Origin of the sequence: Paenibacillus dakarensis, assembly GCF_001373415.1 — a bacterium.
GTDB lineage: Bacteria > Bacillota > Bacilli > Paenibacillales > Paenibacillaceae > Paenibacillus_AQ > Paenibacillus_AQ dakarensis.
Map to the genome: position 1 here is coordinate 1 of NZ_CDSE01000012.1, position 54,376 is coordinate 54,376.

General features: G+C 42.4%; 51 protein-coding genes, 8 tRNA genes, 1 rRNA gene and 4 pseudogenes. 45 read left to right on the forward strand and 19 right to left on the reverse strand.

What is annotated here, in order from left to right; translation table 11 throughout:
* Nucleotides 1-241 precede the first annotated feature (241 nt).
* Nucleotides 242-358, forward strand: a 5S ribosomal RNA gene (gene rrf / locus BN1234_RS03415).
* Nucleotides 359-445: 87 nt separating this feature from the next.
* Here the strand turns inward: rrf and BN1234_RS03420 are convergent.
* The 4 genes from BN1234_RS03420 to BN1234_RS03435 all read right to left on the reverse strand — a co-directional run bounded on the left by BN1234_RS03420 (nt 446) and on the right by BN1234_RS03435 (nt 6,362).
* Complete coding sequence (locus tag BN1234_RS03420) at nt 446-2,758, reverse strand: helix-turn-helix domain-containing protein (RefSeq protein WP_054955272.1); 2,313 nt, start codon at nt 2,756-2,758, stop codon at nt 446-448.
* An 89-nt stretch (nt 2,759-2,847) separates the two neighbouring features.
* Nucleotides 2,848-4,485 (reverse strand): extracellular solute-binding protein, encoded by a 1,638-nt coding sequence (locus tag BN1234_RS03425; RefSeq protein ID WP_245640081.1) that lies wholly within the window; start codon nt 4,483-4,485, stop codon nt 2,848-2,850.
* A gap of 30 nt (nt 4,486-4,515) precedes the next feature.
* A complete protein-coding gene (locus BN1234_RS03430; RefSeq protein WP_054955273.1) occupies nt 4,516-5,400 on the reverse strand; it encodes a carbohydrate ABC transporter permease in 885 nt (294 codons plus the stop codon).
* The gene (locus tag BN1234_RS03435; RefSeq protein WP_054955274.1) at nt 5,394-6,362 is read right to left on the reverse strand and encodes an ABC transporter permease; all 969 of its coding nucleotides are present in this window, start codon (nt 6,360-6,362) and stop codon (nt 5,394-5,396) included. Before BN1234_RS03435 ends, BN1234_RS03430 begins: the two co-directional genes overlap by 7 nt.
* 303 nt (nt 6,363-6,665) lie before the next feature.
* Between BN1234_RS03435 and BN1234_RS03440 the strand changes: the two genes are divergently transcribed.
* From BN1234_RS03440 to BN1234_RS03475, 8 genes are all read left to right on the forward strand, one after another.
* Nucleotides 6,666-6,740, forward strand: a tRNA-Glu gene (locus BN1234_RS03440).
* Between the two features lie 56 nt (nt 6,741-6,796).
* Nucleotides 6,797-6,872, forward strand: a tRNA-Val gene (locus BN1234_RS03445).
* Nucleotides 6,873-6,897: 25 nt separating this feature from the next.
* A tRNA-Thr gene (locus BN1234_RS03450) sits at nt 6,898-6,973 on the forward strand.
* Nucleotides 6,974-6,986: 13 nt separating this feature from the next.
* A tRNA-Asp gene (locus tag BN1234_RS03455) sits at nt 6,987-7,063 on the forward strand.
* Nucleotides 7,064-7,198: 135 nt separating this feature from the next.
* Nucleotides 7,199-7,274 (forward strand) — tRNA-Lys (locus BN1234_RS03460).
* A 15-nt stretch (nt 7,275-7,289) separates the two neighbouring features.
* Nucleotides 7,290-7,373 (forward strand) — tRNA-Leu (locus BN1234_RS03465).
* 7 nt (nt 7,374-7,380) lie between these two features.
* Nucleotides 7,381-7,452: transfer RNA gene (locus BN1234_RS03470), tRNA-Gly, on the forward strand.
* Between the two features lie 17 nt (nt 7,453-7,469).
* Nucleotides 7,470-7,543: transfer RNA gene (locus tag BN1234_RS03475), tRNA-Pro, on the forward strand.
* A 122-nt stretch (nt 7,544-7,665) separates the two neighbouring features.
* Here the strand turns inward: BN1234_RS03475 and BN1234_RS03480 are convergent.
* Complete coding sequence (locus BN1234_RS03480; RefSeq protein ID WP_054955275.1) at nt 7,666-8,895, reverse strand: aminopeptidase; 1,230 nt, start codon at nt 8,893-8,895, stop codon at nt 7,666-7,668.
* 296 nt (nt 8,896-9,191) lie between these two features.
* Between BN1234_RS03480 and BN1234_RS03485 the strand changes: the two genes are divergently transcribed.
* Complete coding sequence (locus tag BN1234_RS03485) at nt 9,192-9,542, forward strand: nuclear transport factor 2 family protein (RefSeq protein WP_054955276.1); 351 nt, start codon at nt 9,192-9,194, stop codon at nt 9,540-9,542.
* 218 nt (nt 9,543-9,760) lie between these two features.
* Nucleotides 9,761-10,222 carry a DinB family protein gene (locus BN1234_RS03490; protein WP_054955277.1) on the forward strand — a complete coding sequence of 154 codons (462 nt, stop codon included), beginning with the start codon at nt 9,761-9,763 and terminating at the stop codon, nt 10,220-10,222.
* A gap of 155 nt (nt 10,223-10,377) precedes the next feature.
* On the opposite strand, the gene BN1234_RS22435 is transcribed toward BN1234_RS03490, so the two are convergent.
* Together BN1234_RS22435 and BN1234_RS03495 are read right to left on the reverse strand one after the other, a co-directional pair.
* Nucleotides 10,378-10,554: a hypothetical protein gene (locus BN1234_RS22435; protein ID WP_170307980.1), complete on the reverse strand. Its 177-nt coding sequence runs from the start codon at nt 10,552-10,554 to the stop codon at nt 10,378-10,380.
* 85 nt (nt 10,555-10,639) lie between these two features.
* Entirely contained in the window at nt 10,640-11,569 is a 930-nt protein-coding gene (locus tag BN1234_RS03495; RefSeq protein WP_054955278.1) for a DNA-3-methyladenine glycosylase 2, read from the reverse strand.
* 147 nt (nt 11,570-11,716) lie between these two features.
* On the opposite strand from BN1234_RS03495, the pseudogene BN1234_RS03500 reads away from it, so the two are divergent.
* Both BN1234_RS03500 and BN1234_RS03505 read left to right on the forward strand, forming a co-directional pair.
* Nucleotides 11,717-12,223 (forward strand): annotated as a pseudogene (locus tag BN1234_RS03500) (bifunctional transcriptional activator/DNA repair enzyme AdaA); the annotation flags it as partial.
* A pseudogene (locus BN1234_RS03505) lies at nt 12,223-12,471 on the forward strand (DNA/RNA non-specific endonuclease); the annotation flags it as partial. The pseudogenes BN1234_RS03500 and BN1234_RS03505, both read left to right, overlap by 1 nt.
* 800 nt (nt 12,472-13,271) lie before the next feature.
* Here BN1234_RS03505 and BN1234_RS03510 read toward each other — a convergent pair.
* The 4 genes from BN1234_RS03510 to BN1234_RS22445 form a co-directional block, all read right to left on the reverse strand.
* A complete protein-coding gene (locus tag BN1234_RS03510) occupies nt 13,272-13,988 on the reverse strand; it encodes a stalk domain-containing protein (RefSeq protein WP_054955281.1) in 717 nt (238 codons plus the stop codon).
* 161 nt (nt 13,989-14,149) lie between these two features.
* Nucleotides 14,150-14,497 (reverse strand): response regulator, encoded by a 348-nt coding sequence (locus tag BN1234_RS03515; protein WP_054955282.1) that lies wholly within the window; start codon nt 14,495-14,497, stop codon nt 14,150-14,152.
* Complete coding sequence (locus BN1234_RS22440) at nt 14,494-14,841, reverse strand: ATP-binding protein (RefSeq protein ID WP_054955283.1); 348 nt, start codon at nt 14,839-14,841, stop codon at nt 14,494-14,496. The genes BN1234_RS03515 and BN1234_RS22440 overlap by 4 nt, the downstream gene beginning before the upstream one ends.
* Nucleotides 14,832-15,071 carry an ATP-binding protein gene (locus BN1234_RS22445; RefSeq protein WP_054955284.1) on the reverse strand — a complete coding sequence of 80 codons (240 nt, stop codon included), beginning with the start codon at nt 15,069-15,071 and terminating at the stop codon, nt 14,832-14,834. The genes BN1234_RS22440 and BN1234_RS22445 overlap by 10 nt, the downstream gene beginning before the upstream one ends.
* A gap of 200 nt (nt 15,072-15,271) precedes the next feature.
* Between BN1234_RS22445 and BN1234_RS03530 the strand changes: the two genes are divergently transcribed.
* Nucleotides 15,272-15,859 (forward strand): DUF3238 domain-containing protein, encoded by a 588-nt coding sequence (locus BN1234_RS03530; RefSeq protein WP_054955285.1) that lies wholly within the window; start codon nt 15,272-15,274, stop codon nt 15,857-15,859.
* A gap of 162 nt (nt 15,860-16,021) precedes the next feature.
* Complete coding sequence (locus BN1234_RS03535; protein ID WP_054955286.1) at nt 16,022-17,473, forward strand: IS1182 family transposase; 1,452 nt, start codon at nt 16,022-16,024, stop codon at nt 17,471-17,473.
* 174 nt (nt 17,474-17,647) lie between these two features.
* Here BN1234_RS03535 and BN1234_RS03540 read toward each other — a convergent pair whose 3' ends face one another.
* The gene (locus BN1234_RS03540; RefSeq protein ID WP_054955287.1) at nt 17,648-18,115 is read right to left on the reverse strand and encodes a hypothetical protein; all 468 of its coding nucleotides are present in this window, start codon (nt 18,113-18,115) and stop codon (nt 17,648-17,650) included.
* A gap of 629 nt (nt 18,116-18,744) precedes the next feature.
* On the opposite strand from BN1234_RS03540, the pseudogene BN1234_RS21710 reads away from it, so the two are divergent.
* The 8 genes and pseudogenes from BN1234_RS21710 to BN1234_RS03570 form a co-directional block, all read left to right on the forward strand.
* Nucleotides 18,745-18,945, forward strand: a pseudogene (locus BN1234_RS21710) (DNA/RNA non-specific endonuclease); the annotation flags it as partial.
* 23 nt (nt 18,946-18,968) lie between these two features.
* Nucleotides 18,969-19,082 (forward strand): hypothetical protein, encoded by a 114-nt coding sequence (locus tag BN1234_RS21715; RefSeq protein WP_245640082.1) that lies wholly within the window; start codon nt 18,969-18,971, stop codon nt 19,080-19,082.
* A complete protein-coding gene (locus BN1234_RS03545) occupies nt 19,063-19,629 on the forward strand; it encodes a methylated-DNA--[protein]-cysteine S-methyltransferase (RefSeq protein WP_054955288.1) in 567 nt (188 codons plus the stop codon). The genes BN1234_RS21715 and BN1234_RS03545 overlap by 20 nt, the downstream gene beginning before the upstream one ends.
* Nucleotides 19,630-19,756: 127 nt before the next feature.
* Complete coding sequence (locus BN1234_RS03550; RefSeq protein WP_054955289.1) at nt 19,757-21,283, forward strand: prenyltransferase; 1,527 nt, start codon at nt 19,757-19,759, stop codon at nt 21,281-21,283.
* A gap of 59 nt (nt 21,284-21,342) precedes the next feature.
* On the forward strand, nt 21,343-22,038 hold the full coding sequence (locus BN1234_RS03555; RefSeq protein WP_054955290.1) for a response regulator transcription factor: 696 nt from the start codon (nt 21,343-21,345) through the stop codon (nt 22,036-22,038).
* A gap of 3 nt (nt 22,039-22,041) precedes the next feature.
* The gene (locus tag BN1234_RS03560) at nt 22,042-22,977 is read left to right on the forward strand and encodes a sensor histidine kinase (RefSeq protein ID WP_054955291.1); all 936 of its coding nucleotides are present in this window, start codon (nt 22,042-22,044) and stop codon (nt 22,975-22,977) included.
* A gap of 146 nt (nt 22,978-23,123) precedes the next feature.
* Nucleotides 23,124-24,044 (forward strand): ABC transporter ATP-binding protein, encoded by a 921-nt coding sequence (locus tag BN1234_RS03565; protein ID WP_054955292.1) that lies wholly within the window; start codon nt 23,124-23,126, stop codon nt 24,042-24,044.
* Entirely contained in the window at nt 24,041-24,739 is a 699-nt protein-coding gene (locus tag BN1234_RS03570) for an ABC transporter permease (protein ID WP_054955293.1), read from the forward strand. The genes BN1234_RS03565 and BN1234_RS03570 overlap by 4 nt, the downstream gene beginning before the upstream one ends.
* A 123-nt stretch (nt 24,740-24,862) precedes the next feature.
* Here BN1234_RS03570 and BN1234_RS03575 read toward each other — a convergent pair whose 3' ends face one another.
* Complete coding sequence (locus tag BN1234_RS03575) at nt 24,863-26,002, reverse strand: phosphodiester glycosidase family protein (RefSeq protein WP_054955294.1); 1,140 nt, start codon at nt 26,000-26,002, stop codon at nt 24,863-24,865.
* Nucleotides 26,003-26,185: 183 nt separating this feature from the next.
* Between BN1234_RS03575 and BN1234_RS03580 the strand changes: the two genes are divergently transcribed.
* The 8 genes from BN1234_RS03580 (at nt 26,186) to BN1234_RS03615 (ending at nt 35,608) form a co-directional block, all read left to right on the forward strand.
* The gene (locus BN1234_RS03580) at nt 26,186-28,321 is read left to right on the forward strand and encodes an Ig-like domain-containing protein (protein ID WP_054955295.1); all 2,136 of its coding nucleotides are present in this window, start codon (nt 26,186-26,188) and stop codon (nt 28,319-28,321) included.
* A 122-nt stretch (nt 28,322-28,443) separates the two neighbouring features.
* The gene (locus BN1234_RS03585) at nt 28,444-29,208 is read left to right on the forward strand and encodes an SDR family NAD(P)-dependent oxidoreductase (RefSeq protein ID WP_054955296.1); all 765 of its coding nucleotides are present in this window, start codon (nt 28,444-28,446) and stop codon (nt 29,206-29,208) included.
* Nucleotides 29,209-29,373: 165 nt separating this feature from the next.
* Nucleotides 29,374-30,447, forward strand: coding sequence for an AI-2E family transporter (locus BN1234_RS03590; RefSeq protein WP_245640083.1), 1,074 nt, complete (start codon nt 29,374-29,376; stop codon nt 30,445-30,447).
* 384 nt (nt 30,448-30,831) lie between these two features.
* Nucleotides 30,832-32,892 (forward strand): catalase, encoded by a 2,061-nt coding sequence (locus BN1234_RS03595; RefSeq protein WP_054955298.1) that lies wholly within the window; start codon nt 30,832-30,834, stop codon nt 32,890-32,892.
* Nucleotides 32,893-33,091: 199 nt separating this feature from the next.
* The gene (locus BN1234_RS03600; RefSeq protein ID WP_054955299.1) at nt 33,092-33,436 is read left to right on the forward strand and encodes a YojF family protein; all 345 of its coding nucleotides are present in this window, start codon (nt 33,092-33,094) and stop codon (nt 33,434-33,436) included.
* Between the two features lie 21 nt (nt 33,437-33,457).
* Entirely contained in the window at nt 33,458-34,117 is a 660-nt protein-coding gene (bshB2, locus tag BN1234_RS03605) for a bacillithiol biosynthesis deacetylase BshB2 (protein WP_054955300.1), read from the forward strand.
* 176 nt (nt 34,118-34,293) lie between these two features.
* A complete protein-coding gene (locus BN1234_RS03610; protein ID WP_370733783.1) occupies nt 34,294-35,088 on the forward strand; it encodes a helix-turn-helix transcriptional regulator in 795 nt (264 codons plus the stop codon).
* 103 nt (nt 35,089-35,191) lie between these two features.
* Nucleotides 35,192-35,608 carry a VOC family protein gene (locus BN1234_RS03615; protein ID WP_054955301.1) on the forward strand — a complete coding sequence of 139 codons (417 nt, stop codon included), beginning with the start codon at nt 35,192-35,194 and terminating at the stop codon, nt 35,606-35,608.
* A gap of 73 nt (nt 35,609-35,681) precedes the next feature.
* Here the strand turns inward: BN1234_RS03615 and BN1234_RS03620 are convergent, their stop codons facing one another.
* Nucleotides 35,682-36,431, reverse strand: coding sequence for a spermidine synthase (locus tag BN1234_RS03620; protein WP_306455046.1), 750 nt, complete (start codon nt 36,429-36,431; stop codon nt 35,682-35,684).
* A 36-nt stretch (nt 36,432-36,467) separates the two neighbouring features.
* On the reverse strand, nt 36,468-36,941 hold the full coding sequence (gene infC, locus BN1234_RS03625; protein WP_054955320.1) for a translation initiation factor IF-3: 474 nt from the start codon (nt 36,939-36,941) through the stop codon (nt 36,468-36,470).
* A 239-nt stretch (nt 36,942-37,180) separates the two neighbouring features.
* On the opposite strand from infC, the gene BN1234_RS03630 reads away from it, so the two are divergent.
* Nucleotides 37,181-37,900 carry a YebC/PmpR family DNA-binding transcriptional regulator gene (locus BN1234_RS03630; protein WP_054955302.1) on the forward strand — a complete coding sequence of 240 codons (720 nt, stop codon included), beginning with the start codon at nt 37,181-37,183 and terminating at the stop codon, nt 37,898-37,900.
* 105 nt (nt 37,901-38,005) lie between these two features.
* Here BN1234_RS03630 and BN1234_RS03635 read toward each other — a convergent pair whose 3' ends face one another.
* The gene (locus BN1234_RS03635) at nt 38,006-39,211 is read right to left on the reverse strand and encodes a cytochrome P450 family protein (protein ID WP_054955303.1); all 1,206 of its coding nucleotides are present in this window, start codon (nt 39,209-39,211) and stop codon (nt 38,006-38,008) included.
* A 246-nt stretch (nt 39,212-39,457) separates the two neighbouring features.
* Between BN1234_RS03635 and BN1234_RS03640 the strand changes: the two genes are divergently transcribed.
* From BN1234_RS03640 to BN1234_RS03675, 8 genes are all read left to right on the forward strand, one after another.
* Nucleotides 39,458-41,629, forward strand: a complete 2,172-nt coding sequence (locus BN1234_RS03640; RefSeq protein ID WP_054955304.1) for a stalk domain-containing protein — start codon at nt 39,458-39,460, stop codon at nt 41,627-41,629.
* A gap of 309 nt (nt 41,630-41,938) precedes the next feature.
* Entirely contained in the window at nt 41,939-42,364 is a 426-nt protein-coding gene (locus BN1234_RS03645) for a DMT family transporter (RefSeq protein WP_054955305.1), read from the forward strand.
* Nucleotides 42,365-42,393: 29 nt separating this feature from the next.
* The gene (locus BN1234_RS03650; RefSeq protein WP_054955321.1) at nt 42,394-43,101 is read left to right on the forward strand and encodes a Crp/Fnr family transcriptional regulator; all 708 of its coding nucleotides are present in this window, start codon (nt 42,394-42,396) and stop codon (nt 43,099-43,101) included.
* A gap of 32 nt (nt 43,102-43,133) precedes the next feature.
* Nucleotides 43,134-43,577 (forward strand): DMT family transporter, encoded by a 444-nt coding sequence (locus tag BN1234_RS03655; RefSeq protein ID WP_054955306.1) that lies wholly within the window; start codon nt 43,134-43,136, stop codon nt 43,575-43,577.
* A 122-nt stretch (nt 43,578-43,699) separates the two neighbouring features.
* Complete coding sequence (locus BN1234_RS03660) at nt 43,700-44,149, forward strand: RrF2 family transcriptional regulator (RefSeq protein WP_245640084.1); 450 nt, start codon at nt 43,700-43,702, stop codon at nt 44,147-44,149.
* 110 nt (nt 44,150-44,259) lie between these two features.
* Complete coding sequence (locus BN1234_RS03665; RefSeq protein ID WP_054955307.1) at nt 44,260-44,895, forward strand: nitroreductase family protein; 636 nt, start codon at nt 44,260-44,262, stop codon at nt 44,893-44,895.
* A gap of 103 nt (nt 44,896-44,998) precedes the next feature.
* Nucleotides 44,999-45,631 (forward strand): FMN-dependent NADH-azoreductase, encoded by a 633-nt coding sequence (locus BN1234_RS03670; protein WP_054955308.1) that lies wholly within the window; start codon nt 44,999-45,001, stop codon nt 45,629-45,631.
* Between the two features lie 284 nt (nt 45,632-45,915).
* On the forward strand, nt 45,916-46,335 hold the full coding sequence (locus BN1234_RS03675) for an LSm family protein (protein WP_170307982.1): 420 nt from the start codon (nt 45,916-45,918) through the stop codon (nt 46,333-46,335).
* A 69-nt stretch (nt 46,336-46,404) separates the two neighbouring features.
* On the opposite strand, the gene BN1234_RS03680 is transcribed toward BN1234_RS03675, so the two are convergent.
* Nucleotides 46,405-47,274 carry a pentapeptide repeat-containing protein gene (locus BN1234_RS03680; RefSeq protein WP_054955310.1) on the reverse strand — a complete coding sequence of 290 codons (870 nt, stop codon included), beginning with the start codon at nt 47,272-47,274 and terminating at the stop codon, nt 46,405-46,407.
* Between the two features lie 152 nt (nt 47,275-47,426).
* On the opposite strand from BN1234_RS03680, the gene BN1234_RS03685 reads away from it, so the two are divergent.
* From BN1234_RS03685 to BN1234_RS03695, 3 genes are read left to right on the forward strand one after another with little or no spacing between them, the layout of a single operon-like run.
* Nucleotides 47,427-48,887, forward strand: coding sequence for a spore germination protein (locus BN1234_RS03685; RefSeq protein WP_054955311.1), 1,461 nt, complete (start codon nt 47,427-47,429; stop codon nt 48,885-48,887).
* A 15-nt stretch (nt 48,888-48,902) separates the two neighbouring features.
* Nucleotides 48,903-50,030 (forward strand): GerAB/ArcD/ProY family transporter, encoded by a 1,128-nt coding sequence (locus BN1234_RS03690; protein WP_054955312.1) that lies wholly within the window; start codon nt 48,903-48,905, stop codon nt 50,028-50,030.
* Nucleotides 50,027-51,160 (forward strand): Ger(x)C family spore germination protein, encoded by a 1,134-nt coding sequence (locus BN1234_RS03695; RefSeq protein ID WP_054955313.1) that lies wholly within the window; start codon nt 50,027-50,029, stop codon nt 51,158-51,160. The genes BN1234_RS03690 and BN1234_RS03695 overlap by 4 nt, the downstream gene beginning before the upstream one ends.
* A 70-nt stretch (nt 51,161-51,230) precedes the next feature.
* Here BN1234_RS03695 and BN1234_RS03700 read toward each other — a convergent pair whose 3' ends face one another.
* Nucleotides 51,231-52,148, reverse strand: a complete 918-nt coding sequence (locus BN1234_RS03700; protein ID WP_054955314.1) for an aldo/keto reductase — start codon at nt 52,146-52,148, stop codon at nt 51,231-51,233.
* Nucleotides 52,149-52,257: 109 nt separating this feature from the next.
* Nucleotides 52,258-53,517: a CYP152 family fatty-acid peroxygenase CypC gene (gene cypC / locus BN1234_RS03705; RefSeq protein ID WP_054955315.1), complete on the reverse strand. Its 1,260-nt coding sequence runs from the start codon at nt 53,515-53,517 to the stop codon at nt 52,258-52,260.
* A 252-nt stretch (nt 53,518-53,769) separates the two neighbouring features.
* Here cypC and BN1234_RS23030 point away from each other — a divergent pair, with 252 nt between their 5' ends.
* Together BN1234_RS23030 and BN1234_RS23035 are read left to right on the forward strand one after the other, a co-directional pair.
* Nucleotides 53,770-54,273 (forward strand): D-alanyl-D-alanine carboxypeptidase family protein, encoded by a 504-nt coding sequence (locus BN1234_RS23030; protein WP_054955316.1) that lies wholly within the window; start codon nt 53,770-53,772, stop codon nt 54,271-54,273.
* Nucleotides 54,270-54,376 (forward strand): annotated as a pseudogene (locus tag BN1234_RS23035) (D-Ala-D-Ala carboxypeptidase VanY); the annotation flags it as partial. The gene BN1234_RS23030 and the pseudogene BN1234_RS23035, both read left to right, overlap by 4 nt.

Sequence of the window (54,376 nt, forward strand, 5' to 3'; positions counted from 1 at the left end):
CTACTTCGTAAGCATATGCTTATACCCCAAAAAGTGACGTGAAGCTTTTTAGCAACACCGATTACTTTCCGGGGACCCCGATAAAACATTGGGGACTAATCGCAAATGATGTTTCGTATCTAGTTTTCAGGGAGTCAAGATGATCTTTCTAAAGTACAAGTGACTTTTGAACAGCACATATGACTTTCAGTATTTGGCGATGCTGAAACCTGATTTATAGCATTTGTTTTACAAATGCATGTTTGGTGGCGATAGCGGAAGGGTTCCACGCGTACCCATCCCGAACACGACCGTTAAGCCTTCCAGCGCCGATGGTACTTGGACCGAAGGGTCCCGGGAGAGTAGGACGTCGCCAAGCGAACAACCTGAAAACACTACCGATTTTATCGGTAGTGTTTTTTGTTGCAGAGAACTTAAGAACAACATGAATCTCCGATTAGAATCCTTAATTCATAAGATTACGGTACTGAATCGGAGTCAGACCTTCATTTCGCTTAAATTTACGGATAAAGTTAGTGGAGTCGATATAACCAACCTCGAACAAAATATCTTTCAGCGTAAGCTCGGTTGTTTTCAGCAGCTGCTTAGCCTCCTGCATCCGTAAACCATCTATATAACGCATAAGGGACTCACCTGTCTGATTCTTAAAGAAACGAGTAGCATAAGAAGCTGAAATGCCGAACTGGTCAGCAATGCTTTTTAAAGAGAGCGACTGGTTTTTATAGTTTTCATCAATAAAAGCTTTGATCTGTTCAAGCAGTTCCGTGTTTCCGCTTTCTTTTTTGCTGCTGGTGGTAATGCAGACCTGAAGGCAGATGTCCGTGATTAACCGTTCCAGCTCCTCTATCGTTTCCAGATGTGGAACGAATAATTTACCCAAGGACTCATTGGCTGCTTCGTCAAGCTCGATCTCCAACTCAATGAGCGTCTTAGCCACATTGTTGACGATATCAAAACAGATAAACAAAGCAATCTCCACACTCATGTTCTGATCCTTGATGTATGTCATGGCTTTTTGTACTGCTTCTGCCACCGTGGATTGATCGCCTTGTCGAATGGATTTAACCAATTGATCTAAAATTTCTACAGGATATGACCGCTTTGATACATCATTGCGTTCGATGTCAGGGTAATATATGATCCGGCTGCCGCCATGCATCAGCCGATAGCGTGCAGCGTGGCTCGCTTCGATAAAGGATTGCGAAATCCGATTAACCTCAGGATAAGTGCATCCGACGCCTATCGTGACGGTAAATCGGAAATAATGCCGGATGAGAGACATCACTTGTTCAGCATATTGGCGAAGGATAGCCTCTTTATTTTGAACGTCTTTCAGATTTAGTATAAATACCATGCTGCGTCCGTCTAAAAGCTCAGCTCCACAGCTTTGCCCGATTCCGTCAGCTGCTTCCTCAAGAACCTTCATGAGACTGCTTTTAAGATGACTCTGCATGGCATCTGAATATTCTGCCCGGAATGCTTCATAATCATCGATATATAACAAAAATACAGCAAAGAAGGGATCGAACAGCGGCAGATTAGCGGAATAAAGATAACTGTTAATATCTTCTCTGGTTTTATATTTTCCACGGATCAGAGAGAGTACAAATTGCTCCCTTAACTCAATTGCTTGGTGATGAAGCTGGTGGATAAGCCCCTCGTTTTCACGGATCATATTGGCTACAGCTGATGAAATGACTTCCAGTTCGTCTTTTTTGCCTGGAGGTGGAGATAGAGGTACAGCCGGATATTGCTCAGCAATTACTCGCATAAGCTTTTGAAGCGGCTTATAATTTTGAACCGACAGGGCGGTCGCAAAGGCTACACCAAAAAGAAAGATAGCAAATACGGTAATGTTATAGATGTCTTTTACTTGATCCACTTTGTACATAATTTGATCTGAAGGAAGAGCTGCAAGATAGCGATAACTCTTTGTCGAGGAATTCTTTTTGGCAACTGTGTATTCCTTGTTCTGATAAAGGAACTGATTAATACTCCATGGTTTGAGGTCTCCTGGCATTTTGCTGGTTAGAGCGTTCATGAGACCCTTATTCGTGGTACCTCGGTTAAAAGTATAAATATTCTGGCTCTGTTCACCAAAAATATACACGGAACCGTTATAATCACCGAGTACATTGGCGGCTAGCTGGTTGAAGGATTCTTCAGGAATAAGAAACATTACTGTGCCGTAAGGGGTATCAGCGCTGCCTACCAATGGGACAGAATAGACGACATAATTTTGTTCTGCAACCTGATTGACCAGCACTGAATCCATAGGACGCATGACAGGCGACGAGATGGAAGCGCTATCAAAAATAAATTGATCTTGATCCCAATGCTTGAAACGAAAGATATCGTTAAAAAAATGGTTAATCTCATAGGTTCCGCTAGCGGCATAGAGAGTGTCTGCTTTGCGGCTGTTATAATGAATGACAATATCCGAAATAAAACGGTTGGTGGAGAGGAACTGTTTCAATTCATCGATCGCCAGGTAGGAGCCGTAGCCCGTTGACGTCGTCTTAAAAGGTGTGAGATTCTTATGATTCGAAATTTGATGTGCCATCCGATCCATTTCTTGAATCCGCTGATCAAGGGCATTTCGAAATTGATCGAGTGAATTCACCATGCTGTGTCGGACTTCGTCACTCATAGAACTTAATACCAGATTGTATACAACACCGCTCATGATCGACAGAGATATTACCGTTATGAATATGTAAGACATGAAATATCGGTAGAATCGCTGGCTTTTGATCATGCGCAACTTGGCCTCCCGTCATAAAGGATGATTGTACAGCAACGATCGGGAAAGAAGAAAGCATCCCGATCGTCAGCTGCACAATATCATTAATTCTGTTTATAACGATTATACGCATTTTTGTAAATTTCCATATACCGCTCAAGACCCATTTGGTTTATAGTGCTAACGTAGTTATCCCATTCATTAAAGGAAGCATTACCGGAAACGAATTTGGCTCTCATCTCAGTTACGTAGCTGTTAATGTCTGCTCCCAGTGTACCCATATCCTCGTTCTCCTCGGCTGTAAAAGAGAAGGCTGGCCATATTTCTTCAGGAATAAATGGATCGAATTTTTCAGCGGCTTTTACCGCTTCGGGTGTGCTCTCCGCACCCTTGAAAAATTTTTCTTGGACAACATTGGGGTAACCGCCTCCTGGCCATACAACATACTTAATCAATGCTTGCTCGAAAGTAAGTCCGCTTGGGTCCTTGATGATTTCATCCGTATATTCATACTGTCCGTCAGCCGTGACATTATATGACTTCCCTTCAAAGCCCATGAAGAACATTTTACTGCCTTCTTCACCATACAGGTGATCAATCCATCGAACGGTTTCAATAGGATTCGGATTTTTATCAGTAATGACAAAAGCGCCTGGATTAGCTAAAGGTGATCCCGTTGCAGCCCAGATTTGATCTCCGTGAGGCCCTTTCAATGCTGTGGCTCCAATATAATCATCCTGGCTCATCAGCGTATAAGGACTTGTCGTTATGGTTGAACCATAGATGCCTTCAGCACCCTTGGCATAAAATTGATTAGCCTGGACAGTAAAAATGTCCTCACCGATTAACTTTTCTTTATACAGCTTGTTCATGAATTCCAGCATTTCTTTATAATTCGGGTCGGTCGGAATAAAGCGGAGTTCTTCGGATTCCGGCTTCTGATCCACATTAGGATTTCGGATTCCGTGATTGCTCAGCCCCCAAGAGCCCTTTAAATAGTTCATCAAGGGATCAATCCCGACAGCCATGTAAGGAATTTCGTCCTGTTGCCCGTTTTTGTTCGGATCCTTTTCTTTAAAAGCTTTCAGCATGTTATAAAAATCATCCGTCGTTTGAGGCTCATTCAAGCCAAGCTCATCCAGCCAGGTTTGTTTGATCCACATTTTTGAACCCGAGTGCACTGATTTAAATTCCGGATCATAAATACCAGGGAAGGAGTAAATGTTGCCGTCTGGCATCGTCAGACCCTTTTTAATTTCAGGGTATTTATCTAAAAGCGCTTTCAAATTTGGTGCATATTGATCAATTAAATCATTCAGTTTGATGAAAATTCCCTCTTGACCGTATTTCTGAAGATCAGCAAGCGGAATGCCTGCCGTGAAAAAGGCATGTGGGTAATCGCCACCAGCCAGCAATATGTTACGTTTTTCCGTCATCGTATCACTCGGTACCATTTCCCACTCAACCTTGATGTTGGTCATTTTTTCGTATTCCTGCCACAGCATGGTTTTGTTCCAATCAGGAGCAGTGGTAGGCGCCTTGCCAGCGATCATCTTCAAAGTGATCGGTTCCTTGACAATCGGAAGACCCGTAGGGTTCAAGTTGCTGGAAACCTCGGGCGCTTCGCCCTCCGTAGATCCTTTAGAGCCTCCGCCGCTGCAGCCAGCGAGGATTGAAAATGACAGTACTGCAACCAGCGATATTTTTAGACCGGATAGAAACAGCTTCATGGATTTACTCATAATAAGCCCCCTTAATATATGAATTGAAGTTTAACCTTTGATCGCTCCAATGACCATGCCTTTTACAAAATAACGTTGAAGAAAAGGATACAGCATCAATATTGGCAGATTGGCCACAATGACAAGTGCGTATTTGATCGACTCCGCCTCCATAATGGTTTTGGCCAGCGATTCCTCACTGGTCTGGATCATGTCCTGCATGTTGCTTTGAATCAGAATTTCTCTTAGAAGGAGCTGAAGCGGATATTTGTCCCTCTCTGTCAGATAGATCAATGCACTGAAGAAGGAGTTCCAGTGTGCAACGCTGTAAAAAAGAGTCATGACCGCCACAATAGGCATTGAGAGAGGGAGGATGATTCTAAGCAAAATTTTGAAGTTACCGCAGCCGTCGATTTGGGCCGATTCCTGGATTTCAAACGGGATACTCTGCTGGAAGAAGGTCCGCATAATTATAATATTCCAGACAGCTACCGCGTTAGGGATAATCAGTGCCCACATCGTGTTGGTCATTCCGAGGTCCTTAACGATCAGATAAGTCGGAATTAACCCGCCGCTAAAGAACATGGTAAAAACAAAGAGTGCAGTGAATATGCTGCGTCCACGAAAATCTTTTCGGGACAGGGGATAAGCTGCCAAAATGGTCATAACCACATTGACGATCGTGCCTACAACGGTATAAAGAATGGTGTTCATATAGCCCTTCAGAATTTCTTTATTCGCAAATACTTTTTCATAACCGGTGAAGTTTATTTCTTTGGGAAAAAGCCATACCTCGCCTTTAACAACGGCAGCCGGACTGCTGATCGATGCTACGGCCACAAAGATAAGTGGGTAGAGGACAATGATTAGAACGATGGCCAGAAGAGTATAGTTAATGATGTCAAAGAGGCGGTCGCCCGCAGATTCTTTTACCATAGGCTTGTTTGTCCCACCTTTTTGGAAATGAAGTTGACCGTGACAAGCAAAATGAAGTTAATAATCGAATTAAACAGGCCGACGGCAGCAGAGAAGCTGTACTGGGCACCTAATATCCCGCTCCGATATACATAGGTTGCAATAACGTCCGAGCTATCACGGTTTAGATCATTTTGCATGAGGAAGACCTTTTCAAACCCTACTGCCATTATGGATCCGACGTTCATAATAAGCAAAATGATAATGGTTGGCAGAATGCCGGGCAGGTTGATGTGCCAGATTCGTTTTATGCGGGAAGCGCCGTCCACCTTGGCAGCGTCATGAAGCTGCGGATCGATGCCGGTCAGGGCAGCTAAATAAATGATGGAGCTCCATCCCATGGACTGCCAGACACCGGAAAATACATAAATAGTCTTGAACCATCCAGGCTGAGTCATAAAAGCAACCGGGTCACCGCCGAACAAGCGAATGATCGTATTGATCATGCCGGAATTGGGATCGAGAAAAATGAACAACATACCCACAAGCACTACAGTAGATAAAAAGTGAGGGGCATAGGTGACCGTTTGAATGGTCTTCTTAAATTTCTTGCTTTGCACCTCGTTGATCATGAGTGCGAGTAGGATAGGGACTGGAAAGCCCACCGCTAACTCATAAAGACCGATTTCAAGCGTGTTCGTAATCAATCTTTCAAAATAGTAGCTGTCAAAAAAACGTTCAAAATGTTTAAAGCCTACCCAAGGACTGTCTGTAATCCCTTTTGACGCGATGAAGTCTTTAAATGCGATCTGCACACCATACATGGGTATATAATGAAAAATAATGTAATACACCACAACAGGGAGGATGAGCAGATACAGCTCCCAGTTCTTCCAGAGGGTTCTGGTTCGGGAGAGGGAGCGAGCGGCAGACGGCTCTTTTTGCAATGATTGTTGCACTTCAGTTTTAATCAAAAACCTCATCACCTCCTTCTCCAGGTTTGAAAATGTGTCGAGTTGTTGAAAAATAATGTACCGGACATTGGTTTTTTTGTATATCTGCAGTAATTTCTTGATCGGCTTTTCTTTACAAACGCCAGGTTTTTAAGGTACAAAGTTAGAAAATAGGGCATAGCGAATGAAAAGAACAATTTTTTTAAAAAAGTTATTGACCTGTATCTAGTGATATGATATATTAAATGAGTCGCCGCTGAGAGATGGTGTACAAAATAAAGTACCTAACGAATTGTATGTAGAGGTATTTTATACGTAAGAATTTTAAATTATGGCCCGTTGGTCAAGGGGTTAAGACACCTCCCTTTCACGGAGGTAACAGGGGTTCGAATCCCCTACGGGTCACCACTTACTTACTTGCTTCAGGGGATGAGAACCCCAACGGTTCGTCGGAGCATTTATATGGAGGCTTAGCTCAGCTGGGAGAGCATCTGCCTTACAAGCAGAGGGTCGGGGGTTCGAACCCCTCAGCCTCCACCATTGAATTTTTGAAGTTGTTGAATACGCCGGTGTAGCTCAATTGGTAGAGCAACTGACTTGTAATCAGTAGGTTGGGGGTTCAAGTCCTCTCGCCGGCACCAGATAATATATTGGGGAACTGTGGTGTAGAGGCCTAACATGCCTGCCTGTCACGCAGGAGATCGCGGGTTCGAATCCCGTCAGTTCCGCCACTATTGAATTAACATCAGGGTGAGAATCCGAAATGGGTTCGTCGGAGCATAAACTTCGGGAGGAATACTTCGCAGTCTCGAACGAAGAGAGAGTATCCCGTCAGTTCCGTAATCCATTCTCTAGTCTTTTATTGAGAGCCATTAGCTCAGTTGGTAGAGCACCTGACTTTTAATCAGGGTGTCGAAGGTTCGAGTCCTTCATGGCTCACCATTAGTTTTAACTTGTGCGCGTGTGGCGGAATTGGCAGACGCACTAGACTTAGGATCTAGCGTCTTTGACGTGGGGGTTCGAGTCCCTTCACGCGCACCATGCTTTCGCGGACGTGGCTCAGCGGTAGAGCATCGCCTTGCCAAGGCGAGGGTCGCGGGTTCGATTCCCGTCGTCCGCTTTTTATATATAAAATAACGGGATGTAGCTCAGCTTGGTAGAGCACCTGGTTTGGGACCAGGGGGTCGCATGTTCAAATCGTGTCATCCCGATTATGATATATAGCAAAAGGGTGCTGGAATTTCAGCACCCTTTTGTGTATAGAAATATCACTTGAAAAGTGGACACCAAGACCCCGCGAGTTAATCGCGGGGTCTTGGTGTTTGGACAAGCTTTAAGCCCAGCTTCCATTGCGGAAGACTGGCTCTATGGTTCCATCAAGCAGTTCTCCGTCAATTTCGAGGTCTGCTGAACCGATCATGAAATCGACATGGGTTAAACTTACATTTACACCTTTGGCTAAGAGCTCTTCTTTGCTCAGTTTTGTTCCGCCTTCGATATTAACAGGATAAGCACTGCCAAGTGCGAAGTGGCAGGAAGCATTCTCATCAACACCCGTATTGTAGAAGACGCGGTTCATATGAGAGATTGGGGAGTCATAAGGGACGAGTGCCATCTCTCCAAGATAGGAAGCACCCTCATCCGTTTCGAGTAAAGATGTTAAATGTTCGAGCCCTGATTTGGCATCATATTCTACGACTTTGCCATCCTTAAAGGTTAAAGTGATTCCTTCAACAAGTCTTCCGTTCAGATTAAGAGGTAATGTGCTGGTTACCGTTCCGTTTACACCTGTACGCAAAGGCATCGTGTATATTTCTTCTGTTGGCATATTAGCAACAAAATATACACCAGACTCATTATAATCCCCGCCACCCAGCCAGAGATAGCCTTCAGGCATTTCCACATGCAAATCGGTTCCTGGTGCACGGTAATGAAATCTTTTATAACGCTTCTCATTCATATAATCCTGTCTCTTTTTAAGCTCACTAATATGTTCTCGCCAAGCAGCAACCGGATCTTCAGAATACACTCGATTCATCTGGAAGACCGCTTCCCACATAGCATCAAGGCGTTTCTCTTCAGGCAGATCTGCAAACACTTTATTTGCCCAAGCCAGTGTAGGTGCCTTAATCAGAGACCAGCTCACCTGGTTGTTGCGTACATAAGTTTGGTATTTTTCCCTTGCAACAGAAGCGGCTTTTACCGCCGTAGAGACTTTGGTGGAATCAATACCACGGAATAACTCAGGGTCCGGCACCTTAATGCTAAGCACAGCACCACCACCTTCAGCGAGTTGTTCCATCATATCTGCCTGCCACTTGGGATAATAACTAAATGAGTCGTCTGATGCTTTCTCATAACGGATACGGGTAATTCGCTCATCATCCCAATCAACTTGAACATATTTTGCACCGGCTTCATACGCCTTGGATACAATCAATCGGGTTAAATCAACGGTTTCGAGAGGTGCATTCACGATCAGTACCTGTCCGGGCTGAATGTTAACACCTACTTTAACAACAAGTTCAGCGTATTTTTCGAGCATGGTTTCAAAAGATTTCATATGTATATTCCTCCATGAGTAATGTGATTGATACGTCAGTATGGCCAAATGCCCACACGAATAGTGTAACATGTTTGATCTGTTTTCGCGCAAAGAGTAGATCATCAAAAGGATGCTCAAAGAGAACGGTAGTAGTTTGCCATCAATTGAAAGGAATATCCGTACATGTGACACCCAGTACCATTAGTGAAAATGATGGGAATCATCGGAATCACGATATTGTTGCGTATACATGAGAACATTACAATGAAGTTGTAAGTTAGAGTAATGAAAGATTCATCACTCTAGAAAAGGAGGTGTTAATTCAATTAACTTATGTACACCAAGATGCAAAATTTATTGCAGGATACGATAAGAAATCAGACAGACATCACTTCTATGGAACATACCTTGGCACAGAGGGGGTAAGATCGTTATTATCCAAGTTTGAGAAGGATCTTGACACGCAAGAGTTTGAGATCCTCAAGATTATGGGTGATGATGGTTCAGCTTTTGCTTGGGGCCGATTTAAGCATCGAATCCGCCCGACCAATAAGTATTTTGAGAGCTACTGGGCTGTAGTTTGCGAAGTGGAACAAGGGAAGATTAAGTACTTTCGTGGATTCGAAGATACAGGTGCCTTGGAAGCCGCGTTTATTAAAGAGTGACCCCTTCTTAGGATCAATATGTGAGGTAGTCCACGGCTGTCTCATCGGTTATCCTAATGAACGAGCAATTTGATCTTCAATATTTTGAATATAGGATTGTAATTCTTCTATAAACAACTTCGCAGCCTGCCCCATGTATTTGTCCGTACGCTAGATGATGCAGATATCCTGACGTGGTGTTGGATTGAGTAGAGTAACGGCTGAAATACTCTCATCGTGTGACACAAGCAATTAGAAATACGGGAAAGGTACTTCATCAACTTATCATCGGCCAACTGGAAAATGTATCAGAGACACAGTTTGATACACAGCCAGAGGGCTTCAATAACACGGTTCGCTGGAATGCCGGTCATATCATATATTTGATGGATAAATTTGCAACGCTTAGCTTCGATACACCTACTGATATTCCAGAACAATACGAGACATTGCTTAATTCGGGAACAAAACTATCAGATTGGACAACATTGCCACCGTCGAAGGAAGAGCTGCTTGAGCATTTGTCGGCCCAACTGTCCCGAATGTCCGAATTGACGCCAGAGATGCTTGATCGCAACCTTCAAACTCCATTTGAGATGGGGCCGTTCACATTCTATACATCTGGAGAATTGTTTAATTTTGCTTTAATGCATGAAGCGATTCACCTGGGAGTCATATCAAGCCAGATGAAACTGGTTTAACCATCTCCATCAAGATCAGATTTTCAGGATAAAGTGAGATTGAATTTAGAAAGGGAAGGGATATTAAATAGTCGCGCGAATACGGATTAAGAACGGGATGGTAAGAAAGACCTCAAGGCGCCCTAACCTGGGCTGTCCTTGAGGTCTTTGTTATTTTACTGTTGATTTTTTGAAGTCTTTTCAGAGGACGGAGGATTATTCATAAATACCTCTGCCGCTGCCTCAGCAGAAAATTCTGTGTTATCCAGGCCTTCGCCCGGGACAGGCATTTTGTTCAGTTTCGTGGTATACACCTCTGACTTTGTCGGCTCATTGGAATTGCGTTTGCTCATATGGACACCTCCTTGGATATAGTACAGGCATGTATAGTGTCTCTTCTGAGCCTAAAAATATGCAAATCAGGTTATTGCTCCAGATCTAATACAGGAGTCTCCATAAATAAAATGTGGCATACGATTCCCAGTTGGTCCAACCGGATGATAGCTGCCGAAGCTCTTCCTTTGTTGGTTTTTCCTCTGCCTGAAGAACATGTTTAATGGCATTATGGAGTCCGACATCATCAATTGGAAACGCTGACGCATACCGAAGACAGCGCATTAATACATAATTGGCCGTCCAGGGTCCAATCCCGCGGATCTTGACGAGCATCTTCTCTGCAGTCTTACAGTCTGCGGCAAGGAGCAGAGATTCCTTACTAAGTTGTCCGTTCACGAACAGCTTCGCGACATCAATCAGATACTCTCGTTTTTTGACGGTCATACGCAGGTCCTCCATTTCTTCCACACTCAAGCTGGCGATCGTCTCCGGTACAGGAAATACCCAGTAAAGATCCCCTTCATATAGAATACTTCGGCCGTACCTCTCCACCAGGCGCCGCTTGAGTGTATAGGCGAAGGCTAAATTAATCTGCTGCCCGATGATCCCCCAGCATATGGCTTCGAACAAGTCGGGTATTCCCATATTGCGAAGACCATAAAATTGTTGAGCGGCTCCTTCCAGGATTTTATCCTGTTTTGCCATTTTATAAAATGGAGCTAAGTCCGTATCAAGATCGAACCACTCCCTTACATGAAGGGCAATTTCTTTACGGTCCATCGAATTAGGCACGTCGGGTCCAAGAATATGAACAGATAGAGTCTGAGGCGATTCCAGATCTTCGCTTACCTCTAAAACGTAAATATTTGTCCCTGTGGCTATTGCTTTATAGACTTTATTATCATGAATACGTAATAAGCATTCGTTTGATGATCTTGATAAATATTTCAAGTTTTCCTTAAAACTGAATTCCGGTGGTACCGGCAGCTTGATTTGGCGCTCAGGCTCCAATTGCTTGTATTTGTGAGACATGCGAAATCCTCCAATAGATTTAAATATTCCATATTATAGTTGTATCACAAAAGCCCTGCGAAAAATTTCATTATCTTGCTTTTACGTTCCAAAAAGCATACATATGCACGTGCACAAGGGTATACTGTGGATGGAGGTGTGTCGAAAATGGATCGACGTAATCAATCACTGCCTGATTCTCAAGATTTATCGAAAGACCGGTTGACTGAATATCCATCGGATGAGCAGTGGACAGCTATTATTCACAATGATACCCGTTATGATGATCAGTTTATATATGCGGTACAGACAACGGGTATTTTTTGCAGGCCCTCCTGTAAATCCAAGGCTCCGGTGAAATCTAATGTTCGAATATTTTCTAACGCCAAAGAAGCACTCGCTGCACAATTCCGGCCTTGCAAACGATGCAAACCTACAGGAGACCGATTGCCGGACCAGGAATGGGTGGAGCAGATCATATCATATATCGAGAACAACTTCACTGAAACAATTACACTCGGACATCTGGCTGATTATTGTCATGGAAGTCCCTATCATTTACAGCGAACGTTTAAAAGAGTGACAGGCCAGACACCGGTAGAATTCGTTCAGCAGAAGCGGATCGAGTATGCGAAGGATAAGCTGATCAGGACTAATCTTTCAATCTCGGATATTTGAATCCTGACGAAGTAAACAAAACCCTTGGTTTAACAGACAGTAAGCCTTCTGATTCAAAAAGTCCTAACACAAAAGCGACTAATCCAAATACAAAAGATGATCTTTCTAGTGTTGATACCAATGGTAACGGGAAGATAACGATAAAAGAAGCGAAAGCAGCCGGTTATAGTATGCCAATAACGAGTGATCATTGGTTATACAAATACATGGATGATCGTGATGGTGACGGTATGGTAGGTGAGTAAGACTAAAATTAAATGAACGGAAGAACAGAACATACTCCTGTTTGCCACAATTCCCTATGGATGGTTATAACTAGAGATGAACATCCTGAATGGTTTCAGAGTATTGAATAATAACTCTTGATAACTTATGGTGGTTGAACTAAACGGGAAACGATAGCTTAATAAAAACAGCAGCGATCGGTTTAGATCAGCTGCTGTTTTTATTAATATAACCGGCTGAGTATGGGATCGTGGCAATGTTATCAAGTTCTACATACATTATTTATTTATAACAATAAAATTATTTAATCACTTTAATGCTTTACCGCTTTAGTCTATTACATAAAATCAGTATTTTGTACATATGTCTAAAGAACTATACTAAAGTGCATTTGCGAATTTTTTGTTTTTTTTTGTTCTATCTATTGTTAATTGACACAAATCTCCCCCTATTAGCTGCGGCATAGATAATAACATCATTTATTTTGCTTAATTTTCTAATAATCAGATTAATGTTAATGCATCTTTTCATTCACCAGGTTTGTTTTGTCTCATTCCGCCGATCATGAGGGGAAATTTGTGTCACTACCACGTTGAAGACCTCATATCGTGAATGTAACCATGTTTTTGTCATCATCTGTCGGGAATGTTATCAAGTTCTTGTCAAAACACAATGACAAGAACTTGATAACATAAATAAAAAAACCGCATAATCAGCGGTTTCTAATGTTTACTATGTTTTTGTCACCCGACACCTTTTTTTCCTACTTTTAATTAATTGGGTTATTGTTTCTGATGTTCTAGCTGTATATATACATGCATCACTTGGTCGAAAGATTAATGTAGTGGGCATATTTTTTTTGCGATAATTCGGTTCCTGAAGTTATAAGGGCATCAGTTTTCATACCTAATGTTACGTAATCCTCATAAAACTTAATATCTGGCTTATACGATGTTTCAATCATTTTATTTACTACAGCTAAGTTGGCTTTTAAGTCATTAATGCTCTCATTGTATTGATTTAGTATGGTATTTATCTCAGGAACAGTCAATCCATACATCTTCACAGTAGCATTATCTACCATTGAATTATAGCTGTTAATCGCATTATTAAGGCGTTTAGTGAAATCATCTCTTAACGGTATGTCCGCAGCTTGAGCTGTTACTGTATGATCGAAAACTTGACTGACAATCCTAAGTTCTTCTCCTACATCTTCTAAGGATTTAAAAATGTCCGCTGCAATTATGTAATTTTTTGTATTCAGAATTGTTGTAACATTTTGGGTATTAACATCGACTGTCTGATTCTTTGAATCCCAAGTATAGCTAACCCCAATTTGATTAAGCATATTTATTGGGATCATCGTTCTCCCGTTATAGCTAATTGCCGGAACATCCCCTACTCGCAGCTGCTTACCTTCTGATGTTACCCTGATGATATTATTGCCTTTATAGGTTCCCCACAGGCTTGCTGCGCTTACGACCCCTACAAATAAAACACTAAGCGATATCGTGGCAATTAGAACTTTTCTTTTCAAGAATTGCACCTCCGAGATTCATCTGATTCTACATTACATATTTTTCCTGTATTAATCAATGAAAAAGAGTATGCGAACTCCATCGCTTGTACATTCTGTTTTTGGACTCTGATGGACCTAAGGCTCGGAATAAGGCCGACCTGTATATTTTCGGGTGGAAATCAATGAAGATAGTGGTGGCCGATGATCTCTGATATCATATTCAGAATCTGACTAGATTCCCCATTTGGCTTGACCACAATATCAATCGTACCTCTCTGAATTGCTCCGACCGTCACATCTGCTGCAGCACGATTGAGAGAGCTGAAGATGATTATCCGTGTTGGGAATTCATCCAGAAATCGTTCCCACACTTCTACCCCATCTATCGCTGCCAGTTCTACTTCCATGGTCACCAACATCAGGTCGCAGCTTCTTAACCATACGGATTCTTTGCGAGCCATCGACAGCCGATCCGACAATTTCGTGGAGTTATCTTCCTCTAGCAAACGATCGAGCCAGCGTCTCATAAACAACGAATCACCGACCAGCAGCACTTTAAGCGAAGTAAAAGTATACGTTTCCCCTGAATACGCCCCAGATCGACCGCTTTAATGCGGACTATTTCTGCAATGCTGCTCATCGGAATAATAAAGGTTTGTCCGGATAGCTTGATAATCATACCATCAATAATCGCTAGCGTGAGAGGAAGCCTCATACGAAACTCCGTTCCAACACCCGGCGCGGTTTGAATATCAATTAAGCCATTTAATTTTTCGATATGACTTTTGACAATATCCATTCTAACGCCTCGTCCGGAAACATCACTTACCGTTTTTGCCGTAGATAAACCTGGACGGAATATCAGTTCCACTGCCTCTCTGTCCGTAAGGGTGCTGCTTCTCCTTCGGACAACATCCCTTTTTTTACCGCAGACAGCCTCATACGCTCGTGATCGATACCCGCCCCATCGTCCTTCACATAAATCACAACCTGATTGTTCTCATGTGCAGCTTTAATGGTCAGCGTTCGTGAGGAAGATTTTCCTTGAGAAACACGCGTACCAGGATCTTCAATTCCTTGGTCTGCTACATTACGAATCAAGTGGATGAGCGGGTGACGGATTTCTTCAAACAGCGTTCGAACGAGTTCTGTTTCCTTTCCGTATTCTTAACATAACAAAAGTATGAACTTCATGGTTGTATAATTACCGGTTATCTTTCCTTCATTGTGAAGACGCGAAAAACTTCAACTCCCGGGAAAATTGAAGAACCGCCTTCAACAATTTAAAGGAGGTAATATATATGGCTAGTATTGTTGAGGTACGTTTGGCAGCATTTATTCCACAAGCATGGATCGATTACATGCGAACGTCTGAGGTTGTTGTTCAATTCAATGGTAATAACAGGGAGTTCACATACTATACGGAGAACCAGCCCGAACTCTCGAAAATGACTCAGCACGTTGTAGTTGATTTCAATAAAAAAGAAATTAAGCATTTTAAATCCGTAGGCTCGACGATTGAAAGAACAGTTGATCTTGAAACTGGAGAGGTACTCCGACAATTTACCGGCCATGCCTCTTCCGATGGTCTTACTATTTCAAATCAGAGCATCTCTAGTACATCGGCTACTTTCAAGTTGCGCGCCAGTGCAGCTAACCCGCTAGTTAGCTCTGCTCCAGCAATTGATTGGGAATATACAATTACTGTAACTAATACAGGTAAAGTAACCGTAAATGGCACACACGATGGCTATCCAGCACATGAAATTTATAAGCGCGTAGACTACGGCACACCAACTCGTATTTATACGCATGATCCGCGTGTAACTGGTGAGACGCCTGCGTCTCTAGCTCCTCCGATGGAACATTCGGTGAATAGGACAGTCTAAACACCCATAGTTATGACTACAGTTCAGGCAGTAAAGAGCCCCTTGTGAAAAACGAGGGCACTGAAAAAGTCCTCTCAAAAAAAAGGTACGGCTCCTCAAAAAAAATGAGGAGCCGTACCTTTTTTCGCTTATAATTAATCATCATGGAGAGTAGGTGAGCGGATGATTAGACAACAACAAACCTTGGTTCTGAGTCCTTATGCGGCACTGTATGACATTGTGGTACCAAAAGATAATATGCTTCGTCAAATCAATGAACTGGTGGACTTCGCCTTCATATATAAGGAACTGGAGGAAAAATATTGTTTGGACAATGGGCGTAACGCCATTGATCCGATTCGCATGTTTAAATATCTATTACTGAAAGCTATTTATGAACTCTCTGACAAAGACATTGTCGAACGCTCTAAGTATGATCTGTCCTTCAAATTTTTTCTGGGTATGGCACCGGAGGACCCGGTAATTGATCCAAGTTCTCTAACAAAATTCCGCAAACTACGATTAAAAGACATGAATCTGCTCGACATGCTCATTGGGCAAACTGTAGCGCTAGCGATGAAGCAAGGTATCCTAAAAAGTACCTCTATCATCGTAGACGCCACGCATACGAAATCGCGATATAACCAGAAGTCACCGCAAGAAATCCTGCAAGAACGTGCACGGAAACTCCGAAAGGTTGTTTACAGCTTGGATGAGTCGCTCAAAGCTAAAATGCCAGCAAAGAATGTGAATAACGTGCTTGAAGACGAAATTATCTACTGCCAAAAGCTTGTCGCTTTCGTCGAAGAAGAATCCGGAATCGCCCAGATGCCGAAAATTGCGGAGCCATTTAATCTTCTGAAAGAGACGATTGAGGATGATGTAGAGCAACTTAGCCTTGCAGCAGATCCAGACGCACGCGTGGGACACAAGAGCGCAGATAGCGCCTTTTTCGGTTACAAAACTCATCTAGCGATGACTGAGGAACGAATAATAACGGCAGCAATTATTACGACAGGGGAAAAAAATGACGGCAAGCAATTGCAGATGCTGATCGAAAAAAGCCAAGCCGCCGGGATGCAGGTCGAAACGGTGATTGGGGATACGGCGTATTCTGAGAAGGATAATTTGATCTACACGAAACAAAACGAGATTGAACTTGTAGCGAAACTCAATCCGCTCATTACACAAGGTGCTCGTAGAAAAGAAGACGAGTTTCTGTTCAATAAAGATGCCGGTATGTACGTTTGTCCAGCCGGACATATGGCGATTCGAAAAGCGCGACAGGGAAAAAAAGGTGTAAGTAAAAACCAGCAGGACACTTATTTTTTCGATGTGGAGATCTGCAAACGCTGTTTGTTTAAAGAAGGTTGTTACACAGAAGGAGCTAAGAGCAAGACGTATTCCGTGACAGTAAAATCTGAGGAACATTTGGAGCAGAAGGCGTTCCAGGACACAGAATATTTCAGAGCAAAATCTAAGGAGCGCTACAAAATTGAAGCAAAGAACAGTGAACTCAAACATGGGCACGGGTATGATGTAGCTACATCCTCGGGTCTGCTTGGCATGCAACTACAAGGTGCGATGGCCATATTCGCTGTAAATCTCAAGCGAATATTGAAATTAATAGACTAAAACCTACAGTGAACAAACATGATGAAGACAAAAAGAAGACATTCATCTCCAAAACACGGAGAGAATGTCTTCTTTTTAATCTCTTTGAGCAAGTTCCGAAGAAAAACGTAAGTTCTTCAGTGCCCTCGTGAAAAACAGGGGCTCTTTTTAGTGAATTAGTATTTCAATTCTCTTTCATACTATGATAATAAACAATATAAATATTACTAATGAAATGATTATAAAAGGGATTTTGTTGAGTTTTTTTTGAGCTACCCAGGTACCGTAAGAACAAATAATAGCAATACTAGTGAAAAATAAAATAAATAGTGCTCCTTCTGGGGAAACCACAAAATTAAAATTAGATACACTAGAGAAACCAGTCAAAAAAGGTACAATTGTAATAGGAATGATTCCGACAAGGGCAAAAGCTAATGTCTGTGACCAAAAATTATATTTATTAATTGAACGAAGAAGTATTATACAAAGAAGAAAAAGTAGTATACCGACGGAAAAAAACGTAGGTGCTGTCCAGGTAAGTAATTTATCTATATCTTTAACCTTCTCACCTTCTAAAACCCAAAGAGTTACTGAATAAACAAGCGGGCCAGTTAAGTAACTTACTATAGCAACCCAGATATAAAATAAAACTGATCGCTTCATCATGTTGCCTCCTCTTGAAATAATTAGATAGATAACCTCAAGCCTTCTCTTATAGTATATTTTTACATTTTGCTTGTCTAGCTATTCGACTAGTTAAAAAGCCACGATCTCGAATATAAAAATCATATTCATTTTAGACTATGAATAATGGGCCAGAAGGAACTGCTAGCAGAAGCTGTGGCTGAATAAGGAACCCTTCTCCTTTTACCTTTATGAAATTGCATTGTCCATTCTGAACGTTGCACCAATGAGAATTCCTTTTCATAATAAAAACGTCTTATTTATATATTAAGTTGTGACAAGGGTTAGATTTATCTCACTATGATTCCTGGCAAAATGCACAGCGCATAGAACTATGCCCCTTTAAAAAGAACAATCATCATGGTTCGTCATTGTTCGTTTTTTTAAAAATATATCCTTCTATGATCTGAAATGCATGGTTTCACTCTAACATCCATTCCCTTTTTCTTGTTGATCGTTAATGACAGCTCCAAATTCATTATTGGACATGTTTATCTTAACCAGTAATCTCTACCTTTCAGGCCGAAAATATAACAAATATATAACCGAGCGGAGTAACCTCTTTACTAGAAGATCTAACTTTTTTCAAAGGAAAAGCCACTTCAATATGTAATATCACCCCACAAGATAGTACGCTCAACCGACATGGTGATCAAGCATATATGGAAGACGCTATACGCAAAGCAGGTGGAGCTACTAATTTTGAAGCAATTATCACCTACCCGAACACGAAAACGCAGATTCCCTCCAGTTATCAATACACCTATACGTTAAAGGGTAACGTGATTGTCGATAAATTTGATAATGTGCTTCACAAGTCGGTATAGTTAATGTGCCTTACTTTATAACTTTGTTCAGGAAGAAGACTGGATATACTCCAAAAGAGTACCGTCAGGCATATCAACAATCTGGAGAGGAGAAGAACCATGCATACATTTTTGAATAAAGAGCCATCTGTAATCTACTGGACTCTTTTTAAGAGGGATAACTGGAACATGTATATAGCTGCGACAGGGCAGGGACTGTGTTATATCGGGTCCAACAATGCAGCTATCGATGAAATGAAGCAGTGGATAAATCGGTTCAGGCCGGGGCTAACGATGATTCAGGATGACGAAAAGCTGCTGCCCTATGTGGAAGAACTGCAGGAGTATCTAGCAGGAATGCGCCAGACATTAAGTCAGCCTGTAGATATCAAGGGAACCCCCTTTCAACAGACGGTCTGGCAAGCGTTATCCGAGATTCCATATGGAACGACGTGGTCTTATTCTGACATTGCCCATCACATTCAAAAACCTGCTTCCGTTCGAGCGGTAGGGGCAGCAATCGGAGCTAATCCATTATTGATTACAGTTCCGTGTCACCGGGTTATTGGAAAGAATGGTTCGCTTACAGGATATCGCGGAGGATTAGAGATGAAAACGAGGCTGCTTGAATTGGAGCGGCAGAATCTTGTGAACCTGCAGGGTGGAATGCGGAGCTTGAATCTATAATCCCAGTTGAAAGAAAGAGAAAATATCACTGAACAACCCTTTTGTCTTAAAAACCCATGGATTTTTTCAATTTTTACTACTACAATTTAAATAGTTTAATTGTATTTAGGAAAAGGGGTCAGTAATAATGGGTATCCGCAGCAAAGAAGAAGTTATAGCTTTCTTGTTACGCGCAGAAGTTGCAGCCATTGGTACCTCCAATATGGGTTCACCCCGGCAGCGCATGATGCATTTTGCGGTAGACAAGCAGTTTAATATTTATGTATCCAGTATGAAAGGTGATCCGAAGGTCATCCAGTGGAGTAACATCCCGGAGACAGCTCTTCTTATCCATCAAGGAGAAGAATTCCTGCAAATGGAAGAGTGTGAGATGATCGGCAGGGCAGAAGTCCTGAAAGATCATACCGACCGGGATATGGCGGCTCAATTGTTGAAGACAAGATCTCCGATTGTTGCACAATTTACAGAGATCGGCGCACTGGATAAACTGGAATTTATCCGAATCCGCCCATTCATCGTAAAGTATCGTTATGTTCCTGAAATTCTGCAAGGAGAACCACCGACGGTGTACGAATTTAGTGAGAATCGTCAATCATTCAGTGTGTGGGATGATGTACGTGCAAAAGCACGGGCATGGAAAGAGGCTGTTCGCCCATTATCGCTAACCGCAACATTCGTTCCGATTCTTCTTGGCGGAGCTCTTGCCTTGGCTAGTATTCACCAGTTGAACATTGGATTGTTTCTTCTTACCTTGATCGGCGCTATTATGATCCAGGCGGGAACGAATATGATCAATGACTGGAAGGACGCGGAGCGGGATGGTGAAAATAGTACCGGTATGCGGCCGTTTACAGGGGGCTCGAGGATGATTCAGCTAGGTTTAATCTCCCGGGCAGATATGGGATTTTTCGGATTGCTTCTAACTGTGATCGCGACCCTCATCGGTATTTACCTTGTATTTGTCAGCGGCTGGAGTTTGATTCCTTTAATACTGTACGGGATTCTGGCAGGGGTGTTCTATACGAGCGAGAAGGGGAAGTTCTCCTTTATTAATATGGCCCCAGGCATTGCAGAGGTATTAATTGCAACAACGTACGGTGTGTTTATGACCATGGGGGCATATTTTGTACAGACGGGTTCATATTCACTTCAGGCATTCCTTATCTCATTACCGGTTGCTCTGTTTATTTCCAATGTGCTGCTCATCAATCAATTTCCAGACGCCGAATCTGACGCGAAGACAGGTAAAAATACACTTGTGGTACGTGTCGGTAAAAGAGCGGCAAGAAATATTCTGATCTCTTGCTTTATGGCCGGTTATATAATTATCGGAATACTACCGATCCTTGGATTCGCTCCATATACTTTATATTTTGGCTTTTTATCGATACCGTTTGCTCTGCAGGCTGTCCGTTACGCCTGGCAGAATTATGACAAAAATGCGGCAGATATCATTCCAAGTAATGCACATACAGCCATCAACCATCTTTTCAACGGTCTGCTGCTCGTGTTTGCTTTTCTGTTGACGGAGCTTGATATTGTGATTCCAATCGTTTATCTGGCCGCATCGCTGCTGCTAATCTTCTGGGTCTGGAACTATATCGAGAGACAGCGAAGGGTTATGAACGATTTCCGGAATGCTTTTAAGAATTAGCATATCATTTCATATAAAAAAACCGCGGAAATCGCGGTTTTTTTTGGAGGGATCGCACAATGTCAAACCGTATACTGCTCGTAGAGGACGACAGGGAGATAAGTCAGTTAATTGAAAGTCATTTGAAGATGGAGAATTATCAAGTTATGGTCGCACTGGACGGTGAGGAAGCGGCAGCTTTCATTAACACGGAAGAATTTGATTTGATCCTGCTCGATTTAATGCTTCCCAAAGTCAACGGCATGGATCTCCTCAAGCAGATCAGGGGAAAAAGCATTGTTCCCGTCTTAATTATTTCGGCTAAGGGCAGCGACCTCGACAAGGCGCTCGGCCTAGGCTTTGGAGCGGATGATTATATAAGCAAGCCCTTCTCCATGATGGAATTAACAGCCCGTGTACAGGCTGCTATCCGCAGGGCCACTCAGTATATCCGCGTTGAAAACCAGCCATCCCATCACCGGTTATCTTTTAAGGATGTTATCCTTGACTTACATACCTTTACAGCTGAAGTGAAGGGACAGAGCGTACAGCTAACTTCCAAGGAATTTCATATTTTGAAGCTGTTTTTAACTCATCAGACCCGGGTGTTCACGAAGGAGCAAATTTATCAATTGATCTGGGAAGATGATTATTTCGGTAATGAAAATGTCATTAATGTACATATCCGGAGACTCAGGGAAAAAATCGAAGAAGATCCGTCAAACCCCCAGTACATTCGCACCATCTGGGGAATCGGATATAAATTGGGTGATTAGCCGATGATTTTTTTACTATGCGCAATTATTGCTGTACTGCTGTTGATCAATCTTTGGCAGTACTTTTCAATTAGAAGATGGAAGCAGAATGTTTATGAAATAACGAATAAGATTAGCGATATCATCGAACAGCAAACCGCTGAGAAGGTGCTTCTGCAGACAGATCATCAAGCTGTTCAGCTGCTGCTCGTCCAAATTAATCGTCTTCTGGGTCACAACCAAAAAGTGATCGCAGATTACATCAGAGCCAAGGACAGCTTGAGGAAGATGATATCCAATATGTCTCATGATTTGAAGACTCCACTGACTGTCATTCTTGGTTATGCGGAAAAGCTGAACCAGGAACAACCGATGACCGAGGAAGAGAGAAAACAGGTCATTATGCGCCTGAACGATAAGGTGAACAGCTTGGTCGCTTTGCTGAATCAGTTCTTTGACCTGGTGAAAATTGAATCGGAAGACTATGACATGCCGCTCAGCAAAGTTTCCCTTAATGAAATCTGCCGCCAAAGCGTGCTGGAATTTTATGATCTGCTGTCATCGCAAGGCATTCGGGTTGAGCTAGATATTCCGGAGCAGCCGCTCTATATTCTCGGCAATGAGTATGCTTTGCACCGAATATTCAGTAATTTAATATCGAATTCAATCCGGTACGGAAGCGATGGGGGTGTATTTGGATTAACGCTCAGGCAAGAAGGGGACAATGTCGCTGTTGAAATCTGGGATCGCGGAAAAGGAATTGCTGAAGTACATCAGGATCGTGTGTTTGAGCGACTATACACTTTAGATGATGCCCGAAATCCGCAATTTCAGGGCAGCGGGCTAGGTCTCAGTATTTCAAAACGTTTAACGGAGTCGATGAAGGGATCGATACGGCTGAAGAGCATACCGTTTGAAAGAACAACGTTCACATGTACATTTAAACAAATGACATACTAGCACTTTCGGAGGGGGGGGTCTGTCTGAACTCCTCTTTTTTACGAACTTAATAAACATGTAAGGAATGAGAAAGAAAAAACAACGATTTTATAATATATGATTGACGTAATCCAAATGAACGATTTGTAGACGGGAGGGTCTCTCATATGAACGATGTTATTCGTACTCATGAACTCACGAAAACCATACAAGGAAAAACCATCACAGCAAATGTTAATCTGACGGTGAAAAAAGGAGAAATTTACGGATTGCTGGGGCCAAATGGTGCAGGGAAAACTACGATCATGAAAATGCTCACCGGACTCATTATTCCTACTTCTGGAGAGATCATGCTGTTTGGCAAGAAGCTTTCAGAAACCTCAAAGGACGGCTTGAAGCGCGTTGGCAGCATTATTGAATACCCGATCTTCTTCGAGCACTTAACGGCAATGGAGAATTTGCGGATTCACTGTGAATATCTGGGCTATTATGATAGCCAGGCAATTTCTCAAGCGCTTGATATGGTGAATTTAAAAGGAATCGAAGATAAAAAGGTGAAGGATTTCTCGCTCGGCATGAAGCAGCGACTTGGGATTGTCCGGGCCATGATTACGAAGCCGGAGCTGATCGTACTGGATGAGCCTACGAATGGTCTGGATCCTATCGGAATTAAAGATATGAGAGAATTAATCCGGATGCTAAACAACGAGTACGGTATTACCTTTCTCTTGTCGAGTCATATATTAGGGGAGATTGAGCAAGTAGCGGATAGAATCGGTGTGATTCAACATGGAGAGCTGGTGAACGAAGTAGCACTCTCGGATATTCGGAAGCAGCAAGCCGATTATATCGAGCTTGCAACCTCGAATGTGTCAAGAACAGCCTATTTGCTAGAACATGAACTCCATCTTAGCAATTTTAAAATGCTGCAGGACAAGAAAATCCGAATATATGATGCGAACGCATCGATTGGTGAAATTTCAAAGATGCTGATCTCCCATAATATTGAGATTGAGGAAATACAGAAGCATAAGAGCACACTGGAGGATTATTTTTATCATCAGATTCAAGGAGGCGTTCCACAATGAAGAAGCTGATGGAGCTCGAGTGGAAAAAGCTGGAGCAAATGAAAGTGCTCGGCGAAGTGATCGTTTATTTGGTGATTCTTATGTTTCTGCCGGTATTTTTCTTGAAAGTTGTATTTGCCGATTTCGCAATTAATGGTTTTGGGCAAAGCTATTCGGAAACCATGCCGTTGATGCTGTCGATCCAAATGGGATTTATTATGTTCGGAGCTTCCCTGATTAATCATGTATTTATCGAGGAATATAAGAATAAAACGATGTCGCTTTCCTTCGGATACCCGATCAGCCGGCAAAGGCTTGTCATGGCGAAAGCGTTGTTTATCTTTCTTTCCGTTTATGTGTGCACGGTCATCTCCTTTATTCTGTCCGGGATCACGACATATGTGTTCGATCAAGTATTTGATATGATTCACGGGCAGCCAACAATAGAGGACTTGATGATATATACAGTTAAGACAGTCATATATTCCGCTGTGGTTGCGCTTATCAGCCTGATTCCTCTGTTCGTGTTCGGGATTTGGAAGCGTGCAGTCATCCCAGCCGTGATCTGTGCTGTTTTCCTCATGCAGTTCCCTAATTACACGGGCATGCTTCATATAAACATCAGTACAGATACTATATACGCAATACTGAGCATTTTGGGCGTAATCAGTGTTTATTTCTCGGTTAAAAAGGTAAACCAGGTAGGCGATATTTAGAGCTAACGAAATCTGCATGAATAAGAAGGACTGCCGGTACTTTTACCGGCAGTCCTTCTTTGTAAGCACAGCGTAGTGTGTTTTTCTTGATGATTTCATTAAGGACACGAACGGAGGAGCCAGCTATTTGCTGTACTTCACAATGATCGCATTGCTGATCTGACGGCCCGGAGTCGTTAAGTATGAACCGTTGTAATACAATCCGCTGGAAGCACCACCGTCCAGATTCATGGCCTGGTAAGAACCTGCCTGCTTCATGATTTCAGCAAGCTGAGGAATGGTTGCCCCGCCTGTAGTTAACAGAATGAGTTTATGATCCTTCGTAATTCCAAGTGCGCTGCGTGCTCCGCCACCGGTGAGAATTTTTGGATCCTTAAAGCCTTCATTCTTCAAGTCGAGTGACACCTTGCCGTTAACGACCAATCGCGGACCAGCCTGTACAGCGCCTGTTGATTTTCCTTGCTGGAAATGTGGTTTGAAGTCTAAACCGCGTACCAATTGGGCGAGGTTATTAGAATCGAATGTGAATACGGTACGTCTGTCTCCAGGGCTGTCCTTCAGAAGCTTTCCTTTACCAACGATATAGCCGAAAGGACCTTTATAGGAGCCTGTTGTATAAGCAGCGAAGAAGGTACCATTGATTGCTGCTACTGCATTGTTACGCTTGGCTATGCTGCGTAAATCTTCAACCTTGCCGATCTGGTTTCCGGCAATTGCAACATCCAGTTCAATCTTAGGATGAAGCAGAGAGATGGTGACGATTTGAGTATTGAATGAGCGGGAGCCTACTTTAAAAGTTTTACGGGAGGATACAATAGGCTTTGCGCTTGCTGATGATATTGACCTTCCAGAAAGAACAGGCAGTTGAACAGAAACGTCTCCTTCGGATAAGAGTAGAGAAGAGGTATTTTTATCCCACTCGATCTTCAGTTTCAAATGCTGGCTGACAAATTGAAGAGGGATATATGTAATGCCTGATTCTTGAAAGGGTGCTGCTTTAATAGTCATCTTTTTATCATTGACATAGGCTGTTTTTGTGCCAAGATAGAAAGTTAACTTGTTCTCATTTTTGATGATATCAATTTTCTTTTGTGCTGAAGAATACTGGACTTTGATTCCCTCATAGCCTTTCAGAACGCCGACAGGAATGAAAGACTGGTTGCTCTGATCCATATAAGCCAGCATTTTTGGCTGACTTGCAGCGTAAAGTGGTGTGGCAAAAGCGAGTAATGCCAGTAAAACTAATGCAATGTATCTTTTCATTTGTGAAAGAGTCCCCTTTGTTCAAATATGTCACGTAACAACGTGTATAGAGGCTTTATCGGTATCCCTTAAGTGGAAATGTAGTAATTGTCGATAAAAGGTAACAATTTCTGAGTTAAATGTCGATAAACATTAGAGTGCTGGAAAATATTTGAGGATCAGAGGAACAAAGGAGAGAAATGAATGATCGTTAACAGGAGAACAACCAAGTTATCTCTAATTATGGTGTTGATGCTGGTAATGGTGTTTCCAAGCAGTGTGTTTGCTGCTAATGGTGATTTAACATCCATTGCTTTTGACACGGATGAGAAAGAGATCCATCTTACGGTTACCGAAACGACCAGACAGCTTCGCGTTCTGGCAGCAATTGAAGGATCAAGTGAGAAGAAGGATGTAACGAACGAAGCGAGCTGGACCTCTTCCAGCAGCAAAATAGTGAAGGTGGATGGCGGCCTTCTGACTCCGCTCGATAAAGGAACAGCAACCATTACAGCAAAGTACAAAGGATCGATCGCTGTAGTTAAAGTGATATCAAAATATGCTGCTGAAGAATTCAAGATTGATCAGCCGGCTCTGGTGGAGTACAAGCTCGGAACGGAAGGCCTGTCAGTCAAAGCTTTAGCGGACCAGAAGAACGATGTTAGTTCGGAAGCCAAGTGGTCCTCTTCGGATGAAGGGGTCATTACTGTAGATAAAGGGAAATTGAAATTGATAGGCAGAGGGAGCGCAACAATTACTGCTGTATATAAAGGCCTTAGCGCATCCTATAAGGTGAAAGTCATATCGCCTTACGAGAAGCTTGTTATTGAACCAGATGAGGATCAGGAGCTGCTTGTTGAAGATAAGTCAGTGGAGCTTAAGGTTTACGCGGGAACTTCTAAGTCTGATACAAGGATAGAGGTGACAGATAAAGCTGAGTTCAAATCTTCCGACAATTCGGTAGCGAGGATCGTTGATGGCAAGCTGGAGCCCGTTGCACTGGGTAAAGCGAAGATAACGGCTGCTTACCTGGGTACCACCGCTTCGATAGACGTTTATGTACGTAATCCGTATGAGGCTTTGCTTTTGGATCAGAAGGAATTTATTAATAACCCATTGATGTTCCTGAATGAGCAAACGACGATTATGACGAGTGTCCGAAATGCGGCTACGGAGACGATTCCGGTTGCAGGAACCTGGACTTCCTCCAATCCGCTTGCTGTAACTGCTGATAACGGGAAAATCTCAGCAAAAGCAACAGGAATCTCAACAATTAAAGTGACTTATCGCGGGATCTCAAAAGAATTCAAGGTAACTGTTCTTCCAACGGTTACAGAGTTCACAGTTGACGGAACTGAACTCAGTATCCTTAAAGGCGAGTCTATACCTGTACCCAAAGTAACAGGTACACTTCTAGACCAGGAGAAACAAGATTTTACTAAGGCCGTAAAATGGACAACAAATGAAGATGCAATCGTTACAGTAGACGATGGCAGGATCAGAGGGAAGGCAGAAGGCACGGCGACTCTGATCGGAAGAATCGGCAGTAAAGAGGTTGCCGAAGTAACGGTTACTGTTAATGAAAAGGTACTGATTCTTCTGCCAACCATCGAAAATTATCAGATAATTACAGGCAAAACTGCAGAGCTGCCTGAGGTGACGGCTGTTTTGGAGAACGGTGAAGAAGAGGATGTGTCAGATGCAGTTGAATGGTCATTGAGCGGTACGGCTGCAGTAGTTAAAGACGGGCGGATCAAAGGACTTATAAAAGGCTCTACTGTATTGAAAGGCACCTATTTAAACCAATCCATTAAAATACCGGTGTATGTGGAGCCGGAGATCGTCAAAATTGTTGTCGATTCTGAAGCCGTTGAGTTAAATCTCAAAAGGACAAAATCGATGAAAGCGACAGGTTATTATGCTAACGGGAAAACCGTATCCCTATCCACGAAAATGAATTGGACATCCTCCGACGATTCCGTTGCAGCCGTAACAAAATCTTCGGTCAAGGCTGTTGGGGAAGGGCAAGCAACAATTAGCGGATCTTACCAGGATATTGAGGTCAGTGTCAAAGTGAACGTTGTGCCTAAATTGACCAAGCTGACAGCAAGTGAGAAAAAGCTGAGTTTATCACCTGGCGGGACGAAGACTATAATCTTAACTGCAGCTTATGATACAGGCAAAACAAATAAGATAACAAGTGGTGCCGTCTGGACAAGCAGCAACGGGGCCGTTGCCAAAGTAACCGACGGCAAAATTGAGGCCATAGCTAAAGGAACAGCCAGAATTAAAGCAAAAGTAGATTCCAAGACGGTTACGATAACCGTATCGGTTAAATAGTTATAGCAGGACCGCCTTTCATAAGGAAGGCGGTTTTTTGCTGAAGAAAATGATTGACTAAATACATGAGATGGGATTGTATTAAGGTTAAATGAATATAGAGATGAAAGGAGATCTAGTGAATGAATATCGATTTATCAGGTAAAATCGCATTAGTAACCGGTGCAGGAGGTCAACTCGGCAGGGTGATGGTTCGTACACTTGCAGAATGCGGAGCAAAGGTAGTTATTCATTACCGCAGCAGCCGTGAAAAAGCTGAAGAGTTGAAGAAGGAGATACAGGAAATTGGAAGAGATGCGCTTATAGTTCAAGCAGATGTAACGAATTTTTCCTCTGTACTGCAGATGAAGGATGAAGTACTCGCGTATTACGGAGAGCTTCCACACATCATTGTTGCCAACGCAGTAGAACAGTACATATGGACTTCAGTTCTCGAGCAGTCCCCGTCAGATTATGAAAGCCAGTTTAACTCATGCGTCATGCAGAGTGTATATCTTGCGAAGGCATTTGCCCCTGCAATGATTGAACGTAAGGAAGGTCGGATCATTGGTATTAATACAGAATGCTCTATGCAGAACTTTCCTTCACAATCTGCATATGTTGCCGGTAAACGAGGGATGGATGGTGTCTACCGGGTGCTGGCCAAAGAGATCGGAGAACATGGCATAACAGTGAATCAAGTTGCACCGGGCTGGACGGTCAGTGATCGCGATCGTGAGAATGGAACAGAGCAAAGCGAGGCTTATGAATCTTCTGTACCCCTTAAGCGCAGGGGAACCGATCAGGAGATAGCCAATATGGTTGCATTTTTGGCATCGGATTTGGCATCTTTCACTACAGGGGCATATATCCCTGTATGCGGCGGAAATGTTATGCCGTCAATATAAAAATACAGAAAAAGATACGAGGTAATCGTATCTTTTTCTGTTTTAATGTAATGATAGAAGTAGGGGCAAATGTCTCCATTTTGGATGAGCGTCTTGTTCTGATATAATACGTAAATACATAGAAATCCAGATAAAAAAATTGTTGTGGGGGCCATGAAGATTAGCATGAATAAGTTTTACAAAGTGTGTATTGGTGTCATCTTAGTATTAGTCATTATTTACTTGAGCTCATTAGTTGATTTTATATTCAAACCGATTCTTGCCTTGTTTAGCTTGCTTATTATTGTACCCGTCTTGTTGTCGGGCTTCCTTTATTATTTACTAAGACCCATTGTAAATTATTTGGAGAAACGAAAACTGAACAGATCCTTGGCGATTTTACTTTTGTATGTCGTTATTACTATGATTTTGACGGGATTTATTCTTGGCGTCTGGCCGTCATTAAGCACGCAGGTGGAGGCATTAGAGCGAAATGCTCCGCATTTGTTCAACGCACTTGCAAATCAGCTTGCGAAGCTGGAAGAATATCCGTTTCTCGCTAATTTATTTCCAGAGGATAAGAACACGCTCACTCAAATTACGGAGTATTTAAATAAAGGGTTTGTTTTCCTTTCCAACTATATTACGAGCCTATTCTCCTTCTTCTCTAACTTTGCAATCATTCTCTTCACCTTCCCGATTTTCCTCTACTATATGTTAAAAGAGGGCGGGAAATTCGGCCAGAAGATTGTCAGCTTTATGCCGAAGCGGTTCCGTGAAGAGGGAACGGAGACGATGAAGGATATCGACAAGGCCTTGAGTAACTTTATTGTAGGCAAAGTGTTGGTGAATCTTGCGCTCGGTGTCTTGATGTATATCGGATTTACGATCATTGGACTGCCATACGCATTACTTCTGACCGTAATTGCGGTCATTATGAACTTCATTCCTTTTGTGGGGGCCATTTTATCTTCGATTCCCATTGTAATCATTGGATTGGTGGAATCTCCTTCCGTAGCAATATGGTCGCTTGTCGTCATACTTGTTGCTCAGCAAATTCAAGATAATCTGGTGGCTCCTTATATTTTCGGGAAGCAGCTGGATATACACCCGTTAACGACGATTATCCTGGTGTTTGCAGGCGGTGATTTATTTGGGATTGTCGGGATCCTTGTTGTCATCCCGGTGTACATGGTAATCAAAATTGTAGTAACGAGAGTGTATTTTAGATTTTTCAAGGACCGCTGGGAAGAAGCCTAGTTAAAAATAAAGACATGGCAGTGCGAGGGAGGTTATCCCGGCACTATCATGTCTTTGTTTTTGTTTATCGCCGCCTTCTCCAATATGTGATTTCTACAAGAACATGAAATACACTCAAAACGCCTTGGCGATCATGCGAGAATTCAGGAAATTGAAGCACAACAGCAATGGAAGGGAGGATTCGTATCCGCAGCGTCTCCTAAGCCTCAAGTTCTTAGATCCTTTGGAACCACCCAATCTTTGCGTCCTCCATGAAGAATATGTAAAGTCCGATTCTTAAAGGGGATGAAAGGGTAATAATTCAGCGAGCTGATGAGCTCCTACATGGTTCAATATGATATCGTCAGATGCTCATCCTACTATCGAACTGGAGGCTGAAGGTACATGAACAAGCACGATAATTCGAACAACGAGAACAGATCGACCAAAGATCAGCAGCTGGAGGAATTTAGGGTTCGTAATGACGGGAAACATATGACTACGAATCAAGGATTGCCTATTTCCGAGGATGAACATTCCCTGAAAGCAGGAGACCGGGGACCAACATTAATGGAAGATTTTCATTTCAGGGAGAAGATGACTCATTTCGACCATGAACGTATTCCCGAACGCATTGTACATGCAAGAGGGTTTGGCGCTCATGGTTATTTTCAAGTCTACGAATCCCTGAAAGATTATACAAAAGCGAAGTTTTTACAAGATCCTGCCGTTAAAACACCCGTGTTTGTCCGTTTTTCAACTGTAGCTGGTTCCAGAGGTTCAGCTGATACAGTGCGGGATGTAAGGGGCTTTGCTACAAAATTTTATACAGAAGAAGGCAACTATGACCTCGTGGGTAACAATATGCCGGTCTTCTTTATCCAAGATGCTATGAAATTTCCTGACTTTATACATGCCGTGAAACCTGAGCCTCATAATGAAATTCCACAGGCACAGTCTGCACACGATACGTTCTGGGATTTTGTATCGAATAACACCGAAAGCGCGCATATGGTCATGTGGGCTATGTCTGACCGGTCGCTGCCGCGCAGTTTCCGTATGATGGAGGGATTTGGTGTACATACGTTCCGGTTCGTTAATGATCAGGGCGTGGCACACTTTGTGAAATTCCATTGGAAGCCTGTTCTCGGTACGCATTCACTGGTATGGGATGAAACACAAAAGCTGGCAGGTAAAGACCCTGACTTCAATCGCCGGGATCTATGGAATGCTATAGAGACGGGAAACTATCCAGAATACGAGCTTGGCCTCCAAATAATAAAGGAAGAAGAGGAATTCAATTTTGATTTTGACATTCTTGATCCGACAAAGCTTTGGCCTGAAGAGATTATCCCTATAAAGATTGTTGGAAAGATGACTTTAAACCGAAATACGGATAACTTCTTTGCAGAAACAGAGCAGATTGCTTTTCATCCGGGACATGTCGTTCCGGGTATTGATTTTACTAACGATCCGCTGCTTCAAGGGCGCTTGTTCTCCTATACAGATACACAGCTGTCACGTTTAGGCGGTCCGAATTTCCATGAGATCCCGATTAACCGTCCGATCGTCCCTGTTCATAACAACCAGCGGGATGGCATGCACCGTATGACGATAAATCCAGGCCAAACAAGCTATCATAAAAATGGTATAGCGAGCAATTCTCCAAGCCCGCTTTCAGCTGATCAGGGCGGATATGAGCATTATGCTGAAAAGGTAGAGGGACGTAAAATCCAGAAACGCAGCGACAGCTTCAAGGATCACTATAGTCAGGCTTCTTTATTCTGGAACAGTATGTCTGAAGTAGAGAAAGAGCATATCGTATCTGCATTCCAGTTTGAACTGGGCAAGGTTCAGAGCAAGGTGATCCGTCAAAATGTTGTGGATATGTTCGCGAACGTTGACGGAGAACTTGCCGCTCGAATTTCAGAAGGAATTGGTACGATAACGCCTGAAGTGAAAAGCGCTGCATCTACACAGTCCTCACCAGCTCTTAGTATGTTAAATACGATTAAGTCTCCGCTGACTCGAAAAGTTGCGGTTCTTGTGGGCAATGGTTATCCGGATAAGGCACTTTCAAATGTCCTGCAAGCCTTAACGGGTGCGGGAATCGTTCCTGAAATTGTGAGCCCAAAACTCGGAGTTGTAACAAGTGATGGCGTAAGCCGGCTTGAGGTGCAGCACTCGGTCTTGGGAGCAGACTCTGTACTATTTGATGCAGTGCTTGTTTCGGGGGGACGGCAGAGTGTAGATGAACTGCTTATGGAGCCTAAGGTGCCGGACTTTATAAAAGAAGCGTATCAACATTTTAAACCAATTGCAGCGATTGGCGAAGGTACTGAGCTTCTGCCGGCAGTTGAAGGACCAGGGATTGTCGTTTCCTTGGCGAATGATGATCTTCGGATGTTTAATCTAAACTTCATAGACGCTATTTCAGAGCATCGTCATTGGTCAAGATTGATTTAAACAAAAACAAGTCAATATTAAAGGCGAGAAATGTGGAGCAATCATCATATTTCCCGCCTTTTTTGCGTAGATATACAGGTGATTCAACAGAGCAAAGAAAAAGAAGTATTATTTTTTCTTTATTTGCAAGTATGCTAGAATATTCATATTGGTCATTATTAATCAATATGTAAATTTAGTGATAAACATGGAGGGAATTATGGAGCTCATTCAACCTACAGAAGTTCAGAGCATGATCGATAAGCTGAAAAATCAAGATCTTTATATACATCTTGAGCTTACAACGGGAGCATATGCCTCCCATCACGATATTACTAAGCATCCGGCTGCTAATTTTATTACCAATGCAAAAATCCGTTACTCTCACGGATCCATTTCCGGTCATGAAACATTCCGGGTTGGATTAAAGATGGAGCATGGCTGGGTTTACGCCGAAGGACTGACTCATTTTGAGCAAAGCGAGACCGAACGACTGATCATGGCAGGTCATGATCGTCAAGGCAAGCTGGTTGTTGCTTTGCAGTTAAGCAGGGAACCCTTCTAAAGAACAGGAGATGAGAAACGAATGAATCAAAATATACTTGTTGTACTGCCCCATCCGGATGATGAGGCTTTCGGTCTTTCAGGAACTTTGGCAAAGCATGTTCACGAAGGAAATCGTATAACGTATGCATGCTTAACGCTGGGAGAAATGGGGCGCAATATGGGCATACCCCCATTTGCTACACGGATAACACTGCCATCTATACGAAAGCGGGAGCTGGAGGAGTCCTGCCGGGCAATCGGAATCCAAGATTTAAGAATGCTCGGATTTCATGATAAAACGGTTGAATTTGAAGATCCGGAAGTGCTGGATGGAGTTATAGACAAGCTGTTAACAGAAATTAAGCCTTCAATTGTGTATACTTTTTATCCAGGATACAGTGTGCATCCTGACCATGATGCTACCGGAGCTGCTGTAATTCGGACGATTCAGAAAATGCCGGAACAAAAGCGTCCTATCGTTCACTGCATTGCCTTCGCCAGAAATTGTGAACAAGCGATCGGGAAACCGGATGTGGCAAATGATGTGACTGATTATATCGAGGCTAAGCTGAATTCCATTAAAGCACATCGCTCCCAGTTTCAAGCCTCTGAATTACTAGGAGGTAAACAGCTGAGTCCTGAAGAAATAAATAAACGTTTTGCAAGAGAAACGTTTTGGACCTATCGCTTCAAATCTTGAGGCTTCCAGTAAGTAAGGTAAAAGCTCTGTCGCAAACATGCGAACAGAGCTTTTTGTTCGTTGATTGGCAGATTCTTGAAAATGGATATAATGTGATGGGTGTTTATGGTAATATTAATGGCAAAACGCATTATTCTAGAGGTGGATGTACATATCTAATTTGATAAGGTGTGATTATGGTGCCTGATGTGTTTTCTGAAATGGATGAAGTCATTACATACATTCATAAGCATATTTTTGATCCGCTTCCGTTATCTGATCTGGCACGGTATGCCGGGTATAGTCCTTATCACTTTTTACGTTTATTTAAGGAAAGGATCGGACTTCCTCCGCAGTATTATATATCTTCTCTGCGTCTTCAGAAAGCGAAGGAGTTACTGCTGCATAGCAATCTAACTGTTCGAGATATCGCGCTTGAAGTAGGACAACAGAGTCTGGGAACATTCACAACAAGATTTACAGAACGTGTTGGTATGTCACCCGCTCAATTCAGAAACTCACCGCCCCATGCTTCACGTTATTTCTCCGAGCTGTATCATTTATCGGAATGGATACCGGAAAATCTGAATGCAGACCCTTCTGGAAGGATTGAGGGTGAGGTCCAAGCCGCAGAGCATTTTGAAGGAGTAATTCTTATCGGATTATTTCCTAAGCCAATCCCTGAAGGACAACCGTTATACGGAACGCTTTTATCCTCATTAGGATATTTTTCGTTCGCTAATGTTAAACCGGGCACGTATTATTTGATGGCCACTTCGATCTCATGGAGTATGCAATCCAAGGAATTATTATTTCCTGAAAGAACCTTACGGACCCGATCTAGGGATCCAATTATCGTCAAAACGGAGTATGCCGTTCCATTTCAACAGGTTATGCTGTACCCCCCGCGATTAGCAGATCCACCCATATTGATTTCACTTCCTTTACTTATGGAAAATTTCCTGAATCGAATCTCATCTAAATATTCTTAAATAGCAATCGAGAAGAAATGAGCCTTAAAGATAAATGATATATTCAAGTCAGAAAGATGCTTTATTCAATGGGTCCACAAACTAATGATGAGGTGATTGGATTATGGCTTTGAAAGCGGACAAAATATTTGTGAATTTACCCGTTAAGGATTTAGACAAAACGGTCGGATTTTTTACGAAAATAGGATTTGAGTTCAATCCTCAGTTTACGGACGAGAACGCAACCTGCATGGTAATCAGCGATCATATTTTTGTCATGCTGTTAGTTGAGGACTTCTTCAAGAGCTTCACGAATAAAGATATCCCGAATACTTCGGATAACTCTGAAGTGATTATCGCTTTATCCGCTGACAGCAGAGAGCAGGTGGATGAGATCGTAAATCTGGCCTTATCTGCAGGGGGCCGCGCAACCAATGATCCTGTAGATCATGGCTTTATGTATAGTTGGAGTTTTGAAGATATTGATGGCCATCTTTGGGAAGTAATGTATATGGACCCGAGCCATGTGGAAGGAAGCTAATAAAAGCTTGAATAGAAAAAACATCGCTCTTGGGCGATGTTTTTCTTGTTGTGCATGAAGGGTGAGAGCGTTATTAGACCGATGGATCGTCCCACATGATAAAGCCTTCCCCGCATTCCATTTCTGTGAAGCCAAATAAGTGATTTGCTTGGTACTTGACCTGCTTCTTTCCGCCTATCATTAATATATTTCGTGTATCTATGGAAGCATCTGCAGCGAGTGCAAAAGAACTCACATAGGGAAACACATCATTAATCGTCGTATGAATGGCATTCAGCAATGAGTCGTGGTTGCTTCTTCCGAAAAGATTCAGAATAATAAATCCCTCCGAATCAAGCCTTTCATAAGCCATTTGAAAAAACTCCCGTGTAACAAGATGATGGGGTGTTCCATTCTCATTAAATGCATCAACAATAATGTAATCAAGGTTGTCATCCTGTTCAGCCTCAAGTATTTTCCGTCCATCTCCAATCAAGACATTATTCTGGTCATATCCAAAATACTGACGACTAATCTCGGCAATCGTACTGCTTATTTCCGCTACCGTACAGCGCTTATCCGAGAAATAGGAGGGTATGGTTCCAATCCCGTGTCCGATGATAAATATATCCTCAAGAGAAGGGTCATTCCACTCCATCAGGTGAATGATCGCCCGCGGATATTCAAAAACGATGCGGGAAGGATCATTTAAATCTTGAGCCCCTTGAATCGCCTCATTGGAAAAATGCATAATCCGGAAATTTCCCTTCTCCCCATACAATTCATGGGCATCCATTACAATGATGTCTTGATTACTATTGTGGTCTTCGAGCTTTAAATACAATTGGTCTTCTCCTTCATAGAAAGTGGCTTTAGTTGATCACCGAGCTTCAAGTTCAACCATTGCCTGTTTGCCGCTTACTTGAATACCCGTTTTCTTAACTCCAACCTCTTGTAGATCTTTTAATAAATCTTCCAGAACCGCTTTTGCTTTTGTTCCTTCTTTGCCTTGAATTCGTACTACCAGCGATACCGAATGGCCGGAACGGAGCAGCTTTTCTGCCTGATTCTTCTTCGTCTCATAATCATGATCTTCAATATTTGGAGTGAGCCGAATCTCCTTCAGTTTTGCAGGACGCTCTTTCTTTTGCGCTTGCTGACGTTCTTCTTTAATCGCACTGGATGCAATCAGACGACAGGGAGGAGGGCTGCTGTATAGAGAAGTACATACAAGGTCGACCTTTAATTTTCTGGCCATCTCGAGCGCTTGTGCTGTAGGCATAATTCCAAGGTCTTCTCCGTTGATCCCTGTGAGCTCGACCTCGCGTGCCTTAATCTTTTCGTTTTTTATCATGGTCATTCATGCCTCTCAATCCTAAATTGTATATTTATCATACCTTTAGGGACTATCTATATCAATAATATCGTACTTGCTCATTTGTTCTTTGTGATCTTATCTCGTTGTTGGAACCTCAAATGTTGTTTATAATATAAATTCAGAAAAGGGTATAAGCTTCTGTGAATGCAGTTTTTTCAATGCAGAAGAAGATGCTATAATAGGAAAGTAAAATTTATAAAGAAAGCGGGAACATCATGGGTCGTAAATGGAATAATATTAAAGAAAAGAAAGCTTCAAAGGATGCAAATACAAGTCGTATTTATGCTAAGTTTGGAGTCGAAATTTATGTAGCCGCCAAAAAAGGCGAACCTGATCCCGAGTCCAACCGGGCCTTGAAGGTGGTTCTTGAACGGGCTAAAACGTATAATGTACCAAAAGCGATTATTGACCGTGCGTTAGATAAAGCCAAGGGCAGCGCGGAAGAAACATATACTGAACTCCGATATGAGGGCTTTGGACCGAACGGTGCTATGGTGATTGTAGATACGCTGACGAATAACGTAAACCGTACGGCTTCTGATGTACGATCTGCCTTTAACAAAAATGGCGGTAATATGGGTGTAAGCGGATCGGTTGCATATATGTTTGATTCAACTGCCGTTATTGGTGTTCAAGGCAAAACGCTGGATGAAGTATTTGAATTGCTAATGGAAGCTGACGTTGAAGTGCGGGACATTATGGAAGAAGATGATTCCGTTATTGTATATGCAGAGCCTGATCAATTCCACGAGGTTCAGGAAGCTTTCAGAAATGCGGGTATTACAGACTTTACCGTTGCTGAATTAACGATGCTTCCACAAAATTATGTTGAGCTTCCTGAGGATGCTGCGGCACAGTTTGATAAACTGATCGATGCTCTCGAAGATCTGGAAGATGTACAGCAGGTATTTCATAATGTAGATTCTGACGAGTAAGTGACAAATGAATGCCGCTAGGCATAGAAAAAATAGAACATAATAAAAGCCGCACTCCTTTGCAGAGTGCGGCTTTTATTCGTTTTAGCCTGTTCATACTTAGAGTTAGCCGTTCTGTTTACGGAGCGAAAGAGGGAGCTCCCTAACACCGCGTACTAACATCCCGGGTCTCCATTCAAGTTCTTGAACATCATCTCGTAACTGGAAATCTGGAAAACGCCTTAATAAAGTGTTTATGGCAATTTCACCTTCAAGTCGGGCGAGAGGGGCTCCCAAGCATAAATGAATTCCTTTGCCAAAGGCAAGATGCTGGCTTTTTTCACGTTCAATATTAAATATCTCAGGATCGTCAAACTGATTCGGGTCACGGTTGGCTGAGTTGAGGGAAACAATAACCATTTCACCCCGATTAATCTGACGGCCTTTAAATTCGAAATTTTCACTTGCCCAGCGTGAGGTACTGAACTCAACAGGTCCGTTATAACGCAGCATTTCCTCAATAGCTCCATGGATGAGTTCAGGCTGTTCTTGTAGTAATTTGCGCTGTTCTGGCTGTTCAAGCAGGGACAATACGCCATTACCGATTAAATTTACAGTCGTTTCATGACCGGCGATGATCATCAGAGTGACAACGCCGTATAATTCCTGTTCTGACAGACGGTCACCCTGGTCTTCTGAAATAAGCAGCTGACTGATCAAGTCATTGCCTGGTTTTTCACGGACTTTTGCGAACCAATCACCAAGATATTGAACGAATTCATTCATATGCTGTACAACCGTTTCATCATTATTTGGATTTTGATTGGATGCCCCGATGATGGAATTGGACCAGGTTCTGAATTTATCACGGTCTTCCAGAGGAACGCCGAGCATCTCACTAATGACTATAATCGGAAGGAGGAAAGCGTAGTCATCAATAAGATTCATGCTATCCTGTGGCGACACCGCATCAAGAAGATCATCGGCGATGCTCTGGACATGATCCCTCATTCCAGCTATGAATTGAGGGGTAAAGCTCTTTTGCATAAGGCCACGGAGCCGTTTATGATCCGGTGGGTCAGAGAATAACATATTTCTTGTAAACACACTCGTGTGCTCTTCACCATATATCTTGGTTATATCCTTGATAAACCGAGGCTCCTTTAAAACTGCGACAGCATCCTCATAACTGCTGACTAGCCAGCCGATGCTGCCATCAGGGAACCTTAGCTTAAGCACGGGATTATTCTTTCGCAAGTTTTCATAAACAGGGTAAGGGTTAGCTGTGAACTCCTTGGTGAAAAGGTTGTTTACAACATCATTTGTATTCATGCTATATTCCCCTCTCGTTACATAATACTGACATTATATGGCATTCCTACTGCTGAAAACAGGTTTTAAAGTATGAATTTATCTAATCTAAGACTAAGTACTAGGGGCTAGTTATTGTTATGAAAAAATCGAAAGTTAGACATGATCTGATATTTATATATCAAATAGAGAAACTATTTCCAATGTTTAGCGTTTAATACTATGACGAATTGGAAAATTTAAACTAGAGTTAGAAGGAGTCTACGAATGAAACTGAAGAAGTTATCGATTGTAACAGTGCTGGCATTATCTCAAGTGGCAGCAGGGATACCTGCCTCAGCAGAAGCGGCTAACAAGGGGTTACAGCAAGGTAAAGTTGCTCAAGAGGCGCGGAATACGGCTCCTTCAGCAGGAGAAGTTAATTTAAATCAGAAAATCCCTCCATCAACCGACGTAATCCAGGAGCCAGAAGAAACGGATTCTATGGAAACTGAGGGTACGCAAGATGTGCCAACCGTTCCACCAGTGACAGAGATTCCGTCAAACGAGGGTGAAGCAGAACCTGAGAAGCCGGTAAATCTGAATGAACTCATTCTTTATTTTAATAGTACTAAGATGGAACACGGAGGCAAGGTCTACAATTCTCCCCAGCCCATGCAGGTAAAGAAGGGCGTTTCCTATGTACCTATTCGAGCGCTGGTAGATCGTGTCGGTTTTAAAGTTACCTATGATAAGAAAACCAAAGAGACGGTTATTATAAAAGGAAAAAATGAGCTTCGGTTCAAAACAGACAGCAACAGCTACACGGTAAATGGTGTGAAGAAGGCAATGAAAGGCACTTCATATCAGACAAAGAACACCTTCATGGTTCCTTTAACAGCCATTACACAAGCTCTGAATATTCCCTATAAAGCAGATAACGTGGGCAAGCGGGTTATCATGAGCTTGGAAACCAAGCCGGTGGCTAAGTTTACGATCGAACAGAAAGAGGTATTGGCAGGTGAAACGTTCGTTACATATAAGACGGAAACGGAATCCCCTCTGAACCTTCCAATTGTAGATGAACGCTGGGAAGGTAAACAAGATATTTTTGACACACCGGGTGATTACATAGTCAGTTATTCCGTACAGGATGCAGCCGGTAACTGGAGTGATCCATATACGCAGACAATAACGGTGACCAAGCCTAACGAGCCGCCGGTTGCTTCCTTTACAACAGACAAGGCCGAATATAAAATGGGTGAGCTTATAACGATTACCGATGAAAGCTATGACGATGACACAATCATGAACCATCAATGGGAGAATAAAGCATACGCCTTCTTTACCCCAGGGCCCAAGACGATCAAGCTTACGGTTACCGATAATAAAGGACTCACTTCAACTTTCGAGACGATGATCAATATTACGAATGAAACCCTCTATAATGAAAATGATTTTAACATGCTCTTTATTCCTGAGGGAGAGAAGTTTATTTTCGATAGTGGATCAGTTCCTTCGAGACCGAAAATAAGCTATATGTTCCAGGATGAAGCGAGTACACTCATTCGAAGCAATAGTCCTGAAACAGTTAATAGTGAGGGAATAGTATATCGTGAAACCGCGGCAGGCGATATACGCTTTATGATTCATCATGTTAACAATCTGGCGAAGAATGTGAAGATGTATGTAGTAGCAACGAATTTGAATGATACCGATGCGGAGTTAAGAACGGATTATCTTGGGTTTGCAGGACCAACTTATATCGCTACAGCTGCCGGTAAAAAGTCCGTTTTGAACTACTTCCAGTCCATGCAGGATGGCTCCAAGCAGTCAACAATAACGATTAAGCCGAATGAGCGAAAGCTGGTTATGCTGGAGCTTAGCAAGACCCGAATGAAAACAGGAGATGTCATCTCACTCTTTTCGGATGTTTACAGTGATGCTCCGCTTCAGTTCGATGTGATTATGATTGATGAAAAATCAGATCCGCTAACCGTTCTGGATCAACTGCCAATTCTGGATCGAGACGGTGTACACAACCGGGGCACTTATCCGAATTCTACACGTGTTATCCGCTATATGGAATTAGTGGGGAGTGAAGCGCAGCGCCTGACTCTGGGTGATAACCTGGATGATCCGAACCTTCAGGGAATGGATCCTATGTACGGTGAAGTGGCATTCAATACAGGTAATTTCGGTGTATTATATAAAATCACACTGGATCGAGTTGCACCGAATACATTAGTTTCATTCAATCCTAGAGGCGGGAAGTACTCCGGTTACGCGATGGTAAATGGCTCGATTACAGCAATCTATTCTGCTGGTCAGGTCAAACCGGATGAACAAGCAGTCTTATACCGTACTGGTGAATATGAGCAAAAAGTTGAAATATTATTAACCGCAGCCCCTGGCAGTAACCTTCCTGTCAACCTCTTATTTACTCCATTGCCGAAATAGAGACGGGGGAGAGGTAAGGACAGGCATAAGCCGCACAAGAACGGAGAGTGATCTCTGTTCTTGTGCGGTATTTTTTTATTTACTTACCCTGTTCTCTGTGGAGAGGTCCCCCATACAGAATTTCAACTGCTCTTCTAATGTTATTGTACTATATTAAGTTACTGCCGATTCATGACTTACATATTTGGAGATGAATGGAGAGTGTAATATTTAAGAAAATTCGTTAGACTATGAGGACATATGTCCTATCCTAACCGAGTGGTCATGTTTTTTAATAATAATCAAAATAGTGTATGAGGAGTTAAGACAGTGAGAGGAATTATTTTCGCATTTTTAGGAGGGGCTTGCATAACACTTCAAGGTGTTGCTAACGCCCGAATAAGTCAGGACATCGGTACTTGGCAGGCTGCTGCGATTACCCAGTTAACTGGATTTGTAATGGCATTTATAATCATGTTGTTTCTCAAACAAGGAAATTGGAAGGGATTTAAACAGGTCAAACCGCTATATTTGTCCGGAGGTGCCTTAGCCGCCATTATCATATTCAGCGAGGTTACCGCTATTCAGAAAATTGGTGTTACATTTACGATTGCTGCCCTGCTTATTGCCCAGTTGTTTCTAACCTTTATTATTGATATCAACGGTTGGTTTGGTGTCGTAAAGAAGAAAATGAGACTTCCACAGTTCATTGGCATCGGGATGATGATTGCAGGAGTAATCATTCTTAAACTGTAATAGAAGAAGTTATGGAGGCGGATAACATCGTGAATGAGGATTTAGATCGTAAGCGGCTAGAGCTTTATATGAAGGACTACAAATTGGAAACTATTTTTAACGAGGAACTTCTGCCGCATCTGTCTTTATACTCGTTTAATCAAGGGGAGTTTATTTGTACGCAAGGAGAACCTTCCAGCATGATGTATATTCTTGTTAAAGGGAAGGTGAAGATTTTTACTACCTCAGCGGAAGGGAAAGCACTTATTCTATCCTTTATGAAGCCACTTGAAGTAATCGGGGATATCGAATACTTGCAAGGTTTGGACATGATTAATACGGTTGAGGCTGTTTCTCCAGTCAAGATGATCGGTGTTCATCACCGCTGGCTGAATAAGTATGGAAAAGATCATGCGCCTTTGCTGCAATTTTTACTGGATATTGTATCAAAAAAAATCTATATGAAATCCAATTTCTTAAGCTTTAATCTTATGCATCCGGTAGAAGTGCGTCTGGCAAGTTATTTGATGTCTGTTTCTTATGATGAGTCTGATGCAATCATCAAAGGTGAGTTCAGTACTCTCAGCCTGGTAGATGCAGCGAACCTCATCGGGACCAGTTATAGACATTTAAACAGGGTCATTCGCAAGTTCTGTCAGGAGGGCCTTTTAGAGCGTAAAAGAGGATTTATTCAGATAAAGGACAGAGAAGGATTAAGTATAAAGGCAGAACATAATATTTATGAACAGTCACTGTAAGGAAATAAAATGATCAACTAGGAGTGCATTTCATGATTTTAGGAATGATGTTAGCCATAATTGCGGGTTCACTGGTAAGTTTACAAACTATTTTCAACAGCAAGGTTAATGAAAAGGCGAGCCCTTGGTCAACTACTGCGTTAGTACTTGGCCTCGGTTTTGCGGCATCATTGATTATCAGCTTAGTCGTTGAAGGGAAGAATACATTTACTATTTTTGGGCAGATGCAGCCATGGTACTGGTTCAGCGGAATGATTGGCGTGGGCGTTGTTATCTGTTTGGTGCATGGTATAAGGCTTCTTGGCCCCACATATGCGATTTCAGTTGTGATGACCTCCCAACTAGGCTTTGCTCTGTTGTGGGACTCTTTAGGATGGTTCGGTCTGGAAAAGGTTCCGTTTACATTCAATCAGCTGCTGGGTGTGCTGGTAATCATTTGTGGTATTATCGTATTTAAAAGAGGGGAAGCCGCGTGATTGGTAAGATGATGGCAAGATGAATAAACCGATTTGCTCAGGCAATCCAATGAGTATTGATGGAGTGTTATGATGTAGGGTACAATATTGGAATGATCCGGGATAAAGGGGAGGTACAGAAATTGAACAATTCATCGTGCAAGAAACCGGCAATGGCCTGCCCATCGACTTATAAAACGTTTAGTTTGGCACTTCAAGCACTTGTTGTGCTGGAGAAGCAGTCCGGAAAATGCTCAAGCGGGGACATCGCGGCTCATCTCCATACAGATGCAACGCTGCTGCGGAGAATTCTAAAAGCCTTGGCTCATGAACAAATTATTGAGGCGCGTGAGGGAAGAGACGGAGGATACCGTTTACGTAAGAGCGCTGATTCAATATCTCTAGCCGACGTATACAGTGCACTTCAAATTCACACAACGATTGCAGACAGCATGTTGGACGCCGCAAGAGAAAACTGTGTCGGCGGACAGATGAAAAATGCATTTTCAGATATTTTGGATGAGATTGAAGAAAGTACGCTGCAAGTTCTGAAGTCATACACCATTGCAAATATCGTCGAGAAGATTATGTAATGTATTGACAATAGAATTATGAATGGCTTATACTGTGCAATTATTAGCATAGTATAATCATAATCAAAACTGTGCATAATTTTACACATAAAAAAACAGGAGTGTTCCATATGTCCCTAAAGAGAGAAAATAACTACTTCAATTTGGTGAAAGAACGGCGCTCGGTACGCTATTATGACCCATCCATAACGATTCCAAGAGAAGAGATGGAGGAGATCTTAACAGAGGCAGCATTAGCGCCCTCATCAAGCAATCTTCAACCCTGGAGATTTTTGGTTATTGATGAAAAGGAGTTAAAAGAAAAGCTTCATCCGATTGCCAATAATCAGAATCAAGTGCTGCAGGCATCCGCTGTCATTGCAGTGCTGGGTGACATGAAGTGGTATGAAAAAGGAAAGGAAATCTATTCACAAGCCTATGAAGCAGGGCTTATGACAGAGGATATTAAAGATCGCTTTATTGCGTCTTCTGCTATGTATCACCGTTTAGATGATGCCAAGAAGAAGAGCATTGTGGATATTGATGGCGGTCTTGTCTCTATGCAGCTGATGTTATCCGCTAAGGCAAGAGGCTATGACACGGTTCCGATGGGTGGATTTAATGCCGAAAAATTCAAACAGGAATTTAACGTTCCGGATCAGTACGAAACTATTATGCTCATCGCGATCGGTAAAGCTGCGAATCCCGGATTCCCTTCTGTAAGACTTCCACTGAATGAAATTACTTTTTGGAATCAAATTATATAATAAATAGTGACTATAAAAGATAAAGGTGCTATACTAATAACATCAAAATTTCAATTAGGTTGCTAACACCTATATAAAACAATCAGACAGGGGAACAGATACAATGAATATATTAGTTGTTAAAGCAAACAACCGCCCAGCTGCAGAAGCTGTGTCTAGTAAAATGTACGAGACTTTCATGGAAGAGATGAAAGGAACCAATGTAACTACTTATGATGTATACGAAGAGGACATGCCATACTTCGGACAGGATCTGTTTAACGCATTCGGAAATGTTCAAAACGGGGTAGAATTATCCGATGTAGAAGCACGTCTGCTTGCTGCGAAACAAAAAGCAATGGATGCATTGTCTGCAGCGGATGTCGTAGTATTTGCATTCCCGCTTTGGAACCTGACGATTCCTGCTAAGCTGCAAACATTTATTGATTATGTATACCAAGCCGGGTTTACATTCAGATATAATGAAGAAGGCCAATTAGTTGGGATGATGAAAGACAAGAAGGCTATTCTGCTTTCTGCTCGTGGCGGTATTTACTCAACGCCTGAAACAGCTCCAATGGAAATGGCAGTGAGCTACATGCGTAATGTTATTGGCGGCGTATTCGGAATGGAGATCATTAATGAAGTTGTGATCGAAGGTCATAATGCATTCCCTGCCCGCAAAGATGAAATTATTGCTGAAGGTTTGGAAAGAGTTAAAGCAGCAGCAGCTGAGCTACAAAAACAAACCGTATAATTGAGCTTTCTCAAAAGTAGATTTCTTGATTAACGAGGCAGCTCATTCGAGAAAATCACACAAAATATAAAGACATGGTGATGCTAGGGAGGATATCCCGGCACCGCCATGTCTTTATTTTGTCTATGGATTTCTGTGCAAGCCTTTTTTGTTCGGAAATTTGGCTGTTTTATTGAGGACACCTGTTCTTTAGCCCTATTTAAACCGGTGTTGAAAAGGCACAAGAACATGACCTTCAAATGAATAACATAATAGATGAGAACACAAAAAGCGAGGTGATTAAGGTGTCTGCTGGAAAAAAGAAGAGATCTCGCCGTCATAGAGAAACAGACCAATACGTGGGGAAGCCGGTCATGGTTGTTTTAAAGGATGGAAGTTATTATATTGGAATTCTCAATGATGTTAATAAGGATGCACTTACTCTTTCCGGAATTCAGCCTGAAATGAGGCTCCCTGATTACTTTATGAGTAATCAAGCTCAAGATCGGGCACAGATTTCGGGCTTCTTAAGTAATCTATTTGGCAGCTTTGGAGGCTTTGGAGGTGGAGGCGCAGCAGGAGCGGAAGCTGGAGTTGGAGCTAATGAAGGCGGGGGCGGCAGGATGAATCTTTTTGAAATGTTCGGGAAAATCATGCCCCATATCCAGGTTGGTATAAAAATGGTTAAGACAATTATGCCGTTGATCGGAATGTTTAAAATATAGGAATCCCTGAGGCTGTCGAAGACATTAAGGTCTAAAGCGCTTGAATAAATCAAGCGCTCTTTGTGTTTCCTAGTGATGGCTCCAATGCATTGGATAAATAAGTGAAGCGGGTATTCGTGTAGTATGATCACCTTTTGCTGCATTAAGCTGTGTTTGTGTGAGAAAAAGGCTGCCTGTCAGGTCGGCGCCCCGAAGATCAGCATCCCGAAGATCAGCTCCAATGAGGTCCGCCACTCTCAAATCCGTTCCTTTTAAGTTTGCAGCAATTAAATAAGCTCCTCTTAAATTAGCGCAGCGGAGATCGGCGCCTTTCAAGTTGGCACCCATGAGGTCGATTCCCCGACCTTCGATTTTTGGCTTGAAAGCCGGACTCGGATTCTGCTGCTTGGCTTCATTCCGAACGAGTTCGCTTGTTCTTAGAAGAAGTGTGTTGACGCTGGCACGATGAGAAGCGACATCAAGTTCCAGAATGAATTGTGGGCTCAGACTTGTAAGTCTTTGGGTATCCTGCTCAGCGAGTCGAAGTTCTGAATGGATAGGATGAGCCCCATTAAGGCTAAGCGCTTCAGATAGATACCAGAGAAGTTCATGGAGCTGCCACATGACCGGGAAGACTTGATACATTTCAGCTGCTGACTTTGGATTGTTACGCCAATCCTGACCACCATAAGTAACCTGAGAAACTTGTTGCCCGGCACCAAAGCAATCATATACCGTACAGCCGCGGAAGCCTATCTGTCTTAGTTTTGTATGAACCCTGCACCGGAAATTATCCTGAAGATGTTTGCATGGATGTCCTGCATCCTTACTCACGGCGAAATCAACGGAAGCAGAGAAGGGGAGTGCAACACAGCAAAGGCCGAAGCAGTTCTCGCAATTTGCTTGAAGATGGCTACGATCCAGAAATGGCTTCGTTTTTGAGTCATGATCCTGATTCATTTATACATAAACTCCGTTTCTCGTTGGAATAATTACAGAGCCTGATTATGCATTAAAACAGCAGGTCTGGGACATATTAACTGTAGTTCATCAACAAAGAAAGTTAGAAATAATACGGATTCAATCTATAAAAAGATGAAAGTGGGATCAACATGTCGGATTTTAGTGATCAAATCGAGAGTCAACTTAAAGATCTGCTGCATGGAAGCGAAGGTTTGGTCATTAAACCACTTGGGAAACAGATTGTTATAGGTTATATGGCAGGCATGGTTGATAGTGCACAATTGAACTTGAATCTTATTGGCAGGTTAGTGCCCCTGGATCATGTGAATACATTGGAGGAGTTATCCGATCATATAGCTATTGGTGATTGTAAGCCATTTGATAAGCTCTCTGACGCAATAGAAATGCTGTTAAGCGGATTTGCTATTGTGCTTCTTAAGGGAGTAGACGGAGGCTTAATCGTCAATGTAACTAACATTCCATCGCGAGCTTCTTCCAGTGCGGATACCGAATCGACCATTTATGGTCCCATGATTGCTTTTAGCGAATCGACGGAGAAGAACATTGCCTTGCTTCGGGCTTATATAACCAGCGATAAACTTATTCAGGAAAAAGTGCAGCTGGATTCAGAAACCAACACAACGGCAACATTGCTGTACATGAATCAAGAGGAGAAGAATCCGTTTGTTGACCTGATCCGCACTCGAATAAAAAACAAAAAAATCAAAGGGATAATTGGAAGTCCTTTATTTCTCAAACTGTTGACAGATACTAAATATTCAGTATTTCCCCAAATGGGTTTATCGGAGCGTCCTGACCGTACGGCTCAAGCCATTCTGGAAGGCAAGGTCGTCGTTATGGTGGAGGGAAACTCTCAGGTCATTATCGGTCCGAATACATTTACCGATTTCTTTCAATCCGTTGAAGACCGATATTCAACGTGGGGAATTGGTATGTTTAACCGTTCGCTTCGGGCTCTCGCTTTGGTGATCTCTGTATTCATAACTCCACTGTATGTGGCTGCATTAACTTATCATTATGAAATGATTCCGATGCCGCTGCTTGAACCTCTTATTACTTCTCGCTCGCGTGTTCCGTTTCCTCCATTATTAGAAGCACTAATTATGGAGATTTCCATTGAGCTGTTAAGGGAAGCCGGTGCCCGCCTGCCGACGAAAGTAGGTCAAACGATGGGTATTGTAGGCGGTATTGTTATCGGACAAGCAGCTGTAGAGGCAGGATTTACGAGTAATATTCTGATACTACTCGTTGCACTCGCTGCGCTTGCTTCGTTCACCACGCCCAATTATATGATGAGCTCGTCCATCCGGGTTATCCGGTTTCCGATGTTAATTGCTGCCGGAGCATTGGGGCTTATTGGAATTACATTTTTTACGGCGTTTCTAGTGATTCATCTGCTGCGGATGACTAGTTACGGCAAGCCGTATATGTATCCCCTATATCCTCCAAATAAATCGGGGCTGATCAGCAGCATGCTAGTGACCGAAGCTTCACAGTTTCGATATCAGACAGATCTCACCAAAAGCAACGTTAAACAACAAAGTAAATCATGGATTTCTAGATGGTTTAAATCTAACGACAACGAATGAACGCGAGGTTGAGCGATGAAGGTACTTTCAAATCCCCCTAAAAATAGTCAGATCCATGCTTATCTCCTGTTCTATTTCATATGTAACGTTCAAATTGGAGTTGGAATATTCAATTTTGAACGTTACATCTTTGAGACAGCAAAGCATGATGCATGGATTTCTGTTATTCTTGCAGGTCTGGTTGCACATCTGTTCGTTTGGTTCATTGTTCGGGCACTTCATAAGTACGAATCGACAGATTTGTACGGCATTCACTTTGACATGTATGGCAAAGTCATTGGAACGGTATTTAACTGTATCTATATGTTGTACTACTTATGCATTACCATCATTATCATGAGGAATTATATTGAAGTCATTCAAGGCTGGATCTTCCCAGATATTTCTTCGTGGGTGATTCTCGCGTTAATTTCATTATTAATCATCTTTGCAGGATTTGGTGGATTGCGAGTAATCGTAGGCATGTGCCTGCTTGGCTTTATTGTCATTATTTTCACCATGTTATTGTTCCATTCATCGCTGGAATATGCCATTTGGTCACAGCTGCTTCCTGTCTTGGAAACGAAAACGGCTAATATTATAGACGGGGCGATCAGAATGAGCTTTAGCTTGGCAGGCTTCGAGATTATTCTGTTCATTTATCCTTTCGTTGTTAATAAAGAGCGTGCCATGCTGCATTCACAGCTTGCGGTTGGGTTCGCGAATCTTGTGTATTTAATCATCATGGTGCTTTCCATCGTATATTTCTCTTCTAATCAATTGGAACGTTCAATCTGGCCTTCCATTAACATGCTTAAAATTGTGAAGTATCCTTTTCTGGAACGACTCGAGTTTATTGTGGTTTCCGTATGGATGCTCGTGGTTATAACAGGAATTTTGATAAACACATGGGTCGTAACTCGAGGGTTTAAACGGATGTGGAATCTCAATCAGAAAGCAACCCTAGTGTTCATTATTGCATTGGCAATGGGAGTTGCTGTAACCATTAAAGGACATGAAACCGTTGATCAGGTAAACAAAATCATCGGGATGGGAAGTCTCGCATTTTCTTTTGTATATCCATTTCTCCTAAGTTTGCTCGTGCTTATTGTATTTAAGTTTCGTGGACGGAGGCGATCGAATAAAAAAGGAGGCAGTCAATGAGAAAAGTTCAGTTAAGCTTAATAATAGTTCTGCTGCTAGTTCTTACTGCATGCCACCATACCAGTGTGCTTGAACGGCAATCCATAATGGTGGCATTGGCGTATGAGGCGAAGGAGAATAAAACTTTTCAAGTGACAGGAACGTTCATCGAAGCACAATCGGGACAAAAGGAAATGAGCCGGTCCGTGTCGGTTGAGGCAGATACGAGTAAAGGCGCTCGTCTCAAGATGAATCAAATGCTTCCATATGAAGTGGCCTCAGGTCAAACACGGGTCATTTTGCTGAATCGGGGTATCTTTCAGTATAAAATGTTACATGAAATTGATGTTTTGAGCCGTGACCCGTTTTTCGGAGATATGATCAAAATAGCTATTGTGGATGGTTCTCCAGGAGATTTGCTTACACATCCATATAAAAACTATTCGAACATAGGAACTTCACTAAATGACTTGTTAGATCATAATACGAGTGTGAACTGGGTTCCGAATATGACTTTGCATGACTTCACACATTCCACAGGAACAAACAGACTGGATATGGCCATCCCTGTAATCAAGCGTGAAGAAGAAGAAATTACATTAAGCAGCATTGCTTTAATACACAGGAATCAGATCGTCGGGGAAGCAACCCCGAACGAAGGCTTCTTTCTGAAGACACTGAAAGGCTCCAATACACCTTATCTGTACGAGTTAAAGATAAAGAAAGAAGATACAAAAGCCAGCGGCATGGATCAATTTCTTGAAGACGGTGCTAATGAGATAAAAGTGGTGTTTAATGTGACCAGGAACAAAGGGAAGATAAAGCTTGTAGACCGAAAGAATATCAAATTTACTGCCCATATTGATATTGATGTGGACATTCAGGAAGTATCCGAACAATATAGATTTAATGAGAAAGGCGCGATTGAGGCGCTGGAGAATCAATTAAATATCGAATTAACGAATCAGCTGCAGGAATTTCTGGATAAGCTTCGTAGATTAAAATCCGATTGTGTTGGCTTTGGGGAGGTTTATCGCAGTAAGGTGGGCAATTCCGCACAAGTGGAGGAAAGATGGCACGATGAGTTTCCGGAGTCTACAATCAAAGGTAAGGTGACCATTCAAGTGATTCGAACAGGAATTATTGAGTAAAAAAAGAACCGCTCATGGATAATGGACGCAATAATGCTTCCATTATCCGTAGAGCGGTTTTTAATTATCCTTAAGGAAGAATGTTTCCGGCTGCACGATAAATCTCGTACCATTCCTCGCGTGACAGGCGAATGTCGGCTGCTTTAATGCAGTCTTTCAACCGTTCAATATTCATGGTACCAATGACAGGCTGCATGTTCGCTGGATGACGAAGCAGCCATGCAACTGCGATCGTGGTGTTGCTTACATTATATTTCTCAGCGATTTCATCGATTTTGCTGTTCAATTCAGGGAACTTATCGTTACCGAGGAACACTCCTTCGAAGAATCCGTATTGGAAAGGTGACCATGGTTGAATCGTAATGTCATGTAACCGGCAGAAATCCAGTACACTTCCGTCACGGTTTACTGCGGAGTTATTCTCCATATTGACATTGATTCCATTAGAAATCATGTTTGCATTCGTGATACTAAGCTGTAGCTGATTAACTACGATAGGTTGTTTGACCACTTTTTTCAAGAGCTGAATTTGCATCGGATTCTGATTGGAAACACCAAAATGCCGCACCTTACCGGAGGATTCTAGTTGATCAAACGCTTCAGCAACCTCTTCAGGCTCAACGAGCGCATCCGGACGATGAAGAAGCAGAACATCCAGGTAATCGGTTTTCAATCTTTTCAAAATGTTATCAACTGAATTCAGAATATGCTCTTTGGAAAAGTCGAACATGCCTGGACGAATTCCGCATTTGGATTGAAGTATCATTTGTTCACGGACCGTAGCATTCATATGTACTGCATCTGCAAAGATCTCCTCACACGTTCCGCCGCCATAAATATCGGCATGATCAAAGAAGTTTGCGCCTTCTTCCAGTGCGGTTTGGACAAAACGCTCAGCTTCAGTCTTATCGAGTGAGTTGATTCGCATGCAGCCAACGGCTACAACCGGCACTTCAAGTGTACTACTGCCAAGTTTAATCTTTCTCATATAAGTAGGGCCTCCATATCAAGTTAAGTTTTAATGTGATGCAGACAAACAATTACCGGCATGCCTTATGTATATTGTGACACGCAGGTGAGGGAGTATCAACATATTTTTAAACTAAAGCTCTGACGTTTCGGATGACGATATGACTGTGCGGCAGGGAGGGCATATCATGAAAGCTAAAGCTTACATCCTGCACGGGTACCTGGTAGCTCATCTTATTTGCCAGAAAATCAATACTTTCCTTCATAATTTCAAGTGTAATCCATTCACCGGCGCAGCGGTGTCCTGTATCATGATCCCCGCCGCCTTGAGGAATAAAATTGAACGGGCTGCCGTTCCAGTCATTGAACCGGTCAGGTCGGAATAACTCGGGTTGTTCCCACAGATCAGGATGGTGATTGGTCCCGTATAAATCAAGAATGGTCAGCACGCCTTCATTGAATTGATAACCATTCCAGGTGAAATCTTTGACCGCACGTGCCGGAACAAAAGGAAAGAAAGGATAGAATCGGCGTACTTCTTGAACAAAGTTCTTCAATTGCTGCTCATCTGCCGATTGTAATTTTAGCCGTTCTTCCGGTTGTTGAATAACGGCGAGAGCCGTGAAGCAAATATAAATCGAAACAGCAACTATAGGCCGCAAAATATTTATGATCTCAACCGCCACAATTTTTTTGTCGAGAAGTTCCCCGTTTAGGTCCCGATGCCACGAAAAAGAGTACAAGGCTGTATTCTCTGGTGGTTCCATTGCACCTGTACGTACACTTTCAACGAGTTCCTGAACCCATTTCTCTATTTTGGAACGCGCATTCCTTCCCTTTATATGCTTGAATCCCAAGGCAGCTGTCGCTTCAATCATGGAACCGAGCCATTCAGTCTTCTCTTTAACTTCTTCTTCGGCCAAAGGCACGCCAGCCCATTCACAAGCTGTACGGCACAATAATTCTTTAGCTTCTTCATAGATCGTTATTTCTTCTTTGTGTTCCCAACGGCGAACAGCAAGTTCCCATTGTTTACGCGTAATATCTCTCATGGATTGAAGTGCTTCACCTGACATGACAGACATAAACATGGCTTTCCGGTGGCGATGTGCCTCTCCATCAAGCGTCTGAACACCATCTTCACCAAACAGGGTCTTCAATACTCTCTTCGGGGCTGCGCCGTTCCGCTTGAATTTCTCAGAATCATATATTAATTTGGCTGCTTCTTCACCCCGTATACATATCGCCCGTTCACCTAACAGGCGTGTTTCAAAAATATCGGATTGAAAGCCGATGGCTCTGTTCGTAATGTACAAGTATCCCTCTCTTAGTACACTCAAGCTGTTATCGAGTCCGTCTTCCTTAGGAATGAAATTTTTCTGTTCCATCATCGAAGCCTCCTATACTCCTTTTATTTTTCGTATGTAACGCAGTACTTTATTAATACCCGTTAAGATCACAGTTGAACGAAAGGAGGACTATTTAGAAGCTTGTCAATAGCTTGTGAGGTATGATAACATTTTCAGGCATGTGAAATGACGTAGACTTCATTTAACTTCTAATTGTGATACATAGAGTTGTAATCATATTTTATTATTGTTGTTAAGCTAGTGTGTTCAGACATAAGGGAGTTGTTGAATTTGAAAAAGTGGTTTGTCTCGCTTGCTTTTTTGCTGCTGATCGGATGTCAGTCCGCTGAATCCATGCAGAACAGAGATATAAGTGCTGAAGACAGCACAGAAAGTCAGGTTGCGGAGAAGGAGCCTGAAAAGACCCATGAGACGGTTTCGATTCCAAGAGATCAGATTCATAAAGGTAATCTGCTATTGGTTAACAAGGATAATCCGGTAAATGAGGCGGGTATTCCTGCTGATATTGTAAATCTATACGACAATAATGAACTTACAGAGGGATTTGCCTTGTTAGACAACACGATTCAATTATCGACTGGCGTAGTTGAGAAATTTGGAGAAATGGTTGATGCAGCGGCACGTCAAGGAGTTACGCATTTCATGATCAGCAGCGGTTATCGTAATCTGGACGAGCAGCAGAGGCTCTATAAAGAGATTGGCTCTGATTATGCACTTCCGGTGGGTACAGTGAGCATAACGTTGGATTATCGCTTGATATCGGTTCAACATTGAAACCGATTGATCAAGCTCCTGAAGGAAAATGGTTGAAAGAGAATGCCTGGGATCTTGGATTTATCCTCAGATACCCTGTAGATAAAACCGCCATAACAGGCAT

Coding starts and splice junctions, on each gene's coding strand:
- BN1234_RS03665 (WP_054955307.1), top strand. CDS start 44,260: ATGTCCCTAAAGAGAGAAAATAACTACTTCAATTTGGTGAAAGAACGG.
- infC (WP_054955320.1), bottom strand. CDS start 36,941: ATGATAAAAAACGAAAAGATTAAGGCACGCGAGGTCGAGCTCACAGGG.
- BN1234_RS03555 (WP_054955290.1), top strand. CDS start 21,343: ATGTCAAACCGTATACTGCTCGTAGAGGACGACAGGGAGATAAGTCAG.
- BN1234_RS03430 (WP_054955273.1), bottom strand. CDS start 5,400: ATGGTAAAAGAATCTGCGGGCGACCGCCTCTTTGACATCATTAACTAT.
- BN1234_RS03595 (WP_054955298.1), top strand. CDS start 30,832: ATGAACAAGCACGATAATTCGAACAACGAGAACAGATCGACCAAAGAT.
- BN1234_RS22435 (WP_170307980.1), bottom strand. CDS start 10,554: ATGAGCAAACGCAATTCCAATGAGCCGACAAAGTCAGAGGTGTATACC.
- BN1234_RS03590 (WP_245640083.1), top strand. CDS start 29,374: ATGAATAAGTTTTACAAAGTGTGTATTGGTGTCATCTTAGTATTAGTC.
- BN1234_RS03685 (WP_054955311.1), top strand. CDS start 47,427: ATGTCGGATTTTAGTGATCAAATCGAGAGTCAACTTAAAGATCTGCTG.
- BN1234_RS03515 (WP_054955282.1), bottom strand. CDS start 14,497: ATGAGACGCTGGCTCGATCGTTTGCTAGAGGAAGATAACTCCACGAAA.
- BN1234_RS03615 (WP_054955301.1), top strand. CDS start 35,192: ATGGCTTTGAAAGCGGACAAAATATTTGTGAATTTACCCGTTAAGGAT.
- BN1234_RS03420 (WP_054955272.1), bottom strand. CDS start 2,758: ATGATCAAAAGCCAGCGATTCTACCGATATTTCATGTCTTACATATTC.
- BN1234_RS03680 (WP_054955310.1), bottom strand. CDS start 47,274: ATGAATCAGGATCATGACTCAAAAACGAAGCCATTTCTGGATCGTAGC.
- BN1234_RS03540 (WP_054955287.1), bottom strand. CDS start 18,115: ATGAAGCGATCAGTTTTATTTTATATCTGGGTTGCTATAGTAAGTTAC.
- BN1234_RS03435 (WP_054955274.1), bottom strand. CDS start 6,362: ATGAGGTTTTTGATTAAAACTGAAGTGCAACAATCATTGCAAAAAGAG.
- BN1234_RS03700 (WP_054955314.1), bottom strand. CDS start 52,148: ATGAGAAAGATTAAACTTGGCAGTAGTACACTTGAAGTGCCGGTTGTA.
- BN1234_RS03640 (WP_054955304.1), top strand. CDS start 39,458: ATGAAACTGAAGAAGTTATCGATTGTAACAGTGCTGGCATTATCTCAA.
- BN1234_RS03580 (WP_054955295.1), top strand. CDS start 26,186: ATGATCGTTAACAGGAGAACAACCAAGTTATCTCTAATTATGGTGTTG.
- BN1234_RS03630 (WP_054955302.1), top strand. CDS start 37,181: ATGGGTCGTAAATGGAATAATATTAAAGAAAAGAAAGCTTCAAAGGAT.
- BN1234_RS03695 (WP_054955313.1), top strand. CDS start 50,027: ATGAGAAAAGTTCAGTTAAGCTTAATAATAGTTCTGCTGCTAGTTCTT.
- BN1234_RS03495 (WP_054955278.1), bottom strand. CDS start 11,569: ATGTCTCACAAATACAAGCAATTGGAGCCTGAGCGCCAAATCAAGCTG.
- BN1234_RS03690 (WP_054955312.1), top strand. CDS start 48,903: ATGAAGGTACTTTCAAATCCCCCTAAAAATAGTCAGATCCATGCTTAT.
- BN1234_RS03565 (WP_054955292.1), top strand. CDS start 23,124: ATGAACGATGTTATTCGTACTCATGAACTCACGAAAACCATACAAGGA.
- BN1234_RS03655 (WP_054955306.1), top strand. CDS start 43,134: ATGATTTTAGGAATGATGTTAGCCATAATTGCGGGTTCACTGGTAAGT.
- BN1234_RS03480 (WP_054955275.1), bottom strand. CDS start 8,895: ATGAAATCTTTTGAAACCATGCTCGAAAAATACGCTGAACTTGTTGTT.
- BN1234_RS03635 (WP_054955303.1), bottom strand. CDS start 39,211: ATGAATACAAATGATGTTGTAAACAACCTTTTCACCAAGGAGTTCACA.
- cypC (WP_054955315.1), bottom strand. CDS start 53,517: ATGGAACAGAAAAATTTCATTCCTAAGGAAGACGGACTCGATAACAGC.
- BN1234_RS03575 (WP_054955294.1), bottom strand. CDS start 26,002: ATGAAAAGATACATTGCATTAGTTTTACTGGCATTACTCGCTTTTGCC.
- BN1234_RS03535 (WP_054955286.1), top strand. CDS start 16,022: ATGATTAGACAACAACAAACCTTGGTTCTGAGTCCTTATGCGGCACTG.
- BN1234_RS03425 (WP_245640081.1), bottom strand. CDS start 4,485: ATGAGTAAATCCATGAAGCTGTTTCTATCCGGTCTAAAAATATCGCTG.
- BN1234_RS03610 (WP_370733783.1), top strand. CDS start 34,294: ATGGTGCCTGATGTGTTTTCTGAAATGGATGAAGTCATTACATACATT.
- BN1234_RS03545 (WP_054955288.1), top strand. CDS start 19,063: ATGCATACATTTTTGAATAAAGAGCCATCTGTAATCTACTGGACTCTT.
- bshB2 (WP_054955300.1), top strand. CDS start 33,458: ATGAATCAAAATATACTTGTTGTACTGCCCCATCCGGATGATGAGGCT.
- BN1234_RS03585 (WP_054955296.1), top strand. CDS start 28,444: ATGAATATCGATTTATCAGGTAAAATCGCATTAGTAACCGGTGCAGGA.
- BN1234_RS03530 (WP_054955285.1), top strand. CDS start 15,272: ATGGCTAGTATTGTTGAGGTACGTTTGGCAGCATTTATTCCACAAGCA.
- BN1234_RS03570 (WP_054955293.1), top strand. CDS start 24,041: ATGAAGAAGCTGATGGAGCTCGAGTGGAAAAAGCTGGAGCAAATGAAA.
- BN1234_RS03670 (WP_054955308.1), top strand. CDS start 44,999: ATGAATATATTAGTTGTTAAAGCAAACAACCGCCCAGCTGCAGAAGCT.
- BN1234_RS03560 (WP_054955291.1), top strand. CDS start 22,042: ATGATTTTTTTACTATGCGCAATTATTGCTGTACTGCTGTTGATCAAT.
- BN1234_RS03550 (WP_054955289.1), top strand. CDS start 19,757: ATGGGTATCCGCAGCAAAGAAGAAGTTATAGCTTTCTTGTTACGCGCA.
- BN1234_RS03600 (WP_054955299.1), top strand. CDS start 33,092: ATGGAGCTCATTCAACCTACAGAAGTTCAGAGCATGATCGATAAGCTG.